The sequence below is a fragment of the Chryseobacterium sp. 22458 genome (assembly GCF_052044975.1).
Lineage (GTDB): Bacteria > Bacteroidota > Bacteroidia > Flavobacteriales > Weeksellaceae > Chryseobacterium.
In genome coordinates this window covers 576714-634384 of the sequence record NZ_JBQEOA010000002.1, presented here as the reverse complement: position 1 = coordinate 634384, position 57671 = coordinate 576714, and the positions used below count along the sequence as shown (strand labels likewise).

The following is a 57671-nucleotide window of genomic DNA, read 5'->3' as shown; positions in this document are numbered from 1 at the left end:
TGAAAAGGTATTAACTCCTGCAGAACAGAAAGAAGCTGCTAAAGCTGAGAAAAAAGCTGCAAAACTAGCTAAAAAGGCTGCTGCAAAGTAATCTTTACTCAAAAAAATAAAAAAACCGTCTCCTTCGAGGCGGTTTTTTATTATATTTATGTTAGGTATTAAAGATGAATCAGGGAAATATTTCCTGTTCATCTTAAGTTTGGTGAAAGCTGATATTTAAATGTACCGACAACATAATCTATAATCTAAAAATATATGGACACCAATTTCTCAGACGATTTTCAGGTAAACGGAAAGTTCTCCATCAAAAAATCATCTACTTCTTATAACGGAAAACTTACTAAAGAAGAAGGAGTACAATTATTAATTAAAGAAAAAGAAAAACTCCGTGAACTTCAGGAAAGGCTGTATGCTGACGGAACCCAATCTCTGCTCGTTGTACTTCAGGCGATGGATGCTGCCGGAAAAGACAGTCTTATAGAACACGTTTTTGGAGGGGTAAACCCACAGGGATGTAATGTTACAAGTTTTAAAACACCAAGTTCTAAAGAATATTCCCATGATTTTTTATGGAGACATTATCTTGCACTGCCTCAGAAAGGGATGATCGGAATTTTCAACCGTTCCCATTATGAAAGTGTTCTGGTGTGCAAAGTACATCCGGAGTATAATTTAAGTGAAAAAACATGGTCCTCTGTAAAAGATTTTGATGATAAATTCTGGGAAAACCGGTATGAAAGTATCCGTAATTTCGAAAAACACCTTTCCCAAAACGGAACTACCATTATCAAGATTTTTTTGAATGTATCTAAGGATGAGCAAAAGAAAAGGCTTCTGGACAGAATTAATGAACAGGAAAAAAACTGGAAGTTTTCTGCAGGAGATCTTCCGGAAAGGGCATTATTCGATCAGTATATGACGGCTTATGAAACCGCCATTAACGAAACTTCAAAAGACCACGCTCCATGGTATATACTTCCTGCCGACAACAAGTGGTTTGCCAGACTTGCCGCGATTCAGATCATCATTGAAACCCTTGAAAAAATGAATCTCAAATACCCTACTCTTTCAGAAAAAGAAAAACAAAGCCTCGTTGAAGCCAAGAACATTCTTGAAAATGAATAATAAAAAAATCCTCAGATCAATGGTCTGAGGATTTCTGTTTTTATCTGATGCCTGCTTCTGCAAGTCTATCTGACAGTAAAAAATCACGAGAAAATCTATAAGCCGGATTCTGTACTTCCGAAGAAGTGCCTGTTATTTATCTACGCTTTACATTGCTGCAAAACTTGAGCTGATTACCCCTCGGTTTTCAAGACGAGCCGCCTCTATTTCCATTACTGAAAAGAACCGATATACTTACCATTGCACCGCAAAGAGTTTACCTGGTTTCACTACAGCCGAACTGTACCTGCTTTCTGTTGCACTTGTCCTACCCTCACGGGTGACGGATGTTATCCGCTTTGCTGCTCTATGGTGTCCGGACTTTCCTACCTCCCGTAAAACGGGAAATCAACAGGCCGATTTTCTCGCAGGTGCAAAGATACATAAATTTCGTAAAGGAAGCCTAAGATACAGATCATGTAAGCTTATTCATTCCTTTTTACTTTTTCCTATTTTCACTATTTTATATGATAATTTTCACTAATTAGCACATTATTATTATCTTCGTGCCATTATATATCTATGAATTCCAGAGAAAAAGAATTTGCACAGCTTATCAAGGATAATCAGGGCCTGATTATTAAGGTATCCCGTCTGTACACAAATTCTCTGGAGGATGAAGAGGATCTTTTTCAGGAAATTGTGTTACAACTCTGGAGAAGTTACGACTCATTCAAAGGGAACTCTAAAATTTCCACATGGATGTACCGTGTAGCACTCAATACAGCCATTACTCTTTTTAGAAAAAAAAGCAAAAGTCTGCCCACAAACGAGCTGGACATCAACCACAAGGATTTTGTGGAAGATGATGATGAAAAGCAGCAGCAGATCTCGCTTTTGTATACTGTAATCAAGACTCTTCCTAATATAGAAAGAGCCATTGTCATGATGTATCTTGACGATCTGCCTTACAAGGATATTGCAGAAAACCTCGGGATCACCGAAGTTAATGCACGTGTAAAAATGAACAGATTAAAGAAAACCCTTAAAGAACAGATGGAAAAATATGCCTGAATTTGATTTAGATAGCTTTAAAAAAACATGGCAGGAACAGCCTGTCCAGCCGAAATATGACAACCGTGAGATTCTTCAGATGTTGAATAAAAAATCACGCAATTATGTGAAATATATTTTCTGGATCAGTGTTGTAGAATTTTTGTTCTTCTCTGTTTTAGGCCTATTCTACTTCTTTCAGGAGGAAGAATCAGACAGTTTCCGTAAGGTCCTTGAAAGACTGGGAGCCCAGGAAGCTCCTGAGGTAGAAAATAATTTCGGACATGCTTATCTGGCTATAAAAATCATGAGCTTATTGATCACGGCTTATTTCGTCCTGAAATTTTATCAGAATTACCGCAGAATCAAAATTGAGGAAAACCTTAAAGGACTTATTACCCGGATTATCAAATTCAAGAAAACAGTCAACGCATTTATCCTGATCAGCATCGTATTGCTGCTTACGTTTACTTTTGTACTGATTTCTTTTATATTTTACACATTAAGTTCTCAGAATATACAGCCTACCAGTGCCAACCTTACGATCATTATTGTAGGAATCACCATCAGCACCCTGCTTGCAGTATCTATGATCTGGGTTTACTACAGACTGGTATACGGAAGCATTATTAAAAAGCTTGATAAAAACCTTAAACAGCTTAAAGAAATAGATTCTCAGGAAAATTAACATCCATAGGCCATAGTTCGGGATATTATTGTTAATTTTATTTCGCCAAATCTTTTTACTATGCCTTTATCATACGTTTATGGGACTTCTGAGGTTCCATTATTAGGACAGACTATTGGAGGAAATCTTAAAAGTACTGTCGAAAAATACCCACATCAGGAAGCACTTGTCTGCGTTCACCAGGATTACAGAGCTACTTACCAGGAATTTTACAATCAGACCACCGCTGTTGCCAAAGCCCTTATTTTTTTAGGAGCAAAATCCGGAGACAGAATCGGAATATGGGCCTCCAACCGTTACGAGTGGGTACTGCTTCAATATGCCACCGCCAGAATAGGAACGATCCTGGTCAACATCAACCCGGCCTACAGAACCCATGAACTGACCTATGTGCTCAATCAGTCTGAAGTACGTTTCATTTTTTCTTCTTTAAGCTTTAAAACAAGTAATTACAAGGAAATGGTAGAATATGCCAAAGAAGTATGCCCTACCCTTGAGCATGAAATTTTCTTTGATGACAGCTGGGAAGACTTTGTTAATAACGGACAGGATATTTCGGATGAAGTTTTACACAGCTTCGAGGAGCATGTACAGTTTGATGACCCTGTGAATATCCAATATACTTCCGGAACAACCGGATTTCCAAAGGGAGTCACGCTCTCCCATCATAATATCCTAAACAACGGCTATTTTATTGGGATCAGACTAAAATATACAGAGAAAGACCGTGTCTGCATCCCTGTTCCTTTTTACCACTGTTTTGGAATGGTCATCGGCAACATGTGCTGTACCGCTCACGGAGCCTGTATGGTAATTCCTAATGACAGCTTTGATCCGGAAATAACCTTAAAAGCAGTTTCTGATGAAAAATGTACTTCATTGTACGGCGTACCTACGATGTTCATTGCTGAGCTTGCTGTAAAAGATTTCGATCAATATGATTTTTCAAGCTTAAGAACAGGAGTAATGGCAGGCTCAGTTTGCCCTCCGGAAATTATGAAAAAAGTAGAAAATCTGATGAATATTAAGGAAATGAGTATCTGCTACGGGATGACAGAAACCTCGCCCGTATCTACTCAAACCCTGATCGGAACCCCATTGGAAAAGCAGGTCAGCACCGTAGGAACCGTTCAGGACCATCTGGAAATAAAGATCGTGGATGAAAACGGAAGAATCCTCAAACGTGGAGAACATGGAGAACTCTGTACCAGAGGATATTCTGTCATGCTGAAATACTGGAATGATCCTGAAAACACCAAAAAGGTACTGGATGACGCACGGTGGATGCATACCGGAGATATGGCTGTAATGGACAAAGACGGATATATTACCATTTCAGGAAGAATCAAGGATCTTATTATCCGGGGAGGAGAAAATATCTCACCAAAGGAAATTGAAGATTTTTTATATACTTATACCAATATTCTGGATGTTCAGATCATTGGGGTTCCCAGTGAGAAGTTTGGAGAGGAGGTCATGGCTTGGGTAAAAGTGAGAAAAGGCTTTACGATCACTGAAGAAGAACTTCAGGAATATTGCAAAGGAAGAATTGCCCACTATAAGATCCCGAAATACTGGAAGTTTGTGGATGAATTCCCGATGACCATTTCCGGCAAAATAAGAAAGGTGGAAATGCGGGAAATATCGATGAAAGAACTGGGGTTGGAAAGCAAAGCTTAACTTACAGGAAAATTTTAAACTGAAAGGTTTAACCACAAAGTCACAAAAGTTTTTTAACGCTTAAGTTATTTGAAGTGACAGGCTTTGTGTATAGAAGTACACCTAAGTCTTTAAAATATCTGATTTTCAAGATACTGACTACAGCTAAAGGGCAAATATTCTTCTCCTGCGGAGGGGTGGCAAATCGAAGATTTTGACGGGGTGGTTTTCACACAACCTGTCAGCATAAAAATAAAAAAGCATTTCAAATGAAATGCTTTTTCTATATTTTAAAGTTCTTTTCTTAACCTCGCTACAGGAATATTGAGCTGCTCACGATATTTTGCAATCGTTCGTCTCGCAATATTATATCCCTGCTCTTTTAAGATAACCACTAAAGCGTCGTCTGTCAATGGTTTTCTCTTGTTCTCTTTATTAATCACTTCCTGAAGGTGGGTTTTAATCTCTTTCGTGGAAACTTCTTCACCGTCATCGTTGGTCAAACTGTCAGAAAACAGATCTTTAAGATAGACAATACCATTAGGAGTATCGGCATATTTACTTTTTACCACCCTGGAGATCGTGGAGATATCAAAACCTGTAATATCGGCAACATCTTTCAGAATCATTGGCTTCAGAGATTTTTCATCACCTGTAATGAAATAATCTTTCTGGAATTTCACAATAGCGGTAATTGTCTGTAACAAGGTATTCTGGCGCTGGTTGATGGCATCAATATACCACTTTGCAGCATCAAGCTTCTGTTTAATGAATAATGCAGCCTGTTTATGCTCTGATGAATTTTTATCGTGAGAATAAGTAGACAGAATATCTTTATACTCCTCTGAAACTCTTAATGTAGGAGCATTTTTGCTGTTAAGCATAGGAATGACCTGACCATCTTTTACCTGAATCACAAAATCCGGAATAATTTCCTGGTTGATGGTAATCGTCTGGGTATCAAAATTTCCTCCTACTTTAGGTGATAGTTTGGAGATTTCATCCAGAGCATCTTTTAGATCATCTTCTTCAATATCATATTTCTGAATGATCTTGTTATAGTGCTTGTTTGTCAAGGCATCAAACTGATGTCTTAAGATATTTGCTGCTAAAGAAACCGCTTTATCTGAACTGACCTTCTTTTCGATCTGAAGTAACAGACATTCCTGAAGGCCTCTTGCTCCTACTCCCGGCGGATCAAGCTTCTGAATATAGTTTTCAAGGATATCTTCTACTTTTTCTTTGGTGGTATAAACTCCCTGGGAGAAAGCAAGATCATCCACAATAGACTTGATTTCTCTTCTTAAATATCCGTCTGTATCCAGATTTCCGATAAGGTATTCTGCAATTTTCAGATCCTCCTCATTGATGTTTACCAGATGAATCTGTTCCATCAGATAATCATATAACGACTGTCCCTCCGTCAGAAGGCTTTCGTTATCAAATTCCTCATCATCCGGAGAATAGTTGCTGGATGCGGTTTTATAGCTTGGTTCGTCGTCATAGAGATATTCATTGACGTCAAAATCTGTTTCAATGCTTTCCGTACCCTCATCCTGATAAGCGTCTTCCAAAGAAGAATATTCATCTTCCTTAGAATCCTCTTTGGCAATTTCCAAAGCAGGGTTCTCCTCTAACTCTCGCTCCAACTCCTCTTCAAATTCAAGAGTATGAAGCTGAATAAGCTTCATCAACTGGATCTGCTGAGGGGCCAGCTTCTGCCCTAATTTGAGTTGTAAGTGTTGTTTAAGCATATTCTTATTTGCGTTTTAACATAACATATTCTACGAATTTAATAAATTTATTTGATAAAAAACACATTTAGCATGATTTTTGCATTATACTTCCTAACATAATAAACTATTAAGAAATAAAAAAAGCCTTAACTTTTAGATTAAGGCTTTTTTTATTGTTCTAGAATTCAGCACTTTTCGGTGTTCTAGGGAAAGGAATTACATCTCTGATATTCGTCATTCCTGTTACGAAAAGAACAAGCCTTTCCAGTCCTAAACCGAAGCCTGCATGCGGCACAGAACCGAATTTTCTGGTATCAAGATACCACCAAAGTTCGTGCTCATCTACATGCATATCTGCCATTTTCTGTTTTAATACGTCTAATCTTGCTTCTCTTTCTGATCCACCGATGATTTCTCCGATCCCAGGGAACAGAACGTCCATAGCTGCAACAGTTTTGTTGTCTTCGTTCAGTTTCATATAGAACGCTTTGATCTCTTTCGGGTAATCAAATAATACTACCGGGCTTTCAAAATGTTTTTCCACAAGATATCTTTCGTGCTCAGACTGAAGATCAGTTCCCCATTTCTCTACCGGATAAGCAAATTTACCTTTTTTATTCTCTTTAGAGTTCAATAAGATTTCGATAGCTTCTGTATAGCTTACACGTTTGAAACGTTTAGCCACTACATTCTGAAGTTTTTCGATCAGTCCTTCTTTTGCTCTTTCTTTTTCAGGTTTTGTTTTTTGCTCTTCTGCAAAACGTTTGTCTAAGAAGTCAAGATCGTCTTTACAGTTATCCAATACATACTGGATTACATATTTTAAGAAGTCTTCCGCAAGGTCGATGTTATCTTCAAGGTTGTTGAATGCCACTTCCGGCTCAATCATCCAGAATTCCGCAAGGTGTCTTGTTGTATTTGAGTTTTCAGCACGGAATGTAGGTCCGAAAGTATAGATTCTTCCCAGTCCCATGGCTGCAGTTTCTCCTTCAAGCTGACCTGAAACGGTAAGGTTGGTCTTTCTTCCGAAGAAGTCCTGTGCAAAATCAATCTCTCCCTCTTCAGTTCTCGGCATATTGTTCAGGTCAAAGTTTGTAACTCCGAACATTTCTCCTGCTCCTTCCGCATCTGCACCAGTGATCACCGGTGTGTTGATATAGAAGAACTGGTTTTGGTTGAAGAATGAATGTACAGCAAAGCTGACAGCATGACGCACTCTGAATACCGCCCCGAAAAGGTTGGTTCTGAATCTTAAGTGTGCCTGCTCACGAAGTTTCTCCAGACTGTGTTTTTTAGGCTGAAGAATTGTGTTCTGAAGTTCTTCTGTGAAGTTATCTCCTAAAATAATGATCTTTTTAGCAATAATTTCCACAGTTTGTCCGGCACCCTGGCTTTCTACCACTTCACCTACTACTTTTAAAGAAGAAGCCGTACTGATATTCTTGATAAGTTCTTCGTCAAAATTTTCGAAATCAACAACTATCTGCAAATTATTAATCGTAGAACCATCATTAAGCGCAATAAAGCGATTAGAACGGAATGCTCTTACCCATCCGTAAACTGTAATGTCATGATGTAATACTTTCTTGTAATCCTTCAGGATTTCTTTGATCGTTTGCTTTTTCATTTGTTGATGATAAATTTTTTATATAAAAATTAATGACTGCAAAGTTACAAAAAAACAGCGCAACTTCATGGTTACGCTGTCTTTAAAAATCATTTATCAAGTATTAAAACTTTCAGTTCAAGAAAACTTAATCTTCTTCTGTGTCTCTTTCTCTATTTTTAAGTTTCATCTGCCTTTCCAATATGACCTTGAACTTTGATAATCTGCATTGATCTGAACTAAAACTGATCCATCTTTATCACTTGTAAAGGATAATGAATATCCTGAGTTTTTATGGTTTAGTTTTATAATGTATAGAAAATGGTTATTAGTTTTAAATGATAAGATTCTCTGTTTTGTTTTTAGTTCATTATCTAACCATTGCGGATCTTCTCAAGGTGTATTGTTTTTAATTACTTCATAAATTCTTTTTTAAATGAATCACTAATCTCTACGTTCCTAACTTTACTGTTTCACTCCCTCATCTCTGAGTTTCTCTAATTAATTTTTTTTGTATTTACATTTCGTTCTTTGGAAGCACAAAATATAAAAGAGTTGTGTCTTTACCTCTGGAGCAAAGATGCTATAAAGAAGAATGATGATGCAAGCATATACTCTATAGATTCATAAATTTATATAACTAAAATCATGAATCTATAGATACTAAAACACTGATTTACAATAAAATAAATCTAAATTGATTTCATGTTTTCAATTTCTTTCAGATAGATGGAAAGGGGTGTTCCGGTTCTCTTTTTGAACGCTAAAGTGAAAGCCTGTTCATTATTGTAGCCTAATTCTTCGGCAATAAAAGGCAGCTTATAGGATCTGAATTTCCTGTCGTTAACCAATCTGTTGATGGCATAGTCAATTCTGAGATCATTAAGATAAGTGGCAAAATTTTTCCCTTTGTAGGTATTGATAATTTCAGACAGGTACCTGGAATTGGTCTTGATTTTTTTAGCCAGACTGCCCAATGTAATTCCTTTATTTAAAAACTGTTCTTTGCTTTCAAAGATTTCAAGTTCTTTTAAAATGGTCTGAACAACATCTTCGGAAATTATTTTAGCAGGTTTATCTCCTGTATTTTCGATAGGGAGATCCTGTGATGTTGATTCATCTTGTAATTCATCTTCCTGAACCGCCTTATCTTCGTTGACAGACTGAATTAAATCCTGGGCAATTTTTTTATATTTCTTTTCCGTTCTTTTATACTTAAAATATACATTGATGAAAAGCAGATGAGAGATCAGTAAACAACTGAGAACGATATAAAAAAGATTTTTCCTGCTTTGAAGTTCAGCAATAATGGATTCTTTTTCCTGTTGCAGATTCAGGGCATCATACCGTCTCGGCACTTCCCTGGAGATATATCTGAACTGAGTATCCAGTACCTGATCTATATCTAAAAACCGTTCAACATAATACAACTGTTTTTCCTTGTCATTATTTTCTTTATAATAATGGATAAGATACGTATAGACTTCCTTCAGCTCCGGATAAACAGAACCCGTTTTCAGAACAAGAGAATCAATTTTGGAAAAATATCCTATTGCTTTTTCCTTATTGTGTAAACCTGCATAGGATCTCCCTAAATTTAAAAGCGTATAATTCTGAGCTCTTTTGCTGTACTCCTTTGTTTTGAAAAAAAAGTTTTCACACGGGATCAGATTATGAATAGCCTCATTATATTTTTTCTGCTTTACATAATAATACCCCAGCAATCCCAGGTTCTGGTAACGCCCATAAAGGTTTTTGTTTTTTTCGGAAGAATGTAGCCCTTCCTGAATCAATATATAGGCAGAATCCATTTTATTGATCTCGATATAAGCGTCTGCCAGGTTTAATTTGAGAAGTTGACGCTCTTCCTGATTCATGTAGTCCGCATTGTAAGCGTAATATCTGAGTGTCTTTGCTGTTTCAGCATGTTTTCCGATATAATTATTCAGATAAGCGATACTGACGTTGGCCATGGCAATCTGCCTTTTATTTTTTTTCTCTTTGGCATATTTCAGTCCCAGTATATAATTATTTAACGCTGCCTGAGGATTATCTGACCGAAAATAAAGGTTTCCTCTTAATAAATAGATTCTGGCAGGATAATAATCTTCTTTAGAATTCTTTGTAATGGTCTGTAAACTGTCAAGATATTGTAATGCGACCGGTAAAGGTTTGTCAAAGTGCTGCATGACATATGCTTCGGCAATCCGTGTGTTATTGTCCTCAGATCTGGCTTTTTTAAGGTAATATTCTGTAATTCTTTTACTTCCTGCATCACCGATCCCGGAGTTATAAACCTTCTCTTCCATTTCCTGATAGGTCATTTTCTCAAGAGAGTGGTCATCAACTGTATTTATTTGTGCATACAGCACATTACAAAGAGTCAACAACAGTATCAAAAATTTTATTTTCATCGTAGGTCCTAGCTATCTTACAAAAATATTATTTTAATCAGTACATCACCAACCTTTTAACTTTTCCTTTCATTCAATAGTGACAATTTCATACAAAGAACCTGCAGACTTCAGATTGTGATTTTCACATCTCTGCCATTCTATTGTATTCAGGCTGCCTTTTTTTTAGTATTTTATGAAAAAAGCTACATTGGCAGCATCAGATCAAAAAACTCAAGATCGCTGACCGAATCCGGGAATAGGAAAAAGAATATATTTTTTAATAAAATGTATGAAGAGTCTCTGTAACGGTAAATCAAGTTATTTCACCTGCTGTTTCAAAGAAAAATATCGGAATCATTTCTTTGAAATACAGGAATATCTCTTACCCGCAGTGATTAGGGATAATGAGTAATGGGTAATGGGTAATGAGTAATAAATAATAAAAAATATAGACAGAAAATGCTTATTGCTTATTGCAAATTATTCGTCTTTTTTGGATGGAACCAGAAAAACATCAATAAGTCCTTCAGGAAGTTCCATTTTGATCGTTCTTTCTTCTCTGTCAACATCAAGAATCCAGTCTTTGATCATAGGAATAACCACTTCTTTTCCATCCAGATTGGTGATGAAATACACCTGTGCCGTCTGATCGTTGACGGATCTGATTACTCCACAGTTGTTATCATCCTGGTCAAAAATTTCAAATCCGATGATTTCGTGGTAATAGAATTGCTTACCTGTAAGTTTTGGAAGAGAGGCCAGCGGAAGGTAAACATTTTTTCCTAAAGTCTGGTCTACCATAGCCTCAGAAGAATTTTTGAAGGCAAGGTTCAGAGCATCCAATTTGCTCCATGATGATTTTTCAATAAAAAATGGAACCAATAATCCGTTGATTTCAACGAATATTGATTCCAATTTATTGTAAAGCTCGGGTTGGTCGGTATCCAGTTTAAGGATCACGTTACCCGCAAGTCCATGTCTGCGTGTGATTTTCCCTAAAAAATAGCAATCTTCTTTACGCATAACAGGGGTTTGTTCTTAAGCTTCAGTGTTTTCTTCAGTTTCAGCAGCAGGAGCTTCTCCTTCTGTAGCTTCAGCAACTTCTTCAGCAGGTGCGTTTGCAGCTTCTTCAGCAGCTTTAGCATCAGCTTCAGCTTGTGCAGCAGCAGCGATTCTAGCTTCGTTTACTTTTACTTCAGCTTCTAAAGCAGCTTTCTTAGCATCAGCTTTAGCAGTAGCTAAACCATCTACTTTACCTTGTACTTTAGACTCTTTAGCCTCTACCCAAGCGTTGAATCTCTTCTCAGCTTCAGCTTCGTCAAAAGCACCTTTAGCTACACCACCTTGTAAGTGTTTTTTGTAAAGGGCACCTTTGTAAGAAAGGATAGCTCTAGCAGTATCAGTAGGCTGAGCACCGTTGTTTAACCACTGTACAGCAGAATCAACGTTCAATTCGATAGTTGCCGGGTTAGTAATTGGGTTATAAGTTCCTAGTTTTTCGATGAATCTACCATCTCTTCTTGCTCTAGAATCTGCAACCACGATGTGGAAAAAAGGCTTTCCTTTTTTACCGTGTCTTTGTAATCTGATTTTTACTGACATAATGTTTGAATTTTACGGGAACTCGTCCCAGTTAAATATTTAAGAGTGCAAAGATAGTAAAAAAGTTTGAAGTAAAAAGCTTCAGATAAAAAGTTTTACAAATTCAAATTATTTTTTTCAGAAGCCGGGAACCTGCTTTCGCTACTCGCTTTTTTCTTTTGCAAAGAAAAAGAGCTCAGACAGGCCGCTCAATCAGGGCTATGAATCCAGATTTCCCATATAAAAAAGCCCCAGACACTTCTGGTTTTCTTCAATAGTAAGAGAATCTTTCAGATGATCTACAATTTTAGGAGAGCTCCAGTAGCACCCTACATTATTCGCTGTACAGGTAAGGTACATATTCTGAACCGCCATTGAAGTTGCGGCAATTTCTTCCCATTCAGGAACCATTCCGCTGAAATTGACCACAATGGATACCACAACGTCTGCTTTATTGATTTTAAAACCAATATCATTGTATTTTTTCTCCAGGAAAAGCTGCTCAGGCTGGGTTGCTTTATAGATGACCTGCATTTCTGATGCCAGTTTTGCCTTTTCTTCCCCTTTAAAGATTTTGAAACGCCAAGGCTTTGTTCTTTTATGATTCGGGGCCAGTGTTGCTGAATGTAAAATTTCATCAATCACCTTCTGAGTTATTTCTGTGTCTGTATAATCTTTCGGGAAAATACTTCTTCTCTGCTCTATGATTTCTTTTAAAACTTCTGCTTTATTCATACCTGCAAATTTACAATATGGAATTCAATCTGTTCCATTTAAAATCATTGAAGTTTTCAAAAATTTTCAAGACAAAAGCATCATCCGGTTTTATTACAAAGCTCTTCAATTTCATCAAGTATTCAGTATCGGTTTTCGATTTTTATAAGCTTTATAATTGCTGAAAACAAAAGTCAGCAAAATACCTGCACCCAATAGGATACTCAACCATTTTTCATAGCTATTTCCATTGACAGGATCAAGCATATACAAAGCGATAAAACTTATGGTATATACCATTCCGGCAATGATCCAAACAGGTTCCGGATCAGGATATTCCTTTACTGTACTTGCTTTATTATAATTGAAAACCGGAAGCAGCTTGTGTTTGTCCCAGATCAGTAATATAAGGACCGCAGCCATCATTAAAGAGGTTATGATCCAGGTTCCTTTGAATGAAAGACTGATCGTAATGATCCAGATATTGGTTAATATCGTCAAAAACATCAATGCACCCAGCGTGGCATAGCGTTGTGTCATCAGTAAAACTCCTGCAGTGATCTGAGCCAGACCCAGGAAATTCCAGTAAAATCCGGATTGGTAGAGAGCATCAAAGAAATAGCCTATCGGATTATCTGTTGAGAGTATTGTAAATCTGTTCCCCATGAGCTTTACCAGCCCTGATGGAAAAAATGCAAAACCCACCAGATAACGGAGGTGAATAATTATCCATTGATTGAGTCTGCCGGTTCTTAATTTTTCAAATTTCATGTATTGGTGATGGTTTACGGTATTAGTTGCTCACCATGGGTTAATCGTTACAGATTGAGTTTCTTATCAAGCCAGTTGAACTTATTTTCCTTTTATCAATACATAGTATCAGAGCTATTTACAGTACCTCCACTATTTTCTGATGAATTTTATTCAGGGTAAATTCATCTCCGGATTTCATTCCCATCATCTTTTTGGCCATCGGACTTTCAGGGGAAATGGCATAGAAACGGTCACCTTCAAAGAAGAACTCACCTAATGAAACTGAAATATAAAAACGGGCTTTATTGGTAATCACCAGTGATCCCAGCTGCACTCTTTCCGTAGCGGTATTGAGAACTTTTGCCATATTCCGTCTCAGATCATTCAATGCTCCGAGCTGACGCTGCATCTGATAGATTTCTTCCTGCATCTCTTCTCTCATGCTGTCATATTTCGGAGTTTTTTTGATGTCACGGCTGGCTTCCAGAGTAAATTCGATAAAATTTTTAAGTTTCTCAATTTTCTCTGCAATGGTGGTTTTTACAAAATCCCTGATATCACTTTTTTCAAATACAATCTTCTCCATACAATCGATTCTTTATATAAAGATAATATTTTTAGAATAATAATTTATATTTTCGTCACTTCATAAAAAAACTAATGATCCATAGAATTTTAAATCAGTTTTCCCGCAAAGGAAGAATTACCAGAGGGCAGTATGTTATTTCCCTTATTATCTTTTACGTATTGGTTTATCCTTTAACGTTGATTGAAAAACATTACGAACTATCAGAAGACGGAAAAGGAATTGTAGGACTCTTTATGATTCCCTTTATTATTTTTATTTTACTGAAAGGAGCAAGAAGGTGCCATGACAGAGGTAACAGCGGATTGTATCAGTTCATTCCGGGTTATTTTTTCTTTATGGTATTTGGCGGCAGTGATTATGGAGTCAATAAATATGGCCCCAATCCGAAAGGTGAAGGTAATGACACCTTCAATACTACTAAAGATGACTTTCAGAATGCAGTAATGAGTAATATGCTGCACAGCCACCAATGCAGACATTGCGGACATCAGCACTGCAACTGTAGTAAAAGAAGATAATCTGTTTCATTCAGCAAAACCTGTTTCCAATAAAAAAGACTGCCTTCAAAGCAGTCTTTCTGTTAATAAGTTCAGGAAATATTTTTTATTTCTCCGCAATTTTCTTGAGATCATTCAATCCCTGACCGAACATTTTATCCATATTACTGTTCATCATAGGCTTCATTACTTTCATCATGGGGGTCAGTTCGTTATCAATCATCCAGGTTACTTTTGTTCCGCTTCCTTCAGGTGTCAGTATAAAATTACATTTAGCCATTCCTTCAAACGGTTTAATGAAATGAAGCTGGGTACCTAGCTTTTCATTCGGGACGATCTCGGTAATCGATTGCTCTCCTTCACTGTCATCTCCTTTCCAATGATAGGAATCCCCGATTTTATCTCCTTCTCCGGAATAAGTGACAGAAAAGTTCTTTATTTCTTTAGAAAAAGGATCCCATGTATTGTATGCTTTTAAAGAGCCTACATGCTGCCATACTTTCTCTTTAGGAGCATTGATGACAATGGATTTTTCATAATGATAATCTTTGCTGAAAGCCAGCATGGCAATTACTGCATATATTACCACCAGCAGAATGATGGCACCAATGATTTTTAAGAGTGTTTTCATAGTCTATTTTATTTAAGGTTGTATTTAAAATGATCAATATATCGATATCTGTTTTCAAAATTAAATATTCCTGCATCACTCCCACTTTCCATATGACAAGATTATATAAAGATAAGGTATTTTTGTCACACCCTGATATTCGGGCATTATTTTTGAGCATTTCAGTTGTGATTCCCGCTGAATCATTAAATTTACCTTATATAAAAATTGAAAAATGAATATTTTAACAGAGAAATTCAATACACCATACCACTCAGCACCATTCAATACTATTAAAAATGAAGATTATCTTCCGGCTTTTAAGGAACTGATTCAACAGTCGGAAGCAGAAATTGATGCTATTGTCAACAATCCTGAAGCACCCACTTTTGAAAACGTGATTGAGGCTCTGGCTTATTCCGGAGAGCAGCTGGACATTGTATCCAATATATTCTTCAACCTGAATTCTGCAGAAACCAGTGACGAGATCCAGCAGATCGCACAGGAAGTATCTCCGATCCTGACAGAATATTCTTCAAAAATCTCTCAGAACGAAGCCCTTTTCAGTAAAATCAAAAAAGTATATGATGAAAAGGAAAAATATAACCTCAATGAAGAGCAGCAAATGCTTCTGAATGAAACATATAAAGGCTTTGTAAGAAGCGGTGCCTTACTGAATGAAGAGGATAAAGAAAAATTAAAGAACATCAGCATGGATCTTTCTTTAAAATCTTTACAGTTCGGACAGAATGTACTGGCCTCTACGAACGCTTATTTTAAACATATCACCCATAAGGAAGACCTTGCAGGAATTCCTGAAGCCATCATTGAGCAATATACTGAGGAAGCTAAAGAAAGAAATCTTGAAGGCTGGGTAATAACTTTACAATATCCAAGCTACATCCCGTTCATGACCTATGCTGAAAACCGTGAACTGAGAAAGGAACTTGCACTGGCCAACGGTAAAAAATCTTTTGACGGCGGGGAATATGACAATCAGAATATGATCAGGGAACTTCTCAATTTAAAACAACAAAAAGCAGTTCTTTTAGGATATAAAGATTATGCAGATTTTGTTCTTGAGGAAAGAATGGCCAAGTCTCCCGTAAAAGTTTTTGATTTCCTGAATGAGCTTTTAACAAAGGCAAAACCTTATGCTGATAAAGAAATTGAAGAATTAAAATCCCTGGCAAAAGCTGACGGCATTGAAGATATGCAAAGCTATGACCACGCCTTCTATGCTGAAAAGCTTCGTAAGCAAAAATTTGACCTTAATGATGAGGAGCTGAAACCTTATTTCCCTTTGAATCAGGTACAGGATGCCGTTTTCGGACTGGCAGGAAAACTTTTCGGATTGACTTTTGAAGAAAGAAATGATATTCCGAAATACCACGAAGAGGTAAAAGTTTATGAGGTAAAAGAGAACGGAACTTACAAAGCCCTGCTGTATGTAGATTATTTCCCAAGAAAAGGAAAAAGGGCCGGTGCATGGATGACCAGCTATAAAAATCAGTACAAGCAGAACGGTGAAAATTCACGTCCGCATATTTCTATTGTTTGTAACTTCAGCAAGCCGACAAAAGATACACCTAGTTTACTGACCTTCCAGGAAGTAACTACCCTCTTCCATGAGTTTGGACATGCTCTTCACGGAATGTTGGCTGACACTCAGTATCCTACACTTTCCGGAACTTCTGTAAAATGGGATTTTGTGGAGCTTCCGTCTCAGTTCCTGGAAAACTTCTGCTATGAGCCTGAGTTCTTAAAAACTTTTGCCAAGCATTATAAAACGGGAGAAGTTCTTCCTGACGAAAAAATTGAAAAGATCGAGCAGTCTAAAAACTTTATGGAAGGCTACCAGACTCTGAGACAATTGGGCTTCGGGCTTCTGGATATGAATTACCATACAAAAGTTGGTGAACTGGATAACGAAAGTGTAAAAGACTTTGAGGATAAATATACCAAAGCTACTGCGCTTTATCCTACCAATCCGGAAACAGCAATGAGCCCCAGTTTTTCTCATATTTTCCAGGGTGGCTATTCTGCAGGATATTATTCTTACAAATGGGCGGAAGTATTGGATGCCGATGCATTCCAGTATTTTAAAGAAAACGGAATCTTCAATCCGGAAATTGCTGCAAAGTATAAAGTACTGCTTTCTTCAGGAGGAACCAAAGACCCTATGGAACTCTATAAAAACTTCAGAGGAAGCGAGCCTAAAGTGGAGAGTTTGTTGAAAAGAGCTTTTGGATAAAATACATTCAGATATACTTTAAAACAAATGAACAGCATATCGCAAAGACTTGAAAACGTTAAAAAGCTTCAGGCTAAAAGGTGGCAGAATGAAGACCACTGGGATACTTTAAATGATCTTCTGATTAAAGAATTGGATGAAATTTTACTTATCGAACCCGAAAATACTTCTGCACTCATCAATATTGGCGCCATTTACTCGGATATGGGAGAAAATGAGAAAGCTCTGGAATATTTAAAAACGGCTTTAAAATTAGGCTCTGAGGATAAAAATCTTTTTGTAAACCTGACTATTGTTATGATTTATATGGAAAAGCATCAGTCGGAATATTTAGAGTATCTTGAAGAAGTGGAGGATAAAGTGGAGAGCCCTCTTACCTTTAAAGCGCACTTTGAACCGCAATCCCGTTAAGAGCTTTCGGATAATTTTTTTTAAATGATAACAGAAAACATAAATAAACTGGCAGCAGCTTTTAATGAATCATTAAAAGCTGCTCTTGACAATATTGATACCGAAACTATCGATAAAATATTGGACAACAGGGATTCTTCCACATTTTCAGATGTGTCGATGGAAGCCTATAAGGTTGTTGAAGATAAAGTAACGGATGAAGAAACCGAAGACAAAATCAGTGACATCCGGAAAGAGATTTTTGTCTCTATATTCAAATCTACAGGATCATCCGATTTACCTGCTTATATTTCCGATGATTTCGGACTGATCTGTTCTTATTATATTCACGGTATTGAAAATAAATGGGTAACCAACTTACTTTTTACCTATCTTCATCATCAGATTCCCCAGGGAGAGCTGGTGCAAACGGATAAAACGATGGGAGAACTTGTATTTTTGAATGCCATATAGAAATCTTCAAACAAATTAATAGTGAAGGACAATAATAAAATATACAAAGAAGAAAAAATAATAGACTTACTTTCTAGTATGAGAAGTTATTTTTTTGATTTAGAGTTTTTAAATGAAGAAGAAAAACTCAACAATTATCAATATAATTCTAATCCTATTCATTACGAAAAAAAAGCTGATATAGAAGAAAAGTTTAGAGATGAAGCTTGGCAATTATATAATTTATGTACTGTATATTTTGAATCATTAAATCTGAAAGAATATTTAGCTTCCTTTAAAAAGGATATGATTAAACAGCTTGAGGAGTCATTATTTGAAAATAAATATAGTAATGAGGATACAATACCTTATAGTATTACAGTGAGTAAATTTTCAAAATATTTAGTTCCTTTTGAATTTAGTCAAGGTTCTTATATAGATAGACTACTTAAACAAGCAGGTATAATATATTTAGAAAACATTCTAAGAAACACTCAGTCAATCCTTAATAAAATTGGAGCTAGACCTGAGTCAGAAACAAGTTTATATAATGAAGTAAAATTTGTAATTGAATCAACTTTCTCTAAAAGCTTAAGTCCTACTTCTGGATTTTTTAAATGCTTTAAAAACTATAATCCTGATATTTTAATTCCGGACCTCCAAGTAGCTATTGAATACAAATATGCAAAATCAGAAAGTGCTCTTAAAAGCCAAATTGACCAAGTTATAAGTGATATAAAAGGCTATACTGGAAATATCAATTATAAAATTTTTTATGCTGTATTTTATGTTACAAAAGATTTTTGGGGTGCACCAAGATTTGAGGAAGCAATTAAAGAAATGGATTTCCCTATAAATTGGAAATGCATATATATAGTTGGTAACTAATATTTCTAATGCTTATTATACAACAGCTTTACCAAACCCTGGATCAACGCCGCCGTCCCGAAGACGTCGCAGAAATGATCGTTGAGTTGATGAAAGGCCAGCTAGCTATTCATGAACTGGCAACTTTGAGCAAGGCTGCGAACCGTTCGCTGAAGAACAGTGTCTATGGGTATACTTCAATGCTTGAAACATTTGGAAAAGCAGTGGGTGCCGAAAAGCAGATCAAAAAGGCCGTTGAAATCTTCAGGATCAGTGAAAAAGAAAGTTCCTATCATACGGCAGCCGGAATTGAAACATTTCTGAATGAAGTTTCTCCCCTCATTCACAAGGATGTCGGACAAAATGATTTCAGAAGTGACCGTCTGAATAAAGATCTGAGAAAACTGGCCGGACTGGATATTTCCAAACGGAATTACAATAAAAAATGGAGACTTTTGAAACGGATCGAAATAAGACTTCAAAAGTTCATTCATGAATCAAAAAAGCTTGAGCTGCAGAAAATTGCCAAACACGGGCTTACCCATACTATAAGTTTTGAAGAGTTCAGCAAAGATCTGAATACGGCTTGCTTTATTGCGTATTTCAATGCCCGAAGCAACCTCAGAAGTGTTTTTACTAATCAGAGTCAGGACAGACCTTTTGACGAAATATGTGAAATGCTGTTCAACAGATGTAAGCAAAGCCCTGATACTACAAACTGGTCAGCGATTTCTTACAGCTATTCGGACAAAGAAGTATTACAGCATCTTACCGATGAACAAAAAGGGAAGCTATTAGGCAAATGGACTTTTATTCTTGAAGAAGTTTCAGTCTTCCTGGAAGCGCTTTGGAATGAAAATGACATTTACCGGAAAACAATGGCAGTAAAGAAAGGCAACGATTCCACAACCTGGAACAACACAGCCGGCGCCTGGAATAAAGCCAGAGACAACTGGATGAATCTGATCTATGCCCTGGGAATGGAATTTATTCTTGATGACGTATGTTTCGGAAAAGTAATGCGCCTGATGGCGGCAGATGTCATTGCATGGCACTTATCTACCGGAGGAAAGATCGATCCCAACACAGAAGTCTGGAATATTGTACCTTTGCCATGGGAAGTTTTTCAGGAAAAAGCTTTCTGTAACAAGGAAATGATTGTCAGCGCCTGCAAAGAATCAGGTATTGATCCTGAAAAATCAGGTTGGATTGCCCCTCGCCCTCACGGAGTAAGCCAGTACAAGCCAACTCCGGAACTGGTACATGGAGTAACCGTCTCCAATCCGTTTCTGGCTAAGATTTTAAGACAAAACAAATATTTTTCAGGAAAACTCTGAAAAGAAAATAAAAGGATAGGTTAGTTCAGTGGTAGAACATCTGGCTCTTTAACCGGATTGACGCAGGTTCGAGCCCTGCACCTATCCTGATTTCTGATATAGCTCAGTGGCAGAGCACCCGGCTCTTGGACCGGGAGGACACAGGTTCGAGCCCTGTTATCAGACCAACAGAAAATAAAACTATTTTGAAGAAAACGTACTTCCTTTATGCCCTTCCCTTCCTGTTCTTTTTAAACTGTAAAAATGAAAAGAAAGATTCAATTGCTGAGACGAAAGCTCCTGAAATGAATCAGGTAGAAAAAACAGATTCTTTGGTCACGACAAGAATTGATTCTGCCCAGGTTCCGAAAACGTTGAAATATAAAGGAAACTTTAAAGACGGATTCCGATGGAAGGATAAAACAGGAGAATATATGGTGGTTACTTCTGAAACAGGTGTTTACATCAATGAAAACTTTACCCATGAAAATGATGGTAGCGATGCTGAAGTTTTTGCCCATTGCTATTCTCTGGAAAATAACCGGCAAATATGGAAGGTGAATGACTTTATCAAAGACTGTATGGTAGATATTGATGCTGCATTTAAGAAAAATTCTTTAAAGGTAACTGATCTTGATAAAAACGGTATTGCTGAAATCTGGGTGATGTATGAAATGGCCTGTAAAGGGGATATAAGCCCTTCAGATTTAAAGCTCATCATGTACGAAGGAAAACAAAAGTTTGCCATGCGCGGAGAAACAAAAATACGGTCCGGAATGGAGGATCAGGGTAAGCCCGTATTTGAAGGCGGAACTTATACCTTTGACAAAGCTTTTCAGCAGGGGCCAAAAGTATTCAGGGATTATGCTGAAAAGCTCTGGGCTGAACACGTTCAGGATTAATTCATTGATTCATTATTTTTCATTACATTTGATTAATAACCTTAAAAATTTACATCATGTTTTTAGCTGTTGTACTTCCCTTCCTATCTTTTATCGTTAGAGGAAAAGTGCTTACCGGAATTATCTGCTTTTTTTTACAGATCACTTTGATCGGCTGGCTTCCGGCGGCTATCTGGGCTGTTATGTCCTTAAATAATGAAAGAGCTAACAGACGCAACGAAGATCTGATCCGTGCAGTACGTGAAAGTCAGAAGTAAAACTATTTTCAATCCAGATACAATCCTTTATGCAAGTAAAGGATTTTTTGTTTTTAAAGGGATTTGATTTATTTTGATAATCGTAAATTTATAATTGTAAATCTTCTGTATCATGAAAGAAAATAAATACGACAACCCGTCATTTTTTGACCAGTATGAAAAAATGCTCCGGTCACAACTGGGGCTTGAAGGTGCCGGAGAATGGCATGCCCTGAGAACTATGCTGCCGGATTTTAAAGGAAAGAAAGTTCTTGATCTCGGTTGCGGATTTGGGTGGCATTGTCGCTATGCGATAGAAAACGGAGCGGCATCCGTTGTTGGAATCGATCTTTCAGAAAGAATGCTGGCCAGAGCTGCAGAAATTAACAGTCTGGAGGGTATACAGTATGAAAGAAAAGCTTTGGAAGATGTGGATTATCCTGATGAGCAGTTTGATCTTGTCCTGAGTTCACTGACTTTACATTATATAGAGTCATTTGATGCCCTGGCCCAAAATATTCATCGATGGCTGGCTACCGGAGGGCATTTTGTGTTTTCCGTGGAACATCCAGTGTTTACGGCTGAAGGCGGACAGGACTGGGTCTATGATAAAAACGGGGAGAAAACATGCTGGCCCGTTGACCGTTATTTTCTTGAAGGAAAAAGAAACACCACATTTCTGGGTGAAAATGTAATCAAGTACCACAGAACCCTGACTTCTTATTTAAATACCTTATTAAAACAGGGCTTCAGAATCAAAGAAATTATCGAACCTCAGCCAGGGCCGGAAATGCTGAAGGAAATTCCAGAGATGAAAGAAGAACTCCGACGCCCGATGATGTTACTTATCTCTGCAGAAAAATAACTTTTATTGAAATACAGAAGAGTGCCATTATAAAAATTTCAATATCAAATGCAAACCATTATTGGTAAGGTTTCTCTGATGGTATCTGCTTTAATAATCATCTTAATATTTTAATAATGAATATTCTTCGTTATCATTAACAATATAAATCATTACATTGTATAACATAGTAATTAAAATAAATTATATCTTTGCATAACAAAGTAAAAAATATGATTTTAAAAAAACTGACAACCGCCCTTATTGTACTTCCATTTTTTTTCAGCACAATGGATGCACAGCAACTTACCAAAAGCTATGAAAAAAAAATAGACAGCCTGATCCGGACTGAATTTGGAAATAAAAATGAACCTGGAGGAGTTTTTATGATTACCCGGAAAGGTAAAAGTATTTACAAAAAGGCCTTTGGAAAAGCAAATCTGGAACTTGATACTGATATGACCACAGACCAGGTTTTCCAGATAGGTTCTATGACCAAACAGTTTACAGCTGTGGCTATTTTAATGCTGGAACAACAGGGGAAACTGAACGTGAATGATCCTGTTTCAAAATACAGTAAAGATTATCCGAACGGTGATAAAATTACGATTCATCATTTGCTCACCCATACTTCAGGAATAAAAGATTTCACCAAAATGAAAGCGCTTTCTTCCATTGCTCAAAAAGACATGAAGCCTGAGGCAATGGTAGATTTTTTCAAAAACGAACCCGTTGATTTTGCCCCGGGTGAAAAGTTTGATTACAACAATTCGGGGTACGTAGTGCTCGGTTATATTATAGAGCTCGTTTCCGGGGATACCTATGAGAATTTCATTCAAAAAAATATTTTTGACAAGGCAGGAATGACTCATTCCTATTATGCTTCTGACAGAAAGGTTATTCCTAAAAGAGCCTATGGTTATCATAAAAAAGAACAGGGATTTGTCAATAGGACAGTTATCAGTTTCAGTATTCCTTATTCTTCCGGCTCATTGATGTCTACAGTGGATGATCTTTGGAAATGGCAAAAGGCTTTAAATCAGAATCTCCTGCTCAATCCTGTGGAAACCCAAAAAGCCTTTCAGAAATATAAACTGAATAGCGGTGAAGAATTTACCTATGGATACGGATGGCATCTGAAAGAAATGAATGGAGCTCCGGACCGTGAACATGGCGGAAGTGTCTTTGGTTTCAAAAGTATGGGTGTTTATATTCCCGGTGAAGATATTTACGTGATAGGCCTCAGTAACTGTGATTGCCACTCTCCTACTGAAATCACCAGAAATATCGCCAAAATAACGCTGAATGAGTTAAAAACCCCGGAAAAAAGCCTTAAGAAATAACTGTTTTTTATCTTAAGCACAGTAAGCACAACGCTTATCTCAGGTTTTTCTTTTAGGCAATACATTATCCGGGACCCTGAAAACGGCAACGATTACAAAAAGCAGGCAGAGCACATTAACCAGTACAGCAATGGAAAAGGCATGATGATAATGTACGGTTAAAGGCTGACCACCGAGAACATAATAAAAGATACCACCTACAGCTACAATACCAATGATGGCTGCAATCTGCTGGAAGGTATTGTAAACGCCTGATGCATTTCCTGTCAGTTTTTCAGACATCCCGGATAACGCAATATTGGCCAGTGAAGGAATAACAGCACCTACTCCCAATCCATGTAAAAATAACAGCAGGCAAAACATATAAAAGTCGTTGGATATCCTGAAAAAAAAGACCTGGAGAACAAGAACAGTAATAATGACTATAAGCCCGGCTATAAGGGCGTTTTTCCCATATTTTAAAATCAGCTGTACTGAAAATACTGATGCCAGTATAAATCCCAGCCCCTGAAAAACAATGATTTCACCGGCCATCAGCGGGCTGATCTTTAATCCATCCTGAAAAAATACGGACAGAATATAAAAATAAGAATCCAGCATTATGAAAAAGAAAGAAACAGCGATGATACCCAGATTGAAATTTTTATAACTGAAAAGTTCAAAATCAATCAGATAAGACCCGTCTTTTTTCATCTTATTTTTCTGATTTTTCACAAAGTACATTAATATTCCCGCTGAAACAGTCATTATGATTCCATTTTGAAGATCCATTCCCTTTTCCTCAGAAGCTGTCAATGCATAAGTGATAAGGAAAAGTCCAGCTGAAAGTACAAGAACGCCCCAAATATCAAAAGTTTTTCGGGTATTCATAGTGGATTCTTCCAACTGCCTGAAACTGCATAAAATAGCGATCACACAAATAGGAATGTTGATCAGGAAAATAAACCTCCAAGGTTCGTCCCATCCTTTTAATGAAGAAAAATATCCTCCCAGAAACTGCCCCAGAATCGTTCCTATTCCAATGGTGATTCCGTACCAGCCCATAGCTTTCGTCCGTTCTTCATGCACAGGAAATAAAATCTGGATCATAGAAAGCACCTGTGGAGCCATCATTGCTGCGCTGATCCCCTGTATGAGTCTTGAAATCACCAGCTGAACAGCTCCCGAAGAAATTCCACAAGCCAGGGAACTAAGCATAAAGAATAGTAACCCTGAAATGAAGATCTTTTTCCGGCCGTATAAATCCCCCAGCCTTCCTCCCGTAATCAGAAAAGAAGCAAAACCTATAAGATAAGCTGCAATCATAAACTGCATGGCCCCGTTGGAAGCCCGAAGATCACGCTGTATAGAAGGTATGGATACATTAATAATAAAAATATCCATAATGGTCAGCAACTGACCAAAAAGGATTACAATCAATGTCAGATATTTATATTTCATTTTTATATAGATATATCTATTTTTAAAGAATTAAAAAAATTAAGGTAACAAGCCCTTAACAATTTTTTTTACCTGATCAAAAGAATCATTCTGCTTATTAATCGTTGAGGTCACAACAGCCCCTTCAATCAATAGAAAAATATTTTCTGTCATAGAATCCGTGTCCTGTTGCGGTTTATCTGCACAGTATTCTTCAACCAATGCCCTGATCAGACCTTTTTGTTTTGCTTTGTGCGCTTTCACAAAGGCAGAAACAGAAGGATTAGTCTCTCCGGTTTCGGAAGTAATTTTGATAAAATGACATCCTGCAAACTTTGAGGTCTGCTGTAATTTTTTACGGTAATCAACCAGGGCAAGTAGTTTTTCCCCAGGATCTGAAATTTTAGCCATACTGTTTTCAAAACCTTCCAGCCATTCAGATTCCTCTTTTACAAGATAAGCCTGCATAAGATCAGTCTTGGAAGAAAAATGATTGTACAATGAACCGATAGCAATATCCGCCTCTGCAATGATCTGATTAATCCCGGTAGAATTATAGCCTTGTCTGTAAAACAGATCTGAAGCTACTCTGATGATCCTTTCCCGTACTTTTTCTTTTTTCATTTCAATTTTTTTACAAAGCTATATAAAAAATAGATAAGTCTATATATTTTTGAAAATAAAAATAAATATCGTCTTACAATTACTGCCGTGAAGGATCTACTGAATTCATAAAATCCTATTGTTTATTTTGAATCCCGGTCAATGATCTGGAACGTGCAGAAAAATCTTATACCGTGATTTTTCAGTTTTATCTTCCTGCACTCCGACTTTCAATCCAATAATCAATTTCTCTCAACGCCAGCTATTTCTTCCACACGCATTACCATTCAATACATAATATTTTTTTGATAAGCATACTGTATATTTTGTACCTTTAATTACCATTTCATAAAAATTATTTGGTCAATAACTATGGCAGAAGAACTTTATTTCATCAAAACCAACCCTAATATTGCCAAAATTAATTTGTACAATAAGCTCAGTCGTGAAGAAGAAAATATACTGAGTTTCCTTCAGCCTGATGCCAGAGCGCAACTTGAAATCATTAAAGATAAAGTAAAAGATTCTGTGGAAGAACTTACGCAGGAAGAGCTTCTCATGATTTTCTCATGGTTCAGCAATGCTTACCGTTCCGATCGTGAAGAAGTCAAAACACAGCTGTTCATTAACGGTATAGATGTTTTTTATGAAATTCCTTCTGTGGATCATGCAGAAAATTTTCTGCAGATTCTTTCTCATTACGAAAAGCTCTCCCGCCAGCATCTGGACTATATTGTTGATGCCCAGCACTTCAATCAGTTTGTGATCTATGGCATTTTTTTCACAGAAATCATGAACAGGGACCAGGGAAATGAAAATATTCTTTCTGATTTTCTAAAACCGGATTACCCGTCTTTATATCTGTTGGCAGAAAACCAGCTTAGCTCGGCAGATTTTGATGACAAAGTAATTCCCGGTCTGCAACATCATTTTACCGATCTTTATGACCTTACCAAATTTTACAAAGGATCTATAATACAGCTTGAACATCAATAAAAACGACTGTAATTTCTCCCCGTAAACCCGGAAGTCCTCCTCTATCAATTTTACGATTTTATTCAGTTCATTGTCAATATTCTGAACTCATAGCATGATTTTCCAAATGATGAACTGCTGTAAATTCTTTCGGATTAATTTTTTATTTTTTCAAAAATGATGTAATAGGTTCATCAAAATAGTTGTCTTGTATAAAACTAAAGTATGAACCGAAAGATTATTTTTCTTTTAAGTCTGATTTCTTCCCCATTCATTTTCGCACAAAGTGTAGAAGGTGTCATTACTGATAAAGACAATAAGCCGGTATCGGAAACTGAAGTTCTGATTACCAGGAATGACACAAAATTTTCTGCCATTACAGATGAAAAAGGGCTATTCAGAATTCCTTTAAAAGAAAACGGAGATTATCTGCTTGAAATTATAAAAGACGGAGTAAAAACCAGCAGTGAAAAAATTACGGTCAGCGGACCTTACAAAAAAGATATACAGATCAAAGAAGCTCCTGTAGCTGAGCAAAAGATAGAAGGAGTAACTGTTACAGCAAAGAAAAAATTATTCGAGAGAAAAGTAGACCGCCTGGTCTTCAATGTGGAGAATTCTGTAGCTTCCCAGGGAATTGATGCTATGGAAGCCCTCGCCAAGACACCGATGGTAAAAACCAGTGATGATGCGATAAGTATCGCCGGAAAGAGTAATGTAGCCGTAATGATCAATGACAGGCTTTTGAATCTGAACGGGCAGGAACTTATCAATTATCTGAAGACACTCCGTTCCGATGATATTCTTAAAATTGAAGTGATTACCACTCCTCCGGCCAGATATGATGCTGAGGGGAAAAGCGGGCTGATCAATATTATTCTTAAGAAAAACACCAATCTGGGCTGGAACGGATCTCTTCAGACCTCCGGAAATTATTTCTGGGGAAAACCAACGGTATCTTCAAGAAGTGGTGCAACATTTAATTATCAGGGAGAAAAACTTTCTCTGAGTACCAATTTATCTTTGGGTGATAACTACTGGTATTACACAACTTATAATTATCTGACAGGAACTACCAATAATAATTACTGGAACAGAGACAGCCAAAACCTGAATAACTACAAGTATAAAGGCGGAAATGTAAAAGCGGAATACAAGATCAATGATAAAAACCTGATCGGCATCAATTACAACTATTCTCACAGCAATCCTTTGGAAAAAGGAGAAAGTACTTCAAAAAGGTTCAATGAGGAAGGGTTACTGAACATTGTATCCAATTTCAGAAACCGAAACAGCAGAGATGTTCATAATGCAACAGCTTTTTATGAGGCTAAATTAGACAGCATGGGAGGCAAACTGAACCTTACCGCCAATATGATGCTTAATAATTCCGATGCAAGGAATTTTTCCAATACGATTACTTCAGAGACCATTTCTACGATGGCCAATCCGATCAGCAAATACAGAATTTATTCCGGGCAGGCAGATCTGGAAAAAACGTTTGGAAAAGTAAAAACAGAATCCGGGCTGAAGTACACCAAAATAAAAAATGATTCCGAGTTTAATTTTTTTACGATCAATAACGGACAATATGATCTGAATACTGACAGAACCAATACTTTCTTTTATAACGAGGAAAACTATGCGGCATATGTCTCCACCAATTTTAAGATCAGTGAAAAGTGGGATGCAAAAGCAGGACTCCGCTATGAATATACTACCCTGGAAGGCATTTCAATGAATGACAATACCTCTGCCAGGATCAGGTATGGTAAATTCTTTCCAACTGTCTATATCAGCTATAAGCCTAATGAAAACAATTCCTTTTCACTGAACTATTCCCGTAGAATTTCCCGTCCGTATTTCGGGAACCTGAATCCTTTCAAATATTATACATCGGAATATGAATATTCTACAGGAAACCCATATTTACTGCCTTCCTTCTCTGACAATTTTGAATTGGGGTATGTCTTAAACAACAATCTTAATTTCACTTTATACTACAATTACAACAAAGACAACTGGGACAGAATCCAGATGGTGGATGGCAACTACCGGTATACCGTTGCTAAAAATTTCTATAATGAGGATCAGGCCGGAATCAACATCAGTTACAATTATAATAAACTGAAATGGCTGGAATCCACCATTTTTGTCAACGGATTCTATTCCAAATCAAAATCTTATGATCCTGCTATTTCACCGGCACCGGCAGGCTACAGTGCCAATATGAATATTGATAATAATTTCTTCCTGAATAAAGAAAAAACAGTAACCTTTATGCTGGGCCTCTGGGGTAGTCTTCCCAACAGAAATGGAAATACATACTATTACACCAGCGCTTCACTGTACACAGGGATGAAACTGGCTTTTATGGATAAAAAGCTGCTGCTGAACGTCTATCTGAACGACATCCTGAATACCAACCGGGAGAAAGGCATTGAATATTATCCCAATTACAATATAGATTATCAATATAAGGGAATTACAAGGAACGTTTATCTTTCGCTTACTTACAAATTCGGGAACAATAATGTAAAGGGAGCTACCAAACAGGTGAAATTTGAAGAATCCAACAGAGCAGGTGGCGGTAACTAAGTTTACTGAATTATTTAGAGAACCAGGATAAAAACTATAACGCCGGCCGGCAGACTCTTCTTACGATGTGGAGCTGCCGGCCTTTTTATTTTTTAAATCTGTCAGGTTACTTTTAATTCTGAAAAAATAATACAACAGCCCTCCTGCTCCATAAGCCAGGGCGTCCAAAAGATCTCCTGTAAATACTTTGGATAGTTTCGGGCAGATTATTTCAAATAAAAAGGCCAGGTACAAGGTGGAAGTCAATACGAATTTCAGATCCGGTTTCCAGTGATATCCAAGTACAGCATTCATAATATATTCTATCAGGTAACAATACATGGGAACCGTAATGAAATCAGTAAAATGATCATTGATGACAGGAATATAAATACCGTTGCGCCTCAGCAGCATAATACCGGCCCAGGCTGCCAATCCCAATAAAAACCAAGATGAAATCTTTTTTTTCATCACATATGCAGCACCGCCATTATAAAACCGATAACAATCTGCAATACCTTGGCCGCAATATCCTGAATGTCAGTATTATTTTCAGTAGTTTTTTTACCTGCTGATTCATAATCAAACTTTTGCTTTCCTTCCATTGTAAAACAATTTAATGATACAAATATACCAAAATTAGAACAAATGTTCTAATTTTACAAATATGATTTATCACCATTCTTATTATTCTTATATTTGAGCAATGAGCACGAAAGAAAAGATACTGTCCAAAGCCCTCGAACTTTTTAACGAAAAAGGATATAATACCATTACCACAAGACATATTGCGGCTGAGCTGAACATCAGTGCCGGAAACCTGCATTATCATTTCAGACACTCGGAAGACATCATCAAAATCCTTTTTGCAGATCTTACCCTGAAGATGGATGATTTGCTGAACCACATGAAAAAAGCAGAAAGTAAAACGCTTGAAGACTTGTACCAGTTTACACGTTCCACCTGTAAGATTTTTTATTCTTACCGTTTTATATTTATCAGCTTTGTAGATATTTTGAAGAATATTCCTGAAATAGAGTCGAAGTATGAAGGCATTAATTTTAGCCGGAAAGAAGAGTTTCAACTGATCTTTTCAGGTCTGCAGAAGAATGATGTTTTTCAAAAGGATATTCCTTCTTTTGTGGTCGACTGCCTTACTGAGCAAATTTTCATCCTCGCCGATAACTGGCTTACTCACAACAGGCTCATCCTGAAACTTGATCAGCAACAGGCTATCAATCATTATACACTTCTCCAGATGAATCTCTTCTATCCTCTTCTCAACAAAGAACAGCAAAAACTTTATGAGCACCGATACATTAAATAATTCCACAATCAGCATCAGAAAGGGCACTTTAAATGATCTGCCTGCCATGCAGAAGCTTTTTACAGATACAATACAAGTTATCTGTAAAAAGGATTATAATCAGGCACAGCGCAATGCCTGGAGTGCAGGGGCAGACAATGAAGAAAGATGGATGAATGTCATCAAAGGTCAATATGTTCTGATTGCTGAAACAGAAAACCAGATCGTGGGATTTAGTACTCTTGATCAGGGAAATTATATTGACCTTCTGTTTGTACATCAAGAGTATCAGCATCAGGGGATTGCTTCTCTATTATATGCAAAAATGGAAGAAGAAGCGCTAAGGCATGGTCAAAAGCAGCTTACGGCAGACGTTAGCAAAACCGCCAGACCATTTTTTGAAAAAGCCGGCTTTCAGATGCTGAAAGAGCAGACCGTCAATGTAAAAGGAGTTGATCTCACCAATTATAAAATGGTAAAAAACCTTACGCTCTGACCTATGGAACTGCAAACGGAATACAATCATTTTAGAATTTCAGTTCCTCAGGAATTTGAAAATATTTTCACCCATTTTTATTTTGCTGAAAATAATTCCGGTGTACCTGTCACTCAAACCCTGTTACCCACTTATCAGACTATTTTACTGTTCTGTTTTGGAGAAGGTGTATCTATGATTACAAGAGATAATACAATAATCAATGTTGATCAATGTATGGTTTTCGGACCGGTAAGGCAGGCTTTTGAGTATACCCTTCCAGCAGGGACTTCCATTGTAGTCGCCAATTTTAAAAATGATGCATTCTTTCGCTTTTTCGGAAAGGCAACGGTTGAAAATAGGGTAAAGCATCCTGATGACCTTTTGACAGAAAACTGTTTTACCAACCTTTGGTATCAACTGAAAGAAATAAATCTCCCTATTGAGCAGGTAAGTTATATTTTAGAATTCTGTCGCCCTTATCTTAAGCATCAGGACAACACAAGCCAGCTTCTGAGCAGTTTTGAAAGTGACCTTTTAAATCCTGTAAAGGTAATTGCAGAGCAAACCCGGCAGACAGAAAGAAACATCCAGCGTAAACAGAAAGAGCAGTTCGGGTATTCTTTGAAAGAGCTTACCCGCTACAACCGTTTTTTAAAAGCTATACAAACCATTGAAACGGAATCCGGAAAACCGGGCAAAATCGAATGGTTTACTATAATTGATCATTGCGGTTACTATGATCAGAGCCAGCTCATCCATGATTTCAAACATTTTTTAAATATTTCTCCTTCACAATATATAAAATTCCAGCAGGAGATCTGCAATCCGAGATCAGAGTAATCATTTCGTTTTCTTACAATTACCGGATCATACACGGTCCTACATTTGTCTCATTAATCTTAACAACCAAAAGCTATGAGACATTTAATCATTTATGCACATCCCAATGATGAAAGTTTAAATCACAGTATTTTAAACACCGTTACTAAACATCTTGAATCTCAGAATCATGAAATCATCACCAGGGATCTGTATAAGATCAGTTTTGATCCTGTGCTTTCTCTGGATGATATGCAGAGACAGTTTACGGGAGAAGCAGCTGAGGATATTAAAAGGGAACAGGACCATATTTCCTGGGCAGAACAGATTACTTTCATTTATCCGATCTGGTGGACGGGCTTGCCTGCCATAATGAAAGGTTATATTGACCGGGTTTTCAGTTATGGTTTTGCTTACCGTTATGATCAAGGGGTACAAAAAGGGTTACTGAAAGGGAAAAGCACTGTTATTATCAATACCCATGGAAAGTCCCATGAAGAATACAACAGGATGGGAATGGATAAAGCTCTAGCACTTACCTCTGATCATGGAATTTTTATCTATTCCGGATTGAACGTGATCAGGCATTTCTTTTTTGACAGGGCTGATAAGGCATCTCTTGAAGAAGTTGAGCTCTGGAAAAATCAGATCAGAAATATCTATCCTGAAGTCACAACCGTTCCTGAATTTAAGCTATAAACATCACAATGATTTCAATTCACTTTCATAAGTTTGATCTGCTGAGAAGGGAAACATGATAAAAAACATAAAAAGCCCTTCCTGATGATTTCTGGCATGGAATTAGCTAAAAAAATGACAAGTAAAATTGTTTTGAACCATTATTTTAAACCATTAAGATCGTAAACGGTTAAGTTTTTTCTGAAAACAAATCTTGTTATAACCTTTACATTCATCTTAATGGTTTAGATATTGGAACTGTGGGTGAAACCTGCTATATTTGCAATCAATGAAACATCTCAACAGCATATTGCGTCTTCCATTCTTCAGTGAATATTATACTCCGGGCTATCGTTCGGGAAGACTTTCTATATCTGTAATCCATTAAAAATCATCTAACATTATATAGAGCCCGGACAGTACCTGTCCGGGCTTTTTCATTTTAAAATTATTCATCATGATCCATACATTACAAGAAAATGTTGCTATCATCCTGCCGGAAAACGGGCTGGAAGAAAAATTGGCACAGGCCCAAAAAGAAAACCGAAAATTATCCATCAAGCTAGGTTTTGATCCTACTGCTCCCGATCTTCATCTGGGTCATGCCGTGGTTCTCAAAAAGCTGAAACAATTTCAGGACCTTGGCCATACAATCATTATTGTCGTAGGAAGCTTTACTGCAAGAATCGGTGATCCTACCGGAAAAAATAAAGCAAGAAAACCTTTAAGTGCAGAGGAAGTACATCATAATGCACAGACTTATATCAATCAGCTTTCCAGGGTGCTTGATATTGAAAGAACAGAAGTTGTATTCAATTCCGATTGGCTGGATGCGCTTGATTTTTCAGAAGTCATTCAGCTGCTTTCAAAAGTGACCGTGGCCCAACTGATGCACCGTAATGATTTTAATAAAAGATTTACAGAAAATACACCTATTGCCATGCATGAACTGGTATATCCTATTCTCCAGGGGTTCGATTCTGTAAAAATTGAATGCGATATTGAAATGGGAGGTACAGATCAGCTGTTCAACTGTACGATGGGTAGGCAGCTGCAGGAAATCTATCAACGGCCTGCCCAGATCGTGATGTGTATGCCTTTATTGAAAGGTCTTGACGGAAAAGAAAAAATGAGCAAATCTTTGAACAACATCATCGGGCTTACTGATGAGCCTAATGAAATGTTTGGTAAAACAATGTCTATTCCGGATGCTCTGATTGAGGAGTTTATAGATCTTACCACAAACTTTTCTGCTGAAGAGAAAAACAGTTTAAAATCTAAAATAGAGAATGGGGAAAATCCGATGAACATCAAAAAACTGATTGCCAAAAATATCATCCGCCAATACCATGATGATGCATCGGCTGAAAGTGCAGAACTGTTCTTCAATAATCAGTTTCAAAATAAAAATTTTGATGAGAAAAGTTTTGAAACTGTTTCAATCAGTACACTGAATCATGCTCAGCATACAATGACTGTTCTTGAACTTTGCCATCAACTGAAGAATGACCTCAGCAAATCAGCTGTCAGAAGACTCATCCAAAGCGGAGGAGTTCAGATCAATTCGGTGAAAGTCTCAGACCCCGACCAGGAAATTGAACTTTTAAAAGGGATTAAAATAAAACTTGGCAGAAGAAACTTCTTTGAGCTGGTATAAAAGGATATGAAACCGGAAGAATACTATTGAGTACTTCCGGTTTTTATTTAAGCTTTCTTTATATGCTTTTAGTCCAATTAAATCTATATATTCGTCCCTGTAAACTTAAAATAATGGCGAAAGCTGAAATCCCTAAGCAGATCAAGGAAGAGCTATTGGAAGATCCTATGAATATGGAACTGAGCGAACAGAAAATGATCCGGACCCATCCTGAGTCTGTGGAAAACACTGTATTCCCTCACCAAACAACGGACAATAACCATGGAGATACTGCGTGGTGGCAATGTAGTGAAGCGGGAAAAGAGCAGGTTCAGATCAGGCTCAGGGATAAAAGAATTCTTACCTGGAAACCTCCTGTAAGTACTCTGGAGCAGCCAGCTTTCCGGGACTGTCTTTTATACTTTTATGAAAATTATCTGATTATAAAGTACAAGGATAAGCATTATCAAAGGGTGTTTATTTTTAATATCCAAACGTTGCGGAACGAAGAGATCATGATCAATGCTCTTACCATCCGGATGAAAATATTAGGGAATGAACTGTTTTTAGCAGGCTTTTACAGTGATGAAGAGTTGATAAAAATTACAATGCATCCGGATCATATTGAAAGAGAAAATATTGATGAAACTTATCTTCAGCAAAGAAATATTACATTTGATTAAGAAAACCGTAGAACGTAAAGAAATTTCCAATATACATTCAAACTAATTCATGGGAAGACATACTTCAATTTATATGTTCAATAAAGAAAAGGCAGCGGCTAATCTTTATGAGGATCTTCAGCACAGAATTTATCATGCCGGAACATTTAAAAAGTTTATTGAAGACCGAAATAAGGAATTCAGCGATTATCATTATAATATCAGCTTTGATACAATTCTGGAAACCGTCAAAAATAATATCAACATGATTACGCCTGATGAACTGTTTGCTCTCACTTTATTTTTTGATGAGGAAGTATATCCACAATTTTACAACGCTCCGTTGAGTGAACGTGATCAATATTTTGAAAAGCTTTATGATCATTCGGGGATTACCTTGCTTTATGAAATTCCAACAAGTACAGTATGTTATTCGTATATGTTTCAATATGCAAACTATACCCACTATTTTCCTCTTGATGAAATAAAAAGTAAAGATGGCGGTACCAATTTATTGTCTGAAGATTTTCTTCGCTTCAATGATTATGTAATTCTCCTTATGAAAAGGATTCTTGAAGATAAGCTTGATGGTTATGATTATCAGCTGACTGAAGAAGAAGAACAAATTATTGATACTATTAAAACTGAAAATCAAAGCAACCCTGTCCTGTTTGAGGTCATTGAAGAGGAATTACAATTTATTATAGAGACGTCTGCAACTGATCATAAAGGTCCATATTCACAGACAATTTGCTATGCTTATGATTTTCTCAATAAAGCTTTAGAAATGAAGTTAAAGATTGATATTGAAAAAAATTCCAGAATTGTCATTGTAGATTCTTATTAATTTTTTCCAGGGAAAGTATGGCCTGAAATTCGAATTCAAAAAAACTATGAAAGCACCCGTTACCTATCAAAAAGCTACAGAAAAAGACATTGATTACCTTCTTGACCTCAGGATAAAAACAATGGTTCCGCATTATGCAGAATCCAATCTTCCTACAGACCGGGAAACAGCTCTTCAAAGGATTCTTTATCGGTTTGACAAGGCCAGTATTATCTTTCTGGATGGCCATCCCATTGGCCTTCTGAAAGTAGACAGAACCGATACCAATATCGATATTCTGCAACTTCAGATAGATCCTGACCAACAAGGTAAAGGATTAGGGAAAATGATTCTGACCGATATTCTGGATGAAGCGTCTGAGCAAGGAAAAACAGCTTCTTTAAGTGTTTTGAAAACCAATAAGGCACAACATCTGTATACCAGCTTAGGTTTTACAATTGTGGATGAGGATGAGCATTCTTATTTTATGGAATTTTCATCTTTTGAAAATACGGATGGAACTGATAATCTATGCTAACAACACAGTTTCGGGATCAAGGAGAAAGGAATTTCCCGCCGATAAAATAGATTGGGCAAATTTTCACCACAGATTTTCACAGATGATTGTCTGCAAACCTGTAATTATCATAAGTTTCGGCTAAAGCCAATTGATTTGTGATCAATATAGAAAAGCGGACTAAAGTCCGCTCCTATTGAATTTTATATTTTATTTTGTATTGAAGATATATCTTCCATCCTCATTTTTTCACTATTGATTGGTCATCGTCACATAGATCAGCCTGCCACCTTCTTCCGGAGACAGCAATATTTTTTTACCATCCGTCAGCTCTACCATTGAACCCGGCGGAATTTCCTTCTGTTCTGTAATATCTTTCATTCCCTGTAGCCCTTGGTTTACGAATACCCATCTTCCCTGGTGGAATGTAAAATATCCTACAGGCATTTTATCCTGCATCGTCAGGTTTTCATTTCGTATGACCTTTCTGGAAACATGCCATTTGAATAAATACTGATTATGATAGACCATCAGCCTGTGATTTTCAGGCTTCCATACCTCATCATCAAATTTAAAATACAGATCGAGGACCGGTAATGTTCCCTGATGAGGTGTTCCGCAAAAAGGGCACTTAGGTTTGCTGGTATTATCAAAGACGTACCATTTTTCTGTACATTCCGAATTATGGCAAGGCTGGATGAGGTCTACGGTTTTCAGCAAAGCGGTTTCCCATTCATTAGCAGTGGGACGTCTGATAGGATCATGCAGCCCGTCTATAAAAGCCTTTCTGAATAATTCTGAAATGTATGGCCCTGTTACCGAATAAGAAATCTTTTGTGGATCTCCCCAGAAAACATCCCATTTTCTCAGCTGATCTGCTTTCACCTGATTGGAAGGGTCTTTCGGATGCTCTATAAATAATGCTTTTTCACCCATTGAAATGATTTCATCTTTTTCAGAATCCAGATCCCAGATTTTCCCGCCCCGGAGAGGATGTCTTCTCAGCAGATACATATAGATCAGCACAGCAAGAGCATGAAGATCTGTCTTTTGGCTGGGTAAATGCCTCCCGGGATCCTGAATATTCAAATGCTGGGTCTTTAAAACCTCGGGGGCAATAAAATCCGCAGTCCCTATGACTTCCGGCTGGAATAATTTGGGAACAACAAGACCATCAATATCAATGATACAGGCAGATTTTGTCACCGGATCCACCAGAATATTATTGTAGGAAAGGTCAGAATGGGCAAGTCCCATCTGATGAAGCTTCTTGACTCCCCTGCTGATATTGATCGCTATCTGAAAGTAGCTCAGCCAGTCACCCAATTCAGACTGATCTAACCTCAACGGGTACTGAGAATTCCGGAACATAGGAGCTGTAAACCATTTCCCAACCTTATCCTGCCCCTGGATATTATCTGAACCGATATATCCTTTGGCAAAGAAGAATTTCTTGTTGTAAACGGGAACCACAATTCCTGTAAGTTTTCCTTTCTCCACAATATCATGAGGCCATCTGAAAATCTCATTCAGGAAATAATCTGATGCATTTCCGCTCTGTATATTTTGCAGATAGGTGGAAACAATTCTCATGATGCGCTCTTTCTGTCCATCATCTAAAGGATTGCGGTAAAACGCCACTACATAATCTCTTTCAGGAGAAAAGTAGACATCTTTCACCCCACCCTGAATCGGGCTTTCATCAACATATTCATAGGATCTGGCTGTATCCAGAACGGAAACAACCTTAACGGTATTTTTCATTGGCATCAATAGATTATGGCTAATGTACGGTCGTCATGATTTCCCCTGCTCCAGAAGTCGGCCCATGTGGAAAGCTGTACATCAATAGCTGTATCGTTTATAAAGTCTACTTTGGCGGAATCGTCATTGTGTCCTGCCAGATCATTAAAAAATGTTTTCCAGCTTTCTCTGTCTTCCAGCTTATTTTCTGTGCTGAATTTAGGATCATAAATACCGTCTGTCATCAAAACAAGATAGGAGAAGTCATCTACATGGGTAATGCCGAAACGGGCAGCCATCTGATCGTTAAAAATTTCCTTCATGGTAATAAAGCGTGTACCACCGCTGAACTCTCCAACATCTATCCGGTTCAAAAGCTGTACTTTGGAAAAATCTGCACTGATCAGATTTACCGGGCAGTCTCCTACTCCAAAGCTCAGTATTATATATCCAAAACTGAACTTTTTAACCAAAGCAAAAATAAGGGTCGCATGCAGATCAATGATAGAAAGATTATGATCTGCCGCTGTTTTATTGAGGGCTGTATGCGCAAATAAAACTCCTTCATACAAAAATCTTATTACATTTTTCCGGGCTTCATCTTTATCTTTTGTTAAATTTTCCGGAGTGTAAATGATATTTATATTATTTTCAAGTTCAGTTAAAATTTCAGAGGAATTAAAAAAATCATTCACCGAAGCTGTTGCAACTCTTGAACCTTCTCTGGCAGCTTTGGCCGAACCTGCTCCATCTGAAACAGAGACAACAAACCAGTCTGCAGGAAGTTCATTAACGGCAAAATCATCTTCCCTGAATTTACCTTCATGGGCATGAGAACGTCCCCTCTTAGAGGTAACGACAATTTTTTTATCCAGGAATTTTCCTTTGTATGAAAAGTCATCCGGTTTATAAAAAATATCATTGGGGTCACCGGGAATATTTTTCCACAAATCTTTAGGATCTGCATTTACAAACAGGTCTATATTTTTAATTTCAACAGTTTTTTCGTCACCGATATGGTAGAATTCAATACCTAGATGATAAACATTATTGACCGTCGGGATTCCTGATATCTTGTTGTCTTCAAAACGAAGTCCTGTTTCTTCAAGGTTACTGATTTTCTGAATCCTTATATTCGGAAAATCATCCATATCAAAACTGAACTCATAGAATTTATTGGAGTGTGCATTTTTTAACACCCAATGGATTTCTTTAAAGTCTTCTTTTTCTTTATGAACAACAGATTTCTCCATATTTTTCTTAGCTCCGAAATAAAATCCAGGTATTTTCATAAGCAATCGGTAAGGTTTTTATCCCAAGGTTCTGTTGATGTCATATCCTCCACTTGAAAAGCCGTAATAATCTGATGTACCACACCAAGGGCATCTGTTGTAGCCTTCACCTCCCAGACAGTGAATACCGCCACAGGAGCACGTTGCCAATGCAATAGGATTAGCACAATGAGGGCATGAAGTTCCTCCCTGCAGCTCTTCTATGGAAATTTTAAGATTTGTCTTCTGGGAAGAAGAAAGTCTGTAATATGCCTTTTCATCAATTTTATAGGCGCCATCCAGCCTGTAATACCGGGTAGACATTCCGGGTATGCTTGACTCTGCGAATGTTTTTTTAAACTTCATCAGATATAACTTCTCCGTTTCTGAACACTTACCGTTCAGCACTACAAAATTATTATCCGGGAACCGCTGCTCCATCTCAGGATCTACTTTTTCCAGAATCAGAGAATCAATTTTAGAGAGGTTAATGCCTTCTTTCTTTGCTTCTGTAACACTCTGACTGGTTGTTTTAATGGAATCTGTCACCCACCTGAAAAACTCTTTATAGGAGTTCTCATCAGAATTATTGAATAACAATACGTTGTCTGCTAAAGACCCAAGAAGTTTATAATTGGTGTTTTCGCCTATCGATACGGCAATGGTATTTGATTTCCCGTGATACTTATTGTTCCACCGTTCAATAGCTTTGGTAGCATCATCAGTAGGCACTCCGTCCGTAAAAAGAAAAACAATAGGCTTCCAGTCTCCTTTTCTGTCATAAGTGGTTTTCACGATATCCCTGTCTATGCAATCCATCACCTTGATGAGTCCCTGAGACAATGAAGTTCCGCTTCCTATCGGGATTTTAGGAGGGTAGAAACTGATAATATCCTGAAGCGGTGTGATCACCTCTGCTTCTCCTGCAAAACCAACTACAGAGATATAAACCGTTTCCAATGAATACGGATCTTTTTTTAATTCCCTGATAATATTGGCGATACCTTCCTGTACCTGCTCGATAGGATCCCCTACCATAGATTCGGAAATATCCACTAAAAAATAAATAGGCAGTCTTCTCATGGTAAAGACAGTTTTTTAAATAATAATATTAAGCTCCGATGGCGGCGGCGGAAGTGTAACATTTTCACCCGTATTCTGTGAATGCCCTCCCTGCGTAATGGAAGAACTTACCCACCTGAAAAAAGAAGAAAGTGTAATAGCATCAGTAGTATCCAGCTTCACTACATGATCCGTCAGTTCCTTGAGAAACTGTTCGTCAGCTTTGGGACCCGCAGCACAGCCTACAATAGCTCCAAATTCCAGTCCTCTGATCACAGGGATCATCTGTCTGTATTTCTGGATATCCGAAGGCTTTCCATCAGTAAATATAAACAGTAACGGCTGCCAGTCTCCTTTTGAATCTGCAGATTCCTTTACCAGCTCTTTCTGAACAAGCTCAGCTACCATTTCCAGGGCAGCTCCTGTATGGGTAGGACCACTGTCCGGACAGGTGATTTCCATCGGATAGAAGCTTGCCAGATCAATCAGGGAAATAATATTTTTCACCTCCCTGTCAAAAGTAATCACACTTAAATGAAGGCTGTCCATTGCCTGCGGATCTGTACGTAGCATACTGACCAAACCGTTGAAACCGTTGTTCAGTGCCTGGATGGGTTCCCCATTCATAGAACCTGAAGTATCCAATAAAAAATAGGCTAATAATCTTCTGGCCATTATAAAAACGATATTAATTCTGAAGCCGGCGGAGGAAGTCGAAGACTTCCAAGCCGGCTCATATGATGTATAATAAAAATGTAAATCTAGTTGGAATAAGCGTACTGCTGTCTCAGAATATCGATAAAATTATCGGTATTATGCGGCTCACCTACTGCGCGGAACTTCCAGTCTCCATTATGACGGTATGCTTCTGCGAAAACCATTGCACACATCCCGTTCATACTTGAATCTCCGGAAAGGCTGTATCTGGTAATCTCCTTTCCTTTAGCATCTACTGCACGGATGAATGCATTTTCAATCATTCCGAAATGCTGATTGTTACTTCTTCCCTGATAGATGGTTACCAGAAATACAATTTTCTGGTAGCTCTGATCCAGTTGATCCAGTTTCACAATGATCTGCTCATCATCACCATCACCGGCTCCCGTCCTGTTATCTCCCGTAAGCCATACATTTCCGCTTGGATGCTGCATAGAATTGAAGAAAACCACATCTCCCTGATATAGTCCTATCTGTCTTCCGTCATTGGTCTGTACCGTTTTTCCAAGATTAGCCACTTTCCCGTTGCCATCCAAAAGGAAAGCAACTGCATCAAGGTCGTATTCAGCTTCTTTATTGAACAGTTTCCCAAAGAAACCTCCCTGTTTTCTTACGTCCCATCCTAAGCCTATCGTTACTTTTGAAAGATCATAAACGCTTTCTCCACGGTCATTCTTTCTCAAATCGATGGTCTGACCTTTCTGTAAATTAATTGCCATAGCTATTTTGTGTATTTGTTTTTTTATTTGATAATCTGTCCTTTATAATATTTTTCAAGGAAGAAGCCCAGATCTGCCCTGTAGCCTATTCCTGAAGCTTCAAATTTCCAGCTTCCGTTTCTCTTGTAAAGTCTTCCGAATTCCACTCCTGTCTCAATAGAGAAATCTTCATCCAGCTCATATTTGGCAATTTCCTGATGGGTGCTGTTGTCTACTACCCTGATATATGAATTTCTTACCTGCCCGAAGTTCTGTTTTCTTCTTTCAAAATCTTCAATAGTTACCACAAAAAGAATTTCTTCAACTCTTGAATCTACTTTGTCCAGATCAATAATGATCGCTTCGTCATCATCCCCGTCACTATTTTTTCCGCTTGGATCATCTCCCGTATGTGTAAGGGCTCCGTCCGGAGATTGAAGGTTATTATAAAAAACAAAATATTCCTCGCTTACTAATTTTCTGTCAGAATCGATCATGATAGCAGAAGCATCAAGGTCAAAATCGTAGCCTGTCCCTTCATTAGGATCCCAACCAAGCCCTATCGTCATTTTTGTCAATCCTATCTCGATCTTCTGTCCTTTCTGTAGATTAATTGCCATAGTATTTTATATTATGAATTATTTTTGCATTAAGATAGATGTGATTTACGAATTGACCAAATTTATTTATGAAAATAATCAGCAAAGTGGATTTAAATCAGGAATTTAAAGAAGTTTGATTAGATAGGCTGGAAGCTGGGAGCCGGAAGAAAGGAAGTCATGGAGATTATAAGAATAAATACCGAACCCAGGCTAAATAAAAAAGGTCCAATTAAAAAATTGAACCTTATATTATTATAAAGACGTTTAATATTAATCTTTAAAATCCTTATCCGAAACGGCTGCATTTCTTGCATTGGCCAGCATAGGAATAGAAATAAGCCCCATTACCAGCATGATTGTAATCTGAAGCGGCAAAGAAATAAAGGAATAGATAAGCCCCATTTCACCTCCAAGATCAGCACTTTTCCCCATTGAAATAAAAAGCGCCATAAAACCGAATTTCATTGCCAGATTATAAGCACCGATTCCTCCACTGGCAGGAATGATCATTCCCAAGGTTCCGACTACAATAATGAAAAAACCATCTGCAAAGGTAAATCCTGAAGTTTCAGGGAGTGAAAAGCATACAAGATAAGCTGCAAAGTAATAGCAAATCCAGATTCCTAATGTGTAAAAGATGAATTTTCCTTTTTCTTTTAATTTAAAGATAGAAGTTAATCCCTGCAGAATTCCTTTTCCGAAATTGATAAGCTTCTCTTTTTTATATTTATAAAGAAGGCCTAGCCCAATTAAGACCAGTATTACAAGACCAATTTTAACACATAAATAAAATGAATCAAAATCATTTATCCCCAATTTCATCATTTGTTTCTCAAAAAGGTTAGGGACAAACTCTTCTTTCTCATCCTTCTTATCCATTACAAAATGATAGAACGCAAGAATTGCCTTAAATTTAAAAATTCCTGTCAGAACTAAAAAACCTGCCATACAAATAAGATCCACTACTCTTTCCAGAATAATAGTCCCAATAGATTTATCCACAGGTACTTTTTCCACTCCATATAAGGCAGTAGCTCTCGCCACTTCTCCACTTCTGGGAATGGTAAGATTCATCAGATAACCAAATGATATGGACCATAGTGAATTGGAATTGGAAATCCTGTGGCCCATCGGCTCCAGCATCAGATTCCAGCGGATAGCCCTGAACCAGTAAGCCAGAAGACCAAACACAGATGCAAATAATACCCAAAGATAATTGGCCTTAGCCAATGACTGTTGAATCACCTTAAAATCAAGCCCACGCAAGGCAAGCCATAAAAAAAAGCCTGCAAAAGCAAGCGATATTACTATTGTAAGTATTGATTTTAATGGATTTTTTGATGTTTTCTCCATGAACTAGGTAAGAAGGTTTGTTTTTTCATCCGGGAAAACGATCTTCGGCTGGAAATCTTTTGCTTCTTCAGGCGTCATCTGTGCATAGGCAATAATGATAATGATATCATCTTTCTGCACTTTTCTTGCAGCAGGGCCATTCAGACACACTTCTCCAGATTTTCTTTTTCCTTTGATAACATAGGTATCAAAACGTTCTCCGTTATTTACATTCACGATATAAACCCTTTCTCCCACTACCAATCCGGCAGCTTCGATAAGATCTTCATCTATCGTTATACTTCCTATATAATTAAGATCAGAGGCTGTAACTCTCACCCTGTGGATCTTGGACTTGAAAACTTCTATTAACATGATGCAAATTTATTAATAAAAATTAATAAAACAGACCTTTAATATCATTTAAAAACTCCCACAAACACAGGGGTTTAATTTCACAAAATACAAGGAATATTAATTTTACTTATAAAGTTAACAATCATATGGTTAAAAAAATCAATACTTTATATACAATTTAGGATTTAATAAATACAGGAAATAATATTAAGTTTTTGCTAAAGTCAATAAACATAAGCATTTGGCATGATTTTAGTAACCCGTAACGTAGATTTTTCGTGAAAAACCGAATTATCATATTTTAACTATTTTCACTGAAAAGTAAAAAAATTGTATAAGTTTTAATAAAAAAATTGCACAATTAGAAAATAGTATTATATTTGCTATAATTACGAACTAACTTTAATATTAAAAATTATGAACAAGTCTGAATTAATCGACGCAATCGCAAAAGATGCAGGTATCACTAAAGTTGCAGCAAAAGCTGCTTTAGAGTCTTTCATTGGTAACGTAACTTCTACTTTAAAGAAAAAAGACGGAAAAGTTTCTTTAGTAGGTTTCGGAACTTTCTCAGTAGCTGAGAGAGCGGCTAGACAAGGTATTAACCCTGCAACTAAAAAACCAATTAAAATTGCTGCTAAAAAAGTTGCTAAATTCAAAGCTGGAGCTGATCTATCAAATGCAGTTTCTGGTGCTAAGAAAAAATAATCATTCAGATTACAAAAATTCAAAGGCTGTTTCTAAGGAAGCAGCCTTTTTTATTATCAATGGTAAGGGAAATTCAACCGTTGAAAGGTTTTAAGCAATAAGAATTATTAAGTTTTGGCTAAAGCCTCTATCATTATGCATAATAAAAATAAGCGGGCTAAAGCCCGCTCCTATTGATAGACAAAATTCATGTTTTGAGGGTGACTGCATCATATTTAAAACCACCATCACTAACCTCTAACTTCTAGTTTCTAATCTCTATTTTCTCCCCATTTATGGTGCCAGTCTCGAAATCTTCCAGTCCAGATCTTCCAGTGTATAGATGATTCTGTCATGAAGGCGGTTGGGCCTTCCCTGCCAAAATTCAATTTCGTAAGGCCTTGCCAGATAACCGCCCCAGTTGGATGGTCTTGGAACTTCAGTATTTTCGTATTCTTTTTCCAGTTCTTTCAGTTTTTCTTCAAGAAACTCCCTGTTGGGAATCTCCTGACTTTGTGGTGAAACTACAGCTCCCAGCTGGCTTCCCTTTGGTCTTGAATGAAAATAACCGTCGCTAAGATTTTCAGCCACTTTCTCAAGATCAGCTTTGATGATGATCTGTCTTTCCAGATTGGGCCAGAAAAAATGCAGGCAGGCTTTGTGGTTATTTTCTATAGCTTTTCCTTTTCGACTGTTGTAATTGGTATAAAAGATAAATCCTTCATGGGTATACGCCTTAAGAAGCACCATCCTCGTTCTCGGACATCCATCTTCTTCCACCGTAGAAACAGCCATAGCATTGGCTTCTGAGATCATTGAGCTTTCATTTGCCTCCAAAAACCAGTCTCTGAACTGCTCAATTGGATTTTGTTTTATCTCACTTTCAATAAGTTGGGACTTCTCGTACACTTTTCTTTTGTCGTGCAGGTTTTCCATAGATATTTTTTATTAAATTTGAGTATGAATCACTCATACAAAGGTAAAATATTAATCTCGACACCTGACATTTCCGGCGATATTTTTTCCAGATCTGTAGTATTGGTTATTGAACACAATGAAAGCGGTGCATTTGGTTTGATATTGAATAAAAAGAACAGCCAGATGAGTAGTAAATTCAAAGATTTTTTTGATTTTAAAATTGAAGTGTACGATGGGGGACCTGTAGAAAACGACAAGGTATTTTTTATCGTAAAAGGACAGAAAGTCACTGAAATCTATACAGAGATCACCGATGAATACTATCTTACAGAAGATATTGAGCGTATTATCAACGCTGTTTTAAGCAATGAGCTTGATATTCAGAATATAAAAATATTCTCAGGCTATTCAGGATGGTCTCCGAATCAGCTGGATGCTGAAGTACAGAGAAAGATGTGGACCGTAGTGGATGTTTATAATCTTGACTATACGCTTCCAAATGATCAGACGCTTTGGAAATCGATCATGCAGAACCTTGGTGGCGAATTCCTTCTTTGGGCCAACTCTCCTGAAGACATTTCATTGAACTAAAAAACTATCTCACTGTATAACAGGAAGATAATTAACAAACTTTAAGATTTCATTAACCAATTTTAAAGAAAGTTTTTACGTTCTTTGAAAAAACAAAAACCACTGAAATGAAAGGGATATCACTACTTACTTTATCAGTCTTTTCTGCAGCATTTTTATCCTTTACTCCTGTTAATAAAAAATACATTGTCATTGATGCCGGCCACGGTGGAAATGATAAGGGAGCTACGCATGGTCAGTTTGCAGAAAAAGACATTTCACTGAAGATTGCAAAAGAAATTCAGAAGATCAATGGGAGCCAGGATAAATATGAAGTGGTATTGACAAGGGATACGGACAGCTTCCCTACTCTTTCTGAAAGAACAGAACAGATCAATAAACTGAATCCTGAAATGGTGATTTCACTGCACGCTAATACTTCAGCACAGGAAGAAACACCACAGAGCGGGCTTGAGGTCTATGCTCAGAATTCAGAAGCTTCAAAAGAACTGGCAGGAAAGATTTATAAAAAATTCAAGGCCCGTAAAATAAAGGAAGAAAGTAATTACCGTATTTTAAGAGAGACTAAAGCTCCTGCTGTTTTGGTAGAAATAGGATTTATCAATAATACCAAAGACAGGAATTATATGACCAGTGAGCAGGGTCAAAAAGAAATTGCACAGAAATTCATTGAAATCATCAATGAATATTAAATAAAGAAACAAGTTCTGATATATTCAGAATAAAACCCGGTAAAGGACTTTTGGAACTTTGTTGTTTACCGGGTTTGTCAATTTTATTGATCAAAACTTTTTTTCCAGCCTTCCACCAGTTCCAGGAAGCGGGCATTTTCAAAAGTCTTGTTTCTTATTTTTCCTACAGAAAATATTCCCTTTTCATCCGATATCATCAGAATTTCTTCAGCTTTTTGAGATTCAAAGGCAATGATTTCGTGTTCCTGAATATCAGCAAGGTTATTTTTATGTAAAAATGTAACAAAATTTTCCATCAGAGGAGAAATATAGGCTCCTTCAGTCTGTTTCGGAACTTTGATGACATTTCCTTCCAGAAACAACAGGTTTCCTGAAGTGGTACGGGCAATCCTTTTATTGGGATTCAGAAGAATGACATCATCCAGGTCATTTTCCTGCGCATAAATTCCACCGTAAATATTTTCCGGGCAATGCACCCTGATATTGCTCAACAGGTTATTATTCACATTGATCTCTTTGATAAGATCCAGCTCCTGAGGTCTATGGTAAACCGTCAGTACGTCATCCATCTCTGTCACTTCGTAAAAGTAAGATATGGAAGATTTTGCCAAAGTGGCCCCGTCATTGTTCCTGAACACCTGGAAATTGATAATCCCGTTCTGTATTCCTGCGCCCTCTATGATATCTTTCTGAAATAGGTTCTGGAAAAACTCAAGGGTATAAGACAAAGGAATATTCATTCTCATCTTTCTCATGGAAGCCATCAGAAAAAAATAGCATTCTTCATCCATGATCAATCTACCGTTTCTTACAAAGAAAGAAACCTTCACTGAGTCGCCCAAAAGAAAGGCTCTGTTCTTAACATTCAACCCGTCTGATGTAAAATATTGATTTTCCAATTTTTGATGTGATTTATTTACAAAAAAATAATGAACGATAAATCGTTCATCAGTTTTATCATTTAATACAGTCCGACATTATGCCGCACCTAATTTTATTCTGAGGTTTTCAATAAGATTTTCCCAATACATTGCGTTTTCTTCTTCATCTCCTTCTTCACAGAAATCTGTAATATTAAGAGCTAGATCTTCTGTAATATCATCTATTACGATAGTCATTTCAAAGAAATTCTTAGTTCCTTCATCTTCTTCCCATCTGAAACGCACGAAACCTTCAGGCTTATATCTGATCAAAGTGGCCTTTTCTGCAGGGCCTCCACCCCAGCTAAAAAAGAAATCATCGCCTTTCTCTGTTACCTCATCCGCAAACCATTCAGACAACCCCTCTGCAGTAGCCAGATATTCATACAAAATCTCTGATAAACAGTGCATTGGAAATTCGTAATGGACTTTATGTTTCGCCATATAATCTTTGTTTTATCGTCCCGCAATATATAAATTAATTTTTTTATTACACAAAAAAGCCATTACTTTTTTAAAGAATCTGTATGATATTTATCACAGAATTCAAATCGGTATTATGTTAAGTCAACTTATTCAAAACTACCATGCAAGACATAAAAAAATCTCTCCTTTCCGGAGAGATTTTTTATTTAATTTTCATTCAGGATATCGAGAATAATCTGACATCCTTCTCTGATTTCATCCATAGATAATGTAAGCGGAGGAGAGATTCTCAGGTACTCGTTTCTGTAAAGCTGCCAGAAAACAATAAGTCCTCTTTCCATACATTTTTTAGCAACTTCCAAAGTGTATTCAGGCGCTCCCAGATTTACTGCCAGCATCAGTCCTTTACCGTTGATATTTTTAATTTTCGGATGAACAAGAAGTTCTCTGAACAGTTTTTCCTTTTCGTCCACCTGGTTCATCAGATCACTTTCCAAAACTTCTTTTAAAGTGGCATAACTGGCTGCTGCAATCAGCGGATTCCCACCAAAAGTAGTAATATGACCCAGCTTAGGAGAATGGGATAAGGTTTCCATTATTTTTCTTGAACCCATGAAAGCTCCCACAGGAACTCCGCCACCCATACCTTTACCCATAACCAGGATATCCGGAACAATACCGAAGTGTTCGAATGAGAAAAGTTTCCCGGTTCTTCCAAACCCCGGCTGAATTTCATCAAGAATTAAAAGTGCTCCAACTTCCTCACATCTCTTTTTCAGTTTAATCAGATAGTCAGAATCAGGAACTAGAAAACCTGCAGCTCCCTGGATGGTTTCCAGGATCACACAAGCTGTCTTTTCTGTAATCTTATCGAAATCTTTTTCGTTGTTAAATTCTATAAAAGAAACCATCGGCAGTAGCGGACGGAATTCTCTTTTATGGTTTTCATTTCCTGAAACGCTTAAAGCTCCGTGGGTATTTCCATGATAAGAGTTTTTGAAGGAAACAATTTCTTCTCTTCCAGTATATCGTTTAGCCAGTTTTAAACTTCCGTCTATAGCTTCTGCCCCGCTGTTTACAAGATAAGTCACTTCAAGAGGTTCCGGAGTAGCTTCTGCAAGCAATTTACATAAGGCAACAGGTTTCTCCTGTGCATATTCTCCGTATACCATTACGTGAAGGTACTTATCAGCCTGTTCTTTGATCGCATTCACTACTTTAGGATGAGAATGCCCCAGTGTGTTGGCAGATACTCCTGCTACAAAATCAAGGTACTTCTTCCCGTCTGTACCGTAGATATAATTTCCTTCGGCTTTTTCAACTTCAAAACCTGCAGCAAATTTTGTGGTTTGTGCCTGATATGTAAAAAAATCTTTATGCATTTCCATCGTCTCAAAAAATTTCAGCAAAGCTATAAAAGATTCAGCAAATGCGGAAATTATTGACATGGAATAACAATGTTCAGTGGTTCAATCCAAACAGACCATCATATGGCTGCAAAACATATTACTGTTAAACCAAAAGAACCGCTGTAAAGCGGTCCTTATATGTATTATTTTCTTGTTCTCTTCGGCTTTTTGGCTTCTTCTTTGGCTCTTTCATCATCTATAGCTTTCTGGGCTTTATCGAAGAGTTCGTTATCAGCTGTATACTGTATTTCTTCGTTATTCGGGCTGTCTACCAATATATCCTGCCATTTTCTGATCCGGTCTTTGGTATTCCAGTTAAAATCAGGGAACTTCCTTCTTGAAGGTTCAATTTTACTCATCGGATAAGTATCTGAAGCAGCACCGATGCTGCATGAGATGATCTGTAGTGCTCTTTCTTCAAATAAAGCTCCTATAATTCCGCAGGTAGAAAGTGTAATCCCGATTCTTTCAGGCTTTTTGGTTTCCTGATCGGTATCATCCACATATACAATAGATTGTGCATTTCCTACTACTCTGGCTTCTTTAATATCATTTTTCTCGTAGTAAACGGTCATGAATTTTCCTTTCACCTGGTTGAATTCATCTTTTAGATTCAGGGAATCTACTTTACTGATGGCAAAAGCATTTCCGATTACTTTCAGGGAGTCTATATTTTCGCTTTGGGTATTAAAATAAGCTTCTACCTTATCTCCTGTCACCTGTTTTTCACCACTCCACAGAATCGGATTAGTAAACATATGCATTACCCCATCCGTTTCATTGAAAGCAATAGAATCTGCTCTTCCCTGAGCATTGGATTTGTAGATACGGGCTTTTTTATAGGCTCTTAAAAAGCTTTTCTTCACATTGATATCCAGAGAATCCGGTTTCTGATAAGAGATAATCTTTTCTGCTGCAAAATAAGCGGTATCTTTTTCCATAATTTTAACAGCATATGGATTTTTAGTCATCATTGAAGAGTCTTTTTTCTCAAAAATCTCCCCATAACCGCCTTTAATGTATCTTCTTTCTTTCGGGTCATCCAGTGTTACATTGCCTGTAGCTTTACCAAAACCTGTAATCTGATTAAAGTACATATCATCACCGGTAAGGATTTTATCATTATAAAAGATCTTGGAATTCTTATTCAGGAAAGCTTCTTTTGTTTCCATTCTGTAAGTCCCCCGTTCGGTGTAAACCCTGTTTTTAGGATTAGCTCTGTTGGTGATGGTTGTAGGACCAAAAAATTCAGCAACCTTGGTATTCTGATTTTGTTTGATGTTTACCCCTTCAATGATATATTGGGCATTGTCTATTCTTACATTGCCGACAAAATCGATCATTTTGGTATTCAGGAAATACGTTGCAGATTTGGTATACATTACATTTCCCTGGCTGTCCGTAATGGTTCCGCCTGTATTAAAATAAGCCTGATTGGCTAATCTGTCATAGTAGAGAACATCAGTCTTTATGGTCTGTTTGGGATCTGTAAGAACTACATTTTTCCGGGCTACTCCTTTCTGGGTGTTACCGTCATATTCCATTTCTCCTGCAGTGATTACTGAGCCGTCAGCATTTTGAAGTTTTGTATTCCCCATGGCTTTTACGAAGTTTTCTTCACTATAAAGAACGACTTCGTCTGCCGTAAGTACAGACCCCTGATGCTCAATTTTCACATTTCCTGTAAAATATTGGTTTCCCTCATATTTTGCAGGATCTTTGATAATTTTATCAGCATTGATGATCTTTATTTTATCTTCCGGTTTTGTCGGCTGAGTTTTTGCCGGTGAAGAAGGCTGCAGATAAGGATCTCTTTTCACAGGGGTTTTATCCTGCGCAAAACTGAGCGCAGAGATCAAGATGAACAGAAAAAGGATTTTTTTCATTAATTAGTCATTCTTAGTGCCATAGAAATATAGCGAATGAGAATCAATTTTTACGCCAAATGCTTCTTCAATGGCTTCTTTAATTCCTTGGATTCTTGGATCGCAGAACTCGATGATCTCCTCAATTTCTTTGTCAGAGTCTTTTTTGTAGATCACCAAATGGTCATGCTGCTTATCAAAGTAAGACTTTTCATAAGAAGAAGAGGTGAGTGTTTTTTCTCCAAACTGGTGTTTACGGATCAAACCTGCATCCAGGAAAATCTCAATAGTGTTGTAAATGGTTGCTTTGGAAACATGGTATTTCTTCTGCATCATCAGAAGATACAGATCATCAACATTGAAGTGATGATCCATATTATAAATTTCTTCTAATATCGTATATCTTTCAGGTGTGTTTCTGAACCCTTTTTCTAATAAGTAGTTTCTCAGAACATCCTTGATCAAAGCTATATTTTTTTCTTTTTGTACTGTATCCATAAAAAAATTATCTACAAATTTATTGAATTTTATTTAAATAGATATTATGGTTAAATACTCATTGGCTTAAGAGTTGTGACGGAAGTACCCGGATTGCTCAATCTTGTTATCATAAACGGTAAGCTCCGTAATGGGTGCAGATTCCACTTCAACGTTGTGGGAAGACACTCCCCAGGCCTTAAAGTCGTCACTTCCGATATACTTCACAAAGTTGTAGATATTAAGGGTAATCTTCTGTTTAACAGTTAAAAGAATATCGTTGATATAGGTGTTATCTATGATGACATATTTCAGATCCGGCGGGATATTATGTGCTCTCAGAGACGGGTGGCTGCTTCTTGAAGGAATAGTGCCATCTGCCATAAGATCTCTCAACACCATATTGAAATAGTCGTTGATTCTTCGGTCTACTTTAAATCCTAAAAGGAAATTGATCTTATAAACGGTTCCCGGAAGAATTTCGTCCACCGTATATTTGAAAGTATATGGATCTTCCTGGTTTACGATGCTCAGGATAAAATAATGATCTGCCCTTTTCGGTTGTTTTTTGATGATGGAGTAGATAATTTTTGATTCCACTTCATCGTTTCTTTTGGCTCTGCTCAGGTAAGCAAGGTTAGTAGCGTATTTTGGAATGGTTTCATCGAGTTTCATGTCTTTAAGAATAGACACATATTTATCGATTTTCACATACTGGATAAAGTTAGCTTTAATAAGTCTTCCGTTATACCATGCATACATACACACTGCTATGAACCCGCCCAGTACCATTGTCAGCCAGCCTCCGTCTACAAATTTAATAACATTGGCATAAAAGAATCCTGACTCAAGGAACAGGTAAACGATGGCAAATCCTATGATAAAGATCTTATTCACTCTTGTACGGCTCAGCCAGAATAACAACAGAATGGTTGTCATCAACATGGTAATGGTAATGGTAAGTCCGTAAGCGGCTTCCATACGTTCTGATTTCTGGAAGAATATAACAACTACAAAACAGAAAGCCATCAGCCCCCAGTTGATTCTTGGAATATACATCTGCCCTTTTACCCCTGAAGGATATTCGATATGCTGATTCGGCCAGAAAGAGATGGACATTGCTTCTGAAAACATGGTAAATGATCCTGTAATCACCGCCTGGCTGGCAATGATTGCTGCTGCAGTAGCTAAAATTACACTTGGAAGAACAGCCCATTCCGGCATAATCCCGAAGAAAGGATTTACTCCGTTGTGTACCTGGTGATAGTTATCCAATAACCATGATCCCTGTCCTAAATAGTTCAGGATAAGCATTAGCTTAACAAAAACCCAGCTGATTCTGATATTTTTTGCCCCGCAGTGTCCTAAATCGGAATATAAAGCTTCCGCTCCTGTGGTACAAAGGAAAACCGCTCCCATAATTACAATAGCACTCGAGGAATGGGTAATCAGGTTATAGGCATACATCGGATTGAAAGCTCTCAGGATTTCAATGTGATCAAAAATATGAAGTGACCCTGAAACTCCTAAAACAAGGAACCACGTGACCATGATGGGCCCGAAAAACTTCCCGATAGAGGCTGTCCCGAACTGCTGCACCACAAAGATCACAAATAAAATAACGAGGGTGATCAAAACGACCGGGGTTTCCGGATTGTATATTTTGAGCCCTTCAATAGCTGACATTACCGTCAGAGAGGGAGTGATGACACTATCTGCCACCAGGGTGGATGCTCCAATGATGGCGACTACATACAGCCATTTCTTTTTGAGCTTTTTCACTAATGAATACAATGCAAGAATTCCTCCTTCTCCTTTGTTATCTGCTCTTAGAGCGATGATCACATATTTAAGGGTTGTCTGAAGCGTCAGCGTCCAGATGATACAGGATAACGCTCCTTCAATGTATTCATCGAACGGCATTGAGGCGCCTTCCTTTCTTGCGTTCACAATCGCCTTCATTACGTAAAGCGGTGACGTACCAATATCTCCGAAAACGATCCCTAGAGATACTATAACGCCTACAAATGAAAGCTTCTTTAAGTCAAAGTGATGACCGCCTTCTGTAACTTCTGCCATATCAGCCAATTTATTTTTTTAAAAGCGCAAATTTATATCAATTTTATGACGTCAAGAATTTTTCTTCATGAATATAATAAATGAAAAAACTTCCTTTCGGAAGTTTTTTTCTATTATAATTACTTTACGTACATCGCTTTTTTGATTTCCTCTTTTACTTTTTCCAGTTTAGGGAACCATTCTGCAAATAATGCAGCAGAGTAAGGTGCAGGTGCATCAGGAGTAGTAATTCTCTTGATTGGAGCATCTAAATAATCGAATGCTTTTTGCTGTACCATATAAGTAATTTCAGAAGATACTGATCCAAACGGCCAGGCTTCTTCTAAAATCACTAATCTGTTTGTTTTCTTTACAGATTCTAAAATTGTATCAAAATCTAAAGGACGAACTGTTCTAAGGTCAATAACTTCAACAGAGATTCCTTCTTTTTCCATATCTTCAGCTGCCTGCATCGCCAACTTCATGATCTTACCGAAAGAAACTAAAGTAACATCTTTACCTTCTCTCTTAATATCAGCTTTTCCGATAGGTAAATAGTATTCTTCTTCAGGAATTTCCATTTTATCACCATACATCTGCTCAGATTCCATGAAGATAACCGGGTCATTATCCTGGATAGCTGTTTTCAATAATCCTTTTGCGTCATAAGGGTTTGAAGGTACTACTACTTTAAGCCCCGGGCAGTTGGCAAACCAACCTTCAAAAGCCTGAGAGTGGGTAGCTCCTAACTGTCCTGCAGAAGCAGTAGGTCCACGGAAAACGATTGGGCAGTTCCACTGTCCACCGCTCATCTGACGGATTTTTGCCGCATTATTGATAATCTGGTCAATTCCTACTAAAGAGAAATTGAATGTCATAAATTCTACGATAGGTCTGTTACCATTCATTGCAGCTCCTACAGAAATCCCTGTAAATCCAAGTTCTGCAATCGGTGTATCGATTACTCTTTTCGGACCAAATTCATCCAGCATTCCTTTTGAAGCTTTATATGCACCATTATATTCTGCAACTTCCTCCCCCATCAGGTAGATGGATTCGTCTTTACGCATTTCCTCGCTCATTGCCTGTGCAATTACCTCACGAAAAGTATATTCTGCCATATTTTCTTGAAAAATTTAGACTACAAAAATAGTGTTTTTTTATTATACACATCATAAAAAAGCCGTTTCATTTGAATGAGAAGTTTCAATATTAATAATAATTTAAGAAGGAATGTTTTGAGGGAAGGGAAGCTGGAGGCCGGAAGAAGGAAACTATCGGAGCCTGAAAGAATAACTGAAGCATACTTTTATTGATTTTTTTAGGCAGGCATCAATACTACTATTAATTGTGATTTTTAACAAACGACATAGGGAACTCCCCGCTTCCCTCTTCCAGTTTCCAATCTGTAAAATCATCAAGCCGCTGTTTCTTCATGCAGGCTCAGTTCTTTATAATTCTTTCTTAGATCCTGTAAAATTTTACCGTAGGTTTTTTTATAGATGACATACAAAAGGTAAAAACCAATCAGTAAACAAATTCCGAAGACAAAATAATTTATAAATGAAGGCAACATCACCTCAGGATTGGTAGACAAAGTATTGCTTCCATGCCTTTCATTCCAGCCATCACTGGCACCTGCCATAAAATCTCTGGTATTATGATCAAAATGAATGATGCTGTCTATGACTGCCAGTACCAGTGAAATACCTGCATAAGCTAAAATGAGTCTTCTCATGTTTAAAATATTTTTCATCAGTGTAATGCTGTTCTGTCCTGTTTTCATTCTATTGAACAGAAAGACAATGAATGCTGTAAAAACGAAGAACATAGCCATTCTTATATACGGAAACTGCTGATCCAGATAGCCATATACAGTCCATAGTATCACTTCAATCAATCCGATAAACAATAATGTTCTGGTGATGGAAACAGATTTATGTTTTATCATATTGTAAATTTCATTCTCGGAATATTCTTTAAAATCATCAGATTCTTTATTCCAGTCTTTTTTCAGTAATTCTAATTCTTCCATATTATGGTGTGCTGATTTTGTTTTTTAAATTATTCTTCGCTCTGTTCATTTTCACTCTTGCATTTCCTTCTGTAATTCCGAGGATCTCCCCTATTTCTTTATAGGGTTTATCTTCCAGATACATCATGATCAAAGCTTTTTCCACATCTGACAATTCATAGATCGCTTTATACATCTTCCGCAGCTTATGTTCATCATCTTCGTAATCCTCATATTCCATAGTAAGGGACGAAACATCAATATCTGTTACCTGGGCACTTTGTTTTTTTGGTTTTCTGAATAAAGTAATTGCCGTATTCAAGGCTACCCGATACATCCAGGTAGAAAATCTGGCTTCTCCTTTGAATCCTGGAAAGGATTTCCACAGCTGAATGGTAATTTCCTGAAAAAGATCCTGATGGTCTTCGGGATTATCGGTATATATTCTGCATATTTTGTGGATAAGCCTTTGATTGGGCTTAAAAAATTCTACAAATGTTCTCTCCTGTTCTGTGCTCATATGTTATAAGTGGGGAGATTTTATTTTCGTTACAGTATTTTTCAAAAAAAAACGACATTTCATTGCTGAAATGCCGTTCTAAAATTCTATTTAAGCTTATATTAATTCACTTTCTCCCAAACCTGGGTTCTGCCTAATAATGATAACCCCAGATACCCTCTTACATTAAGCTTGTCTCCGCTTCTTGTAATGGTACATTTGTAGGTTTTACCAGTTTTAGGATCTGTAATATTACCTCCGGTAAATTCATCCCCATCTTTTTTCAATCCTCTGATGATTTCAAGTCCTACAAGCGGTTTCCCTTTTCTGTCATCTTTACAGGCTGTACAGTTAGGATCTGCCGGCTTTGTCAATAACTGAGAAATCTTCCCATAATATTTACCATCAGACTTTTTGAAGATTTCCACAATAGACTTCGCTTGTTTCGTCTCATCATCTATCGTTTTCCACTTTCCTTCAATCTGTGCAAAAGTAAGCACGCTGAACAATGAAAGTGCAAATGTTAACATTAATTTTTTCATATTTCTTATCGTTTTAATTTTAATACAATATTCTTATCTATGTATTGATAAAAATATAAATTAATTTTCAACGAACAAAAACTTTTGTTATACAAAGCATAAAGCAATAGATGTCAACGGTTTTGCTCTTGTTTCTAATATAGTTTCCTGTTGATTACTCTATCCATATAATCCTGATACCACGCTTTTGCAGTTTGTTTCCCCTGTTCTACTTCCGGGGTTTTAAGTTCTCCTATCAGGTTTTTTTCCATACTAAGGTCAGATTGATCATATACCCCGATGATTTCTTTCCCGTCGAAACGGTAAATATAATTCCCGATCATAAACTGCTCAGTGCTTCCATCCGAATTGACTACAATAAAAGGATATTTTTTATCACTTACAAGGCTCCGCCCCCAGCTTCTGATAGGCTTATTGTAGCCGATCAGGTCTGCTAATGTAGGATAAATATCTGCCTGCTGAGCGATTTCAGGATTGACACCTTTCAGCTGGTAGGCAGGATTCGGAGAATAAAAAATCAAGGGTACGGCATAGCGGTTCATTGCTCTTTCATATTCAGAATAATACACCTGGTTGGTATGATCTCCTGTGAAAACGAAGATGGTATTATTGAACCACGGCTGCTTTTTGGCGGTTTCAAAATATTGTTTGATCGCATAGTCCGTATATTGCATAGGTTCATGCATTTCAATCTTTCCTTTTTT

61 protein-coding genes, 2 tRNA genes and 1 other RNA gene (2 of these 64 cut by a window edge) are annotated in these 57671 nt (G+C 37.3%); 30 read left to right on the top strand and 34 right to left on the bottom strand.

Annotated features, from left to right (window positions below):
• On the top strand, positions 1–91 hold the 3' portion of the coding sequence (locus tag ACTJJF_RS10190) for a DUF1573 domain-containing protein (RefSeq protein ID WP_065399013.1). Its footprint begins 371 nt before the window's first position; only the last 91 of its 462 coding nucleotides appear in the window; its start codon lies off the left edge, out of view; its stop codon occupies positions 89–91.
• 164 nt (positions 92–255) lie between these two features.
• Positions 256–1125 carry a polyphosphate kinase 2 family protein gene (locus ACTJJF_RS10185; RefSeq protein WP_440699579.1) on the top strand — a complete coding sequence of 290 codons (870 nt, stop codon included), beginning with the start codon at positions 256–258 and terminating at the stop codon, positions 1123–1125.
• 82 nt (positions 1126–1207) lie between these two features.
• On the opposite strand, the gene rnpB is transcribed toward ACTJJF_RS10185, so the two are convergent.
• An RNA gene (rnpB, locus tag ACTJJF_RS10180) (RNase P RNA component class A) lies at positions 1208–1532 on the bottom strand.
• A gap of 154 nt (positions 1533–1686) precedes the next feature.
• Between rnpB and ACTJJF_RS10175 the strand changes: the two genes are divergently transcribed.
• From ACTJJF_RS10175 to ACTJJF_RS10165, 3 genes are read left to right on the top strand one after another with little or no spacing between them, the layout of a single operon-like run.
• Positions 1687–2178, top strand: a complete 492-nt coding sequence (locus tag ACTJJF_RS10175; RefSeq protein WP_027374652.1) for an RNA polymerase sigma factor — start codon at positions 1687–1689, stop codon at positions 2176–2178.
• Positions 2171–2845, top strand: coding sequence for a beta-carotene 15,15'-monooxygenase (locus ACTJJF_RS10170; RefSeq protein ID WP_312304343.1), 675 nt, complete (start codon positions 2171–2173; stop codon positions 2843–2845). The genes ACTJJF_RS10175 and ACTJJF_RS10170 overlap by 8 nt, the downstream gene beginning before the upstream one ends.
• A gap of 60 nt (positions 2846–2905) precedes the next feature.
• Positions 2906–4525: an AMP-binding protein gene (locus ACTJJF_RS10165; RefSeq protein WP_440699578.1), complete on the top strand. Its 1620-nt coding sequence runs from the start codon at positions 2906–2908 to the stop codon at positions 4523–4525.
• A 269-nt stretch (positions 4526–4794) separates the two neighbouring features.
• On the opposite strand, the gene rpoN is transcribed toward ACTJJF_RS10165, so the two are convergent.
• The 8 genes from rpoN to ACTJJF_RS10125 form a co-directional block, all read right to left on the bottom strand.
• Complete coding sequence (gene rpoN, locus ACTJJF_RS10160) at positions 4795–6258, bottom strand: RNA polymerase factor sigma-54 (RefSeq protein WP_312304347.1); 1464 nt, start codon at positions 6256–6258, stop codon at positions 4795–4797.
• Positions 6259–6418: 160 nt separating this feature from the next.
• Positions 6419–7867, bottom strand: a complete 1449-nt coding sequence (gene asnS / locus ACTJJF_RS10155; RefSeq protein ID WP_312304350.1) for an asparagine--tRNA ligase — start codon at positions 7865–7867, stop codon at positions 6419–6421.
• Between the two features lie 671 nt (positions 7868–8538).
• Positions 8539–10260, bottom strand: coding sequence for a helix-turn-helix domain-containing protein (locus ACTJJF_RS10150; RefSeq protein WP_440699577.1), 1722 nt, complete (start codon positions 10258–10260; stop codon positions 8539–8541).
• Between the two features lie 462 nt (positions 10261–10722).
• Positions 10723–11265 carry a ribosome maturation factor RimM gene (rimM, locus tag ACTJJF_RS10145; protein WP_440699576.1) on the bottom strand — a complete coding sequence of 181 codons (543 nt, stop codon included), beginning with the start codon at positions 11263–11265 and terminating at the stop codon, positions 10723–10725.
• A 15-nt stretch (positions 11266–11280) separates the two neighbouring features.
• Complete coding sequence (locus ACTJJF_RS10140) at positions 11281–11844, bottom strand: 30S ribosomal protein S16 (RefSeq protein ID WP_065399028.1); 564 nt, start codon at positions 11842–11844, stop codon at positions 11281–11283.
• A gap of 198 nt (positions 11845–12042) precedes the next feature.
• Positions 12043–12558: a nitroreductase family protein gene (locus tag ACTJJF_RS10135; protein ID WP_440699575.1), complete on the bottom strand. Its 516-nt coding sequence runs from the start codon at positions 12556–12558 to the stop codon at positions 12043–12045.
• A gap of 114 nt (positions 12559–12672) precedes the next feature.
• Positions 12673–13308: a DoxX family membrane protein gene (locus ACTJJF_RS10130; protein ID WP_440699574.1), complete on the bottom strand. Its 636-nt coding sequence runs from the start codon at positions 13306–13308 to the stop codon at positions 12673–12675.
• Positions 13309–13426: 118 nt separating this feature from the next.
• The gene (locus ACTJJF_RS10125) at positions 13427–13876 is read right to left on the bottom strand and encodes a hypothetical protein (protein WP_312304370.1); all 450 of its coding nucleotides are present in this window, start codon (positions 13874–13876) and stop codon (positions 13427–13429) included.
• A gap of 74 nt (positions 13877–13950) precedes the next feature.
• Here ACTJJF_RS10125 and ACTJJF_RS10120 point away from each other — a divergent pair, with 74 nt between their 5' ends.
• Positions 13951–14397, top strand: a complete 447-nt coding sequence (locus ACTJJF_RS10120; protein WP_440699573.1) for a DUF805 domain-containing protein — start codon at positions 13951–13953, stop codon at positions 14395–14397.
• Positions 14398–14482: 85 nt separating this feature from the next.
• Here ACTJJF_RS10120 and ACTJJF_RS10115 read toward each other — a convergent pair whose 3' ends face one another.
• Positions 14483–15007 carry an SRPBCC family protein gene (locus tag ACTJJF_RS10115; protein ID WP_312304375.1) on the bottom strand — a complete coding sequence of 175 codons (525 nt, stop codon included), beginning with the start codon at positions 15005–15007 and terminating at the stop codon, positions 14483–14485.
• 214 nt (positions 15008–15221) lie between these two features.
• On the opposite strand from ACTJJF_RS10115, the gene ACTJJF_RS10110 reads away from it, so the two are divergent.
• The 11 genes from ACTJJF_RS10110 (at position 15222) to ACTJJF_RS10060 (ending at position 23591) form a co-directional block, all read left to right on the top strand.
• Positions 15222–17240 carry a M3 family metallopeptidase gene (locus ACTJJF_RS10110; RefSeq protein WP_440699572.1) on the top strand — a complete coding sequence of 673 codons (2019 nt, stop codon included), beginning with the start codon at positions 15222–15224 and terminating at the stop codon, positions 17238–17240.
• A 27-nt stretch (positions 17241–17267) separates the two neighbouring features.
• Positions 17268–17651, top strand: coding sequence for a tetratricopeptide repeat protein (locus ACTJJF_RS10105; protein ID WP_312304380.1), 384 nt, complete (start codon positions 17268–17270; stop codon positions 17649–17651).
• Between the two features lie 24 nt (positions 17652–17675).
• A complete protein-coding gene (locus ACTJJF_RS10100; RefSeq protein ID WP_440699571.1) occupies positions 17676–18104 on the top strand; it encodes a hypothetical protein in 429 nt (142 codons plus the stop codon).
• A 21-nt stretch (positions 18105–18125) separates the two neighbouring features.
• Positions 18126–18971 (top strand): hypothetical protein, encoded by an 846-nt coding sequence (locus tag ACTJJF_RS10095; protein ID WP_312304385.1) that lies wholly within the window; start codon positions 18126–18128, stop codon positions 18969–18971.
• An 8-nt stretch (positions 18972–18979) separates the two neighbouring features.
• Positions 18980–20287, top strand: coding sequence for a hypothetical protein (locus ACTJJF_RS10090; RefSeq protein ID WP_440699570.1), 1308 nt, complete (start codon positions 18980–18982; stop codon positions 20285–20287).
• A 13-nt stretch (positions 20288–20300) separates the two neighbouring features.
• Positions 20301–20375, top strand: a tRNA-Lys gene (locus ACTJJF_RS10085).
• A 4-nt stretch (positions 20376–20379) separates the two neighbouring features.
• Positions 20380–20452 (top strand) — tRNA-Lys (locus ACTJJF_RS10080).
• 20 nt (positions 20453–20472) lie between these two features.
• The gene (locus tag ACTJJF_RS10075; RefSeq protein ID WP_440699569.1) at positions 20473–21168 is read left to right on the top strand and encodes a M949_RS01915 family surface polysaccharide biosynthesis protein; all 696 of its coding nucleotides are present in this window, start codon (positions 20473–20475) and stop codon (positions 21166–21168) included.
• A 56-nt stretch (positions 21169–21224) separates the two neighbouring features.
• The gene (locus tag ACTJJF_RS10070) at positions 21225–21425 is read left to right on the top strand and encodes a YqaE/Pmp3 family membrane protein (RefSeq protein ID WP_312304392.1); all 201 of its coding nucleotides are present in this window, start codon (positions 21225–21227) and stop codon (positions 21423–21425) included.
• Positions 21426–21537: 112 nt separating this feature from the next.
• Positions 21538–22269: a class I SAM-dependent methyltransferase gene (locus tag ACTJJF_RS10065; RefSeq protein WP_440699568.1), complete on the top strand. Its 732-nt coding sequence runs from the start codon at positions 21538–21540 to the stop codon at positions 22267–22269.
• Positions 22270–22481: 212 nt separating this feature from the next.
• Positions 22482–23591 (top strand): serine hydrolase domain-containing protein, encoded by a 1110-nt coding sequence (locus ACTJJF_RS10060; RefSeq protein WP_312304397.1) that lies wholly within the window; start codon positions 22482–22484, stop codon positions 23589–23591.
• A gap of 39 nt (positions 23592–23630) precedes the next feature.
• Here ACTJJF_RS10060 and ACTJJF_RS10055 read toward each other — a convergent pair whose 3' ends face one another.
• Both ACTJJF_RS10055 and ACTJJF_RS10050 read right to left on the bottom strand, forming a co-directional pair.
• A complete protein-coding gene (locus ACTJJF_RS10055; protein ID WP_440699567.1) occupies positions 23631–25031 on the bottom strand; it encodes an MFS transporter in 1401 nt (466 codons plus the stop codon).
• Positions 25032–25070: 39 nt separating this feature from the next.
• Entirely contained in the window at positions 25071–25634 is a 564-nt protein-coding gene (locus tag ACTJJF_RS10050; protein ID WP_440699566.1) for a TetR/AcrR family transcriptional regulator, read from the bottom strand.
• A gap of 351 nt (positions 25635–25985) precedes the next feature.
• Between ACTJJF_RS10050 and ACTJJF_RS10045 the strand changes: the two genes are divergently transcribed.
• Together ACTJJF_RS10045 and ACTJJF_RS10040 are read left to right on the top strand one after the other, a co-directional pair.
• Entirely contained in the window at positions 25986–26609 is a 624-nt protein-coding gene (locus ACTJJF_RS10045; protein ID WP_440699565.1) for a hypothetical protein, read from the top strand.
• A 204-nt stretch (positions 26610–26813) separates the two neighbouring features.
• The gene (locus ACTJJF_RS10040) at positions 26814–29186 is read left to right on the top strand and encodes a TonB-dependent receptor domain-containing protein (protein ID WP_440699564.1); all 2373 of its coding nucleotides are present in this window, start codon (positions 26814–26816) and stop codon (positions 29184–29186) included.
• A 60-nt stretch (positions 29187–29246) separates the two neighbouring features.
• Here the strand turns inward: ACTJJF_RS10040 and ACTJJF_RS10035 are convergent, their stop codons facing one another.
• Complete coding sequence (locus tag ACTJJF_RS10035) at positions 29247–29636, bottom strand: hypothetical protein (protein ID WP_440699563.1); 390 nt, start codon at positions 29634–29636, stop codon at positions 29247–29249.
• On the bottom strand, positions 29636–29770 hold the full coding sequence (locus ACTJJF_RS10030; protein ID WP_440699562.1) for a hypothetical protein: 135 nt from the start codon (positions 29768–29770) through the stop codon (positions 29636–29638). The genes ACTJJF_RS10035 and ACTJJF_RS10030 overlap by 1 nt, the downstream gene beginning before the upstream one ends.
• A gap of 101 nt (positions 29771–29871) precedes the next feature.
• Here ACTJJF_RS10030 and ACTJJF_RS10025 point away from each other — a divergent pair, with 101 nt between their 5' ends.
• The 8 genes from ACTJJF_RS10025 (at position 29872) to ACTJJF_RS09990 (ending at position 36108) form a co-directional block, all read left to right on the top strand.
• On the top strand, positions 29872–30492 hold the full coding sequence (locus ACTJJF_RS10025; RefSeq protein ID WP_440699561.1) for a TetR/AcrR family transcriptional regulator: 621 nt from the start codon (positions 29872–29874) through the stop codon (positions 30490–30492).
• Positions 30470–30967, top strand: coding sequence for a GNAT family N-acetyltransferase (locus ACTJJF_RS10020; protein WP_440699560.1), 498 nt, complete (start codon positions 30470–30472; stop codon positions 30965–30967). The genes ACTJJF_RS10025 and ACTJJF_RS10020 overlap by 23 nt, the downstream gene beginning before the upstream one ends.
• A gap of 3 nt (positions 30968–30970) precedes the next feature.
• Complete coding sequence (locus ACTJJF_RS10015) at positions 30971–31789, top strand: helix-turn-helix domain-containing protein (RefSeq protein WP_440699559.1); 819 nt, start codon at positions 30971–30973, stop codon at positions 31787–31789.
• A gap of 75 nt (positions 31790–31864) precedes the next feature.
• Entirely contained in the window at positions 31865–32467 is a 603-nt protein-coding gene (locus ACTJJF_RS10010) for an NAD(P)H-dependent oxidoreductase (RefSeq protein WP_440699558.1), read from the top strand.
• A 436-nt stretch (positions 32468–32903) separates the two neighbouring features.
• Positions 32904–34103 (top strand): tyrosine--tRNA ligase, encoded by a 1200-nt coding sequence (tyrS, locus tag ACTJJF_RS10005; protein ID WP_440699557.1) that lies wholly within the window; start codon positions 32904–32906, stop codon positions 34101–34103.
• Between the two features lie 113 nt (positions 34104–34216).
• Complete coding sequence (locus ACTJJF_RS10000) at positions 34217–34765, top strand: hypothetical protein (protein ID WP_312304433.1); 549 nt, start codon at positions 34217–34219, stop codon at positions 34763–34765.
• A 49-nt stretch (positions 34766–34814) separates the two neighbouring features.
• On the top strand, positions 34815–35591 hold the full coding sequence (locus ACTJJF_RS09995) for a hypothetical protein (RefSeq protein ID WP_440699556.1): 777 nt from the start codon (positions 34815–34817) through the stop codon (positions 35589–35591).
• A gap of 46 nt (positions 35592–35637) precedes the next feature.
• Positions 35638–36108: a GNAT family N-acetyltransferase gene (locus ACTJJF_RS09990; protein ID WP_440699555.1), complete on the top strand. Its 471-nt coding sequence runs from the start codon at positions 35638–35640 to the stop codon at positions 36106–36108.
• Positions 36109–36339: 231 nt separating this feature from the next.
• Here the strand turns inward: ACTJJF_RS09990 and ACTJJF_RS09985 are convergent, their stop codons facing one another.
• From ACTJJF_RS09985 to panD, 8 genes are all read right to left on the bottom strand, one after another.
• On the bottom strand, positions 36340–37851 hold the full coding sequence (locus tag ACTJJF_RS09985) for a helix-hairpin-helix domain-containing protein (protein WP_440699554.1): 1512 nt from the start codon (positions 37849–37851) through the stop codon (positions 36340–36342).
• Between the two features lie 5 nt (positions 37852–37856).
• Positions 37857–39122 carry a PP2C family serine/threonine-protein phosphatase gene (locus ACTJJF_RS09980; RefSeq protein WP_440699553.1) on the bottom strand — a complete coding sequence of 422 codons (1266 nt, stop codon included), beginning with the start codon at positions 39120–39122 and terminating at the stop codon, positions 37857–37859.
• An 18-nt stretch (positions 39123–39140) separates the two neighbouring features.
• A complete protein-coding gene (locus ACTJJF_RS09975) occupies positions 39141–40184 on the bottom strand; it encodes a TerY-C metal binding domain-containing protein (protein WP_312304446.1) in 1044 nt (347 codons plus the stop codon).
• 15 nt (positions 40185–40199) lie between these two features.
• Positions 40200–40838 (bottom strand): vWA domain-containing protein, encoded by a 639-nt coding sequence (locus ACTJJF_RS09970; RefSeq protein ID WP_440699552.1) that lies wholly within the window; start codon positions 40836–40838, stop codon positions 40200–40202.
• 86 nt (positions 40839–40924) lie between these two features.
• Positions 40925–41599 (bottom strand): TerD family protein, encoded by a 675-nt coding sequence (locus ACTJJF_RS09965; protein ID WP_241286576.1) that lies wholly within the window; start codon positions 41597–41599, stop codon positions 40925–40927.
• Between the two features lie 23 nt (positions 41600–41622).
• Complete coding sequence (locus tag ACTJJF_RS09960) at positions 41623–42198, bottom strand: TerD family protein (protein ID WP_440699551.1); 576 nt, start codon at positions 42196–42198, stop codon at positions 41623–41625.
• Between the two features lie 252 nt (positions 42199–42450).
• Positions 42451–43533 (bottom strand): lysylphosphatidylglycerol synthase transmembrane domain-containing protein, encoded by a 1083-nt coding sequence (locus ACTJJF_RS09955; protein WP_440699550.1) that lies wholly within the window; start codon positions 43531–43533, stop codon positions 42451–42453.
• Between the two features lie 3 nt (positions 43534–43536).
• Complete coding sequence (gene panD, locus ACTJJF_RS09950) at positions 43537–43887, bottom strand: aspartate 1-decarboxylase (protein WP_002976902.1); 351 nt, start codon at positions 43885–43887, stop codon at positions 43537–43539.
• 399 nt (positions 43888–44286) lie between these two features.
• On the opposite strand from panD, the gene ACTJJF_RS09945 reads away from it, so the two are divergent.
• Entirely contained in the window at positions 44287–44577 is a 291-nt protein-coding gene (locus ACTJJF_RS09945; RefSeq protein WP_027379880.1) for an HU family DNA-binding protein, read from the top strand.
• A gap of 273 nt (positions 44578–44850) precedes the next feature.
• On the opposite strand, the gene pdxH is transcribed toward ACTJJF_RS09945, so the two are convergent.
• Positions 44851–45492 (bottom strand): pyridoxamine 5'-phosphate oxidase, encoded by a 642-nt coding sequence (gene pdxH, locus ACTJJF_RS09940; protein WP_312304471.1) that lies wholly within the window; start codon positions 45490–45492, stop codon positions 44851–44853.
• 24 nt (positions 45493–45516) lie between these two features.
• Here pdxH and ACTJJF_RS09935 point away from each other — a divergent pair, with 24 nt between their 5' ends.
• Together ACTJJF_RS09935 and ACTJJF_RS09930 are read left to right on the top strand one after the other, a co-directional pair.
• Entirely contained in the window at positions 45517–46065 is a 549-nt protein-coding gene (locus ACTJJF_RS09935) for a YqgE/AlgH family protein (protein ID WP_440699549.1), read from the top strand.
• 107 nt (positions 46066–46172) lie between these two features.
• Positions 46173–46757 carry an N-acetylmuramoyl-L-alanine amidase family protein gene (locus tag ACTJJF_RS09930; RefSeq protein ID WP_440699548.1) on the top strand — a complete coding sequence of 195 codons (585 nt, stop codon included), beginning with the start codon at positions 46173–46175 and terminating at the stop codon, positions 46755–46757.
• Between the two features lie 83 nt (positions 46758–46840).
• Here the strand turns inward: ACTJJF_RS09930 and ACTJJF_RS09925 are convergent, their stop codons facing one another.
• From ACTJJF_RS09925 to ACTJJF_RS09875, 11 genes are all read right to left on the bottom strand, one after another.
• Entirely contained in the window at positions 46841–47656 is an 816-nt protein-coding gene (locus ACTJJF_RS09925; RefSeq protein ID WP_440699547.1) for an aminotransferase class IV, read from the bottom strand.
• 78 nt (positions 47657–47734) lie between these two features.
• The gene (locus ACTJJF_RS09920) at positions 47735–48121 is read right to left on the bottom strand and encodes an START-like domain-containing protein (RefSeq protein WP_027374691.1); all 387 of its coding nucleotides are present in this window, start codon (positions 48119–48121) and stop codon (positions 47735–47737) included.
• Between the two features lie 188 nt (positions 48122–48309).
• A complete protein-coding gene (locus tag ACTJJF_RS09915) occupies positions 48310–49485 on the bottom strand; it encodes an aspartate aminotransferase family protein (protein ID WP_440699681.1) in 1176 nt (391 codons plus the stop codon).
• Positions 49486–49655: 170 nt separating this feature from the next.
• Positions 49656–51398, bottom strand: coding sequence for an OstA-like protein (locus tag ACTJJF_RS09910; RefSeq protein ID WP_440699546.1), 1743 nt, complete (start codon positions 51396–51398; stop codon positions 49656–49658).
• Positions 51399–51401: 3 nt separating this feature from the next.
• Positions 51402–51875: a Fur family transcriptional regulator gene (locus tag ACTJJF_RS09905; RefSeq protein ID WP_027374694.1), complete on the bottom strand. Its 474-nt coding sequence runs from the start codon at positions 51873–51875 to the stop codon at positions 51402–51404.
• Positions 51876–51941: 66 nt separating this feature from the next.
• On the bottom strand, positions 51942–53933 hold the full coding sequence (locus tag ACTJJF_RS09900) for a KUP/HAK/KT family potassium transporter (protein WP_312304491.1): 1992 nt from the start codon (positions 53931–53933) through the stop codon (positions 51942–51944).
• Between the two features lie 119 nt (positions 53934–54052).
• Positions 54053–55033, bottom strand: coding sequence for a pyruvate dehydrogenase complex E1 component subunit beta (locus ACTJJF_RS09895; RefSeq protein ID WP_065399074.1), 981 nt, complete (start codon positions 55031–55033; stop codon positions 54053–54055).
• A gap of 296 nt (positions 55034–55329) precedes the next feature.
• Complete coding sequence (locus ACTJJF_RS09890) at positions 55330–55947, bottom strand: hypothetical protein (protein ID WP_440699545.1); 618 nt, start codon at positions 55945–55947, stop codon at positions 55330–55332.
• A 1-nt stretch (position 55948) separates the two neighbouring features.
• Complete coding sequence (locus tag ACTJJF_RS09885) at positions 55949–56446, bottom strand: RNA polymerase sigma factor (protein ID WP_440699544.1); 498 nt, start codon at positions 56444–56446, stop codon at positions 55949–55951.
• A gap of 101 nt (positions 56447–56547) precedes the next feature.
• Positions 56548–56967, bottom strand: coding sequence for a DUF2147 domain-containing protein (locus tag ACTJJF_RS09880; RefSeq protein WP_440699543.1), 420 nt, complete (start codon positions 56965–56967; stop codon positions 56548–56550).
• Between the two features lie 134 nt (positions 56968–57101).
• On the bottom strand, positions 57102–57671 hold the 3' end of the coding sequence (locus tag ACTJJF_RS09875) for an LTA synthase family protein (protein ID WP_440699542.1). It continues 1359 nt past the right edge of the window; only the last 570 of its 1929 coding nucleotides appear in the window; the start codon falls outside the window, past its right edge; its stop codon occupies positions 57102–57104.

Excerpts from the sequence above, each read along its gene's own strand:
- ACTJJF_RS09890 (WP_440699545.1), bottom strand. The coding sequence starts at position 55,947 with ATGGAAGAATTAGAATTACTGAAAAAAGACTGGAATAAAGAATCTGAT.
- ACTJJF_RS09970 (WP_440699552.1), bottom strand. The coding sequence starts at position 40,838 with ATGGCCAGAAGATTATTAGCCTATTTTTTATTGGATACTTCAGGTTCT.
- ACTJJF_RS09920 (WP_027374691.1), bottom strand. The coding sequence starts at position 48,121 with ATGGCGAAACATAAAGTCCATTACGAATTTCCAATGCACTGTTTATCA.
- rimM (WP_440699576.1), bottom strand. The coding sequence starts at position 11,265 with ATGCGTAAAGAAGATTGCTATTTTTTAGGGAAAATCACACGCAGACAT.
- ACTJJF_RS09945 (WP_027379880.1), top strand. The coding sequence starts at position 44,287 with ATGAACAAGTCTGAATTAATCGACGCAATCGCAAAAGATGCAGGTATC.
- ACTJJF_RS09910 (WP_440699546.1), bottom strand. The coding sequence starts at position 51,398 with ATGAAAAAAATCCTTTTTCTGTTCATCTTGATCTCTGCGCTCAGTTTT.
- ACTJJF_RS10045 (WP_440699565.1), top strand. The coding sequence starts at position 25,986 with ATGGCAGAAGAACTTTATTTCATCAAAACCAACCCTAATATTGCCAAA.
- ACTJJF_RS10035 (WP_440699563.1), bottom strand. The coding sequence starts at position 29,636 with ATGAAAAAAAAGATTTCATCTTGGTTTTTATTGGGATTGGCAGCCTGG.
- ACTJJF_RS10090 (WP_440699570.1), top strand. The coding sequence starts at position 18,980 with ATGCTTATTATACAACAGCTTTACCAAACCCTGGATCAACGCCGCCGT.
- ACTJJF_RS09905 (WP_027374694.1), bottom strand. The coding sequence starts at position 51,875 with ATGGATACAGTACAAAAAGAAAAAAATATAGCTTTGATCAAGGATGTT.
- rpoN (WP_312304347.1), bottom strand. The coding sequence starts at position 6,258 with ATGCTTAAACAACACTTACAACTCAAATTAGGGCAGAAGCTGGCCCCT.
- ACTJJF_RS10120 (WP_440699573.1), top strand. The coding sequence starts at position 13,951 with ATGATCCATAGAATTTTAAATCAGTTTTCCCGCAAAGGAAGAATTACC.
- ACTJJF_RS10105 (WP_312304380.1), top strand. The coding sequence starts at position 17,268 with ATGAACAGCATATCGCAAAGACTTGAAAACGTTAAAAAGCTTCAGGCT.
- ACTJJF_RS09985 (WP_440699554.1), bottom strand. The coding sequence starts at position 37,851 with ATGAAAAATACCGTTAAGGTTGTTTCCGTTCTGGATACAGCCAGATCC.
- ACTJJF_RS10010 (WP_440699558.1), top strand. The coding sequence starts at position 31,865 with ATGAGACATTTAATCATTTATGCACATCCCAATGATGAAAGTTTAAAT.
- ACTJJF_RS09960 (WP_440699551.1), bottom strand. The coding sequence starts at position 42,198 with ATGGCAATTAATCTACAGAAAGGACAGAAGATCGAGATAGGATTGACA.
- ACTJJF_RS09935 (WP_440699549.1), top strand. The coding sequence starts at position 45,517 with ATGAATCACTCATACAAAGGTAAAATATTAATCTCGACACCTGACATT.
- ACTJJF_RS10000 (WP_312304433.1), top strand. The coding sequence starts at position 34,217 with ATGGCGAAAGCTGAAATCCCTAAGCAGATCAAGGAAGAGCTATTGGAA.
- ACTJJF_RS10150 (WP_440699577.1), bottom strand. The coding sequence starts at position 10,260 with ATGAAAATAAAATTTTTGATACTGTTGTTGACTCTTTGTAATGTGCTG.
- ACTJJF_RS10065 (WP_440699568.1), top strand. The coding sequence starts at position 21,538 with ATGAAAGAAAATAAATACGACAACCCGTCATTTTTTGACCAGTATGAA.
- ACTJJF_RS10040 (WP_440699564.1), top strand. The coding sequence starts at position 26,814 with ATGAACCGAAAGATTATTTTTCTTTTAAGTCTGATTTCTTCCCCATTC.
- pdxH (WP_312304471.1), bottom strand. The coding sequence starts at position 45,492 with ATGGAAAACCTGCACGACAAAAGAAAAGTGTACGAGAAGTCCCAACTT.
- panD (WP_002976902.1), bottom strand. The coding sequence starts at position 43,887 with ATGTTAATAGAAGTTTTCAAGTCCAAGATCCACAGGGTGAGAGTTACA.
- ACTJJF_RS09930 (WP_440699548.1), top strand. The coding sequence starts at position 46,173 with ATGAAAGGGATATCACTACTTACTTTATCAGTCTTTTCTGCAGCATTT.
- ACTJJF_RS10135 (WP_440699575.1), bottom strand. The coding sequence starts at position 12,558 with ATGAATAAAGCAGAAGTTTTAAAAGAAATCATAGAGCAGAGAAGAAGT.
- ACTJJF_RS09995 (WP_440699556.1), top strand. The coding sequence starts at position 34,815 with ATGGGAAGACATACTTCAATTTATATGTTCAATAAAGAAAAGGCAGCG.
- ACTJJF_RS10025 (WP_440699561.1), top strand. The coding sequence starts at position 29,872 with ATGAGCACGAAAGAAAAGATACTGTCCAAAGCCCTCGAACTTTTTAAC.
- ACTJJF_RS09880 (WP_440699543.1), bottom strand. The coding sequence starts at position 56,967 with ATGAAAAAATTAATGTTAACATTTGCACTTTCATTGTTCAGCGTGCTT.
- ACTJJF_RS10100 (WP_440699571.1), top strand. The coding sequence starts at position 17,676 with ATGATAACAGAAAACATAAATAAACTGGCAGCAGCTTTTAATGAATCA.
- ACTJJF_RS09980 (WP_440699553.1), bottom strand. The coding sequence starts at position 39,122 with ATGAAAATACCTGGATTTTATTTCGGAGCTAAGAAAAATATGGAGAAA.
- ACTJJF_RS10165 (WP_440699578.1), top strand. The coding sequence starts at position 2,906 with ATGCCTTTATCATACGTTTATGGGACTTCTGAGGTTCCATTATTAGGA.
- ACTJJF_RS10055 (WP_440699567.1), bottom strand. The coding sequence starts at position 25,031 with ATGAAATATAAATATCTGACATTGATTGTAATCCTTTTTGGTCAGTTG.
- ACTJJF_RS10015 (WP_440699559.1), top strand. The coding sequence starts at position 30,971 with ATGGAACTGCAAACGGAATACAATCATTTTAGAATTTCAGTTCCTCAG.
- ACTJJF_RS10030 (WP_440699562.1), bottom strand. The coding sequence starts at position 29,770 with ATGGAAGGAAAGCAAAAGTTTGATTATGAATCAGCAGGTAAAAAAACT.
- ACTJJF_RS10140 (WP_065399028.1), bottom strand. The coding sequence starts at position 11,844 with ATGTCAGTAAAAATCAGATTACAAAGACACGGTAAAAAAGGAAAGCCT.
- ACTJJF_RS10050 (WP_440699566.1), bottom strand. The coding sequence starts at position 25,634 with ATGAAAAAAGAAAAAGTACGGGAAAGGATCATCAGAGTAGCTTCAGAT.
- ACTJJF_RS10175 (WP_027374652.1), top strand. The coding sequence starts at position 1,687 with ATGAATTCCAGAGAAAAAGAATTTGCACAGCTTATCAAGGATAATCAG.
- ACTJJF_RS10170 (WP_312304343.1), top strand. The coding sequence starts at position 2,171 with ATGCCTGAATTTGATTTAGATAGCTTTAAAAAAACATGGCAGGAACAG.
- ACTJJF_RS10110 (WP_440699572.1), top strand. The coding sequence starts at position 15,222 with ATGAATATTTTAACAGAGAAATTCAATACACCATACCACTCAGCACCA.
- ACTJJF_RS09975 (WP_312304446.1), bottom strand. The coding sequence starts at position 40,184 with ATGAGAAGACTGCCTATTTATTTTTTAGTGGATATTTCCGAATCTATG.
- ACTJJF_RS10185 (WP_440699579.1), top strand. The coding sequence starts at position 256 with ATGGACACCAATTTCTCAGACGATTTTCAGGTAAACGGAAAGTTCTCC.
- ACTJJF_RS10060 (WP_312304397.1), top strand. The coding sequence starts at position 22,482 with ATGATTTTAAAAAAACTGACAACCGCCCTTATTGTACTTCCATTTTTT.
- ACTJJF_RS10070 (WP_312304392.1), top strand. The coding sequence starts at position 21,225 with ATGTTTTTAGCTGTTGTACTTCCCTTCCTATCTTTTATCGTTAGAGGA.
- tyrS (WP_440699557.1), top strand. The coding sequence starts at position 32,904 with ATGATCCATACATTACAAGAAAATGTTGCTATCATCCTGCCGGAAAAC.
- asnS (WP_312304350.1), bottom strand. The coding sequence starts at position 7,867 with ATGAAAAAGCAAACGATCAAAGAAATCCTGAAGGATTACAAGAAAGTA.
- ACTJJF_RS10020 (WP_440699560.1), top strand. The coding sequence starts at position 30,470 with ATGAGCACCGATACATTAAATAATTCCACAATCAGCATCAGAAAGGGC.
- ACTJJF_RS09990 (WP_440699555.1), top strand. The coding sequence starts at position 35,638 with ATGAAAGCACCCGTTACCTATCAAAAAGCTACAGAAAAAGACATTGAT.
- ACTJJF_RS10125 (WP_312304370.1), bottom strand. The coding sequence starts at position 13,876 with ATGGAGAAGATTGTATTTGAAAAAAGTGATATCAGGGATTTTGTAAAA.
- ACTJJF_RS10130 (WP_440699574.1), bottom strand. The coding sequence starts at position 13,308 with ATGAAATTTGAAAAATTAAGAACCGGCAGACTCAATCAATGGATAATT.
- ACTJJF_RS09965 (WP_241286576.1), bottom strand. The coding sequence starts at position 41,599 with ATGGCAATTAATTTACAGAAAGGTCAGACCATCGATTTGAGAAAGAAT.
- ACTJJF_RS09915 (WP_440699681.1), bottom strand. The coding sequence starts at position 49,485 with ATGCATAAAGATTTTTTTACATATCAGGCACAAACCACAAAATTTGCT.
- ACTJJF_RS09955 (WP_440699550.1), bottom strand. The coding sequence starts at position 43,533 with ATGGAGAAAACATCAAAAAATCCATTAAAATCAATACTTACAATAGTA.
- ACTJJF_RS09900 (WP_312304491.1), bottom strand. The coding sequence starts at position 53,933 with ATGGCAGAAGTTACAGAAGGCGGTCATCACTTTGACTTAAAGAAGCTT.
- ACTJJF_RS10115 (WP_312304375.1), bottom strand. The coding sequence starts at position 15,007 with ATGAAAACACTCTTAAAAATCATTGGTGCCATCATTCTGCTGGTGGTA.
- ACTJJF_RS09895 (WP_065399074.1), bottom strand. The coding sequence starts at position 55,033 with ATGGCAGAATATACTTTTCGTGAGGTAATTGCACAGGCAATGAGCGAG.
- ACTJJF_RS09885 (WP_440699544.1), bottom strand. The coding sequence starts at position 56,446 with ATGAGCACAGAACAGGAGAGAACATTTGTAGAATTTTTTAAGCCCAAT.